A 57,671-nucleotide genomic window follows, 5' to 3' on the forward strand; every position below is an offset into this window, starting at 1 on the left:
TAGTAAGCGCCTTTTTACTGCATGTTAAGAAGTTACATTAAATAGCTTCTTCATCTTCTTCAGCAGTACGAATACGTATTACACGCTCAACATCAGTGACAAATATTTTACCGTCACCGATTTTTCCTGTTTGCGCCGTTTTTACAATAACTTCAATTGCACGGTCTACATCTTCATCAGTCAATACAATATCAAGTTTTACTTTAGGTAAAAAATCAACCATATACTCTGCGCCACGATATAGCTCTGTATGACCTTTTTGACGTCCAAAGCCTTTAACTTCGCTTACCGTCATTCCCGTAATACCCACATCCGACAACGCTTCTCGCACATCGTCTAACTTAAAAGGTTTGATAATTGCTTCTATTTTTTTCATATCGATTACTTTTGAAAACTCCAGTTGCCTCGATTTTAGACAATCATAGTGTTCATAGCAAACAAAGCGATTGAATTACGGTGATAAAACAATCAACCGTGATATAATTTTTTATTTAAGCGCTATAATTAAACGACTAGCAGTAAATGAGACTTATATGAAAAACAAACAAAACGGATTTACTCTTTTAGAACTCATGGTAACCGTGGCTATTGTTGGCATTATTGCCTCAATCGCACTTTGGAATAGCAGCGATATGCTAGAGGAAAATAGAGCTGAGAACTTTTTGTTGGAATTAAAAAGAAACATTGCATATGCCCGCTCTCAAGCCGCAAGCACTGATGAAATAGTTGTTGTATGTCCTACAGGACAAGGAAAAGTTAAAAACAAACAAGATACGTTCAACTGCAACGCCAAGTGGGATGTGAATAAGGTTATTGTTGTATTTATCGATGTTGATAATGATGGAAACTATAATAACGCTTCTGATACATTACTAAGAGCAATGGAAGAAATATCAGACAACGATAAGCTGTCGTTTGATGGTAGCGATCGCCGCTTACGCTTTAATACCAGTGGTAGAATTACAACAAACCCTGGAGACTTCATTTTTTGTCCAAATAGTACGAATAAAAATAATAAAGCGTTAACCGTATCACAGTCAGGTACAGCCTTTTACGTTGGCGATACAGACAAAAAATGTGATTAAAAAAGATACAATTAATATTGTCATATTTTTATCATTTACTATACTCAGCTAATACATTTTATAACTCAGGACTTCAAGGATGAGGGTAACAATATTAAAATCTAAGGGGGTAACACTTCTCGAATTAATGGTATCGATGGCCGTTATCAGTATTATCAGTCAACTTTCAGTGTGGTTTTATCCAGATTTTTTAGCGAATAATCGCTTAGATAACCACGTAAACCTTCTGCATAGAAACATTAATTACGGGCGACTTTACGCTATTGAAAATGGAACCTATGTCACTCTTTGTGCACTAAAAAACAGTCAATGTACAAAGGATGAGTGGGATGGCCAAATGTCGCTATTTATCGACAAAGATAAATCAACGACTCTAGATGATGACGAGTTACTCTTAAGTACTTTCGAGGATGTTCATGAAGCTGATACTTTAGAATACCCTCGTAGCGCCATTACTTTTCGCCCGGATGGGTCTTTAAATGGCTTTCAAAATGGGACTTTTCTATATTGCCCCAATAGTGATAAAGCCAATCTCGAAGGATTGGCTTTATCTGTAAGTCAAACTGGACGTATCCGTATTAAATCAACTGATAAGTGCCAGAAGAAGTAAATTAACGCCCCCAACAATATTCTACATCTGAATTACCTTTAGTACCTGTAGCGCCTTTGTAACCGGTGTCAGTAATTGTAATTTGCTTACAATCACCATCACCTTTGACCGGTCCAGCCACAGGTTTTGCGGTAATGGTAAATGTATTGTCGTCATCATCTACATCAATAGATAATTCAAAATGACCATTTTCGGTTTTGTCTTGCAACCCTAAATCAGTAAATTTCTCTGTATATTCCCTATTATCAACAAAATACTGCTCTTCCTTGTTTGCTGCATCTAATAATGCTGCAGCAGCTTCAGCTCTCGAAGCACGCTTTACATATTCTGTATAATTGGGCAATGCAATTGAAGCAAGTATGCCTACAATTGCAACGGCTATCATTAGCTCAATTAAGGTAAATCCTCGTTTATTTTTCATCTAATCTCCTTAATTATTAACTTCGTCATTTTCTTCACGCTTATAAATATATGTTTGTTGTGTTTTAAAGCCAAACCCTAAAGTATTATCATTAACTAACTTAATCTTGCCATTAACGACTGTTAAGCCTGGGCCCTTTATTTCAGGTGGCTTCATTGGATTTTCCGCATTTTCACCTTTAATACCAGGCCCTATTAAATAAAACTGGCTTTCTTGTGTTACGTCAACTAATGGGTTGTCATCACATTTACCATCACCGTTAGCGTCTACACATGAAGGGCCCTCACCGAAATATAACTGCGGAGTATCTGGTACATCATAACTCGTTGCAAATTTAAGGTCGTCATACACTTTAGTTCCATAATGTAAGTGAAACGCATATAAAGAACCGCCACCACCACTTAACGAGCATTGATTTTCTGTCGATATATCTGATGCAGGTGTAAAGCTTGTAAAGTATGCAACTCCTCCAACGACTGTTGCAGCCGCTAGTGACTTCTCCCCTACTCCCAGCTCATATCTCCAACCATTAAATTTAGCCAAGTCGACTTCTAGGTCTACAAAATCATCAACGTCATCGAGCGCATTACCAAATGGATCTGAATTCATTTTCATTAAATCAGCAGGCACAATAGTATCTGGTGCATTATTATTATACGATTTCGTAACCGTATTCTCATCTCTGATCATAAATAATTGATCTTTTTCATTGGTACCAGTTGGTTTTGAGCGATTACCGCTACCAATAATTATTGCATCATACGGTGTATCTAAGCGTGTCATTACAGTACTGCCATTTACTGTTGTTTCACTTACTTTACTATAAATTGTCCGTGCTACGAGTGGCTTATAAAAAAAGCGTCTGTCTTCGGTCGCTTTATTACTAGCAAGTTCAGCTAATTTAAAGTGACTAAACTCACTAGTATTACTACCTGGCATATCTATACGCCAAATGTCACCGCCGGTATCCGCAGCATAAATCCTGTCTATATATCCATCATAATCTGAGTCGAGCGTCGTTATATTAGCCGCAATACTGTGCTTACCTTTAAAGCTATTTATATCAGGTGTTAGTGCCCATACTCGTTTACCTGTTTCAGCTTCAACAATATAGATACCTCGCCCTACATCATCCGGCTCTTTAATTACCGCGTCTTTGTTAGTGTCATAACCAGCACCAAAAATTAATAAAGGCTTATCTCCAAATGCTTTAATGTAAGCAATTTGTGGTTTAGACCATGTTTGTGCAAGCTCTTTAAAATCGCCTTTACCACCTTCAATTGGATTATCCCATAATTTTTTAGGCTGATCGGGATTTGTTATATCGAGTGCATAGTAATTTTTACCGCCGCGACGCATTCCTGCGAATGCCCATACTTTGTCGTCGCCGCTAACATCAATAATACCGTCATTTAACCCATCACTATTTAAGTTTTTATTATTAAAATAAACACTAATTGGACCATCCATACCATATTTTTTTCCCGTTACTTTATTTCGTAATGGCTGAATAATACTGTACAGATCTGAGGGTATAAATGCCCAACTCTCAGACACTTCATTATTAGTATCATCGTCTTTAAACATATGTAAAAAGCCAGCATTAGTACCTATAAGGATACGAATATCATTATTACCGTAATCAAGTGCTACAGGCTTTGAATGAAGTGGATCCCCAAAAATATCATCTCTTTGATCTGTGGTATCGTTATCTTTATCTTCGTCATCAACATCAATACCCATAGCCCACCTTATATCTGAGCTAGATAAGCTGATCGGGTTATTAGTAACTAAACCAAGAATGTCACTCACTATCGATGTAGTAAATCGAACAATATCGCCTTGCTTATCTGTGTATAGTTTTCTTCTTTGTTCTGCGTTATTACCGCTCAAGGTGCTTAATTGATAATTAACACCACCTTGTGCTACTAAGTTTCCATCTGCTGATTTACCAGCCGGAAGCCAAAATGTTTTTGCATCAGTGCTTATCAAACCATTAGAATCGAGGGCTACGTTACCTATTGAATCAACAATATTATTACCAGATACTTTTAATTTTTTTAAGTTGCCGCCCCAGCGCGTATTTGTTTCTGGATAAAACATTGCAAAATAAATAGCATCTCTGCTACGGGTTTGATCCACGTTGTTACTAGCAACAGAAGGAGATGAAAAGCTATCATTTACTTCACGAATACGAGATATTGCACTGTTTAATGATTCAGAAAGTTCATCAGGCGTACTTGCTGGTAAATTTTCACCGCCGCCTAAAGAAGCAGCTCTACGCAAGAGTTCTTGTCCTTTCGCAGTCATTCCAGAGCCAAAACCGATGGTATAAAGACGTCCTGTTTCGTGGATATCCGGGGTGGATGGGTATAAATCAACAGTAATGTCACTTGTACCATGAATAATTTTAGCCATTTGGTGTAAGTAACTACTATAGTAATTATCTGAACTCCAATTTAATCCTTCACCAAAATATTTTTTATGTTCCGCACTAATTTGACCGTCACTATCATTATCGCCAGATGGATCACCATCCGTCATGTAAATGATATTTATCGAATTATCACAACGTTTAGCTTCTGCTGTACTATCTGCGAAAGGTGATATGTAGGTATAACTCGTTTGAGGTACATAATATGTATTACAAATCTGACGTTGATTCCACCAAGGCCCTGTCCAATAGCAAGACTGCTGCTCAACTTGGACGGTAGAAGTAGTTTCTACACTGGTATCACGCTCTAATATTGAAGCTTCTAGTCCGTATTGAACTCCTTGCCCAGTAATATATAAATAAGCTTCCCACAGAGTCTCTGTAAGCGGGGTCCCACCATCCGCCGGCAAAGATGCAACCGACGAACGTACAACTGATGAATCACTACCAACACCATTAACAATGTAACCACCTGTTGTACTTTTAAAGCGCATTAAACCAAAGTCGATAGTATCTTCGTTATCAGAAATTACTTTATTCATCGCAAACTGTGCAGCAATAAGACGACTATCAACACATAAATTATATAAGTTTAAAAAATTATTAAAACCACAGTCACCACCACTTGAAGATGAAAATGCCATGCTTCCTGATGTATCAAAAATCAATAATACGCGGGGCTTTTCTTCAACATCCACGTCATGATTAACATAAAGCTCTATATCTTCAGCATAAACTGACGTACTTATTGTTAGGCCAAGTAACGCAGCATACGTCTTATTTAATTTAAATTTCATATTAAATCCCCTTATTTATGCTAGCCATTTCTTGCGCTACACCTGTAACAATGGTTAGTTCATGCTTACTTTTAGAGCCATATTCTATAGTTGTAGCGACCTGTAACATATTGCATGATATACCCGCTGTAAAATTAAAACGTCGAGGGCACTCTAAATCAAGCGCGCCTTTATTTAAATTAACCATTTTACTTTGCATACCATCATGTGCTGCGATCACCATGCCTTCTTTATCAGAAGCTGCAATCGAAGTAACTTCATCTGGACTCAAAAAAAACTGATTATTCGCACCTTTATTTGCTTCATCAGAGATCATGCGTTGTACTTCTCCAATGAGTTCATTCTCGGCCACTTCGCGCTCTTGTGCTGCATTGGTAATTTTAATATCAATACTACTACTACTCATAAGAGTCACAGCTATACCGGTCACTGCAATAACCATTATTAAAGCTGTAATTAAAACTACACCTTGCTGTTTTTTTTGTGATTGCTTTAAATACGCCATAAATTAGATCCAATATTATTTAATCGAATAGTCGTGGTAAATACAGTACGCCTGAAATTATCGGTAAATGTTAATACACGCTTATCGTCATCTTCACCTAGTGTGTAAGTTTGATTTTTAATTTTAATCCCAGGGTCTGGTTGCAATGCGCGTATTAATAAAAAAACCTGAACAGTTAAAATACCTTTACGATTTTCCCAATCAGTGTGCTCCATACTTTTGATACTTCGGTATGTATCTACACGATTGTCGCTGTTTGTGTCGAGACCAAAAACAAACCGCATGTTTTCGACACCTTCCATAATAGTTTCTGTGGTGATACTTCCACCAACTAAGCGCTTTCTCATTAATGCAGGTACTGTCAGGTCCTTATTATTTACTTTATATGTTTGCTCTGAAATATAATAAACATGATGGCTATACGGCCAAATAGATGCATTAGCAGAACTGTCTGTAATTTCACCCCGCTTAAATTGAGCTCTCTCTTGCTCTGCTATAAAATAGTTTTCATCCGCTTTAGTTTCACTTTCAGTTAATTGGTCACCTTGTAAAAACTTTAACTGAATAATATCTGTACCTTTAACTGGACTAGTTACGCAGTTTAGTTCTTTTGAAGCATCTGCAACCTTCGCGTAAATAGTTCTAAAGTTACTTGCTGTCGCTAAATCAGGAAAGCTGCCGTTATTTAAACCCTCTGTACAATCAGCACCAGGATTCGATAACGATGTTGTATTGGCTGATGTAAAAGAATCATCATAATAAGTACCCCAAAAGCCAATCTGCTCAATATCACGTTGCATTATATTTATAGCTAATCGACCTGACTCCTGAAGTTCACCTATAGTCATTGTATCTTTAGTGGTTACTTTCATTCCTATATAGGTAAACATAACGCCGCCTAAAATTAATCCACCAATAAATAACGAAATCATCACCTCTACAAGTGTAAAACCTTTTTGCTTCATGTTAGCTCCTAAGGTATATATAACTAGTTAAAACAACTAAACGACGCTTTTTATCAGCCGTTCCACACTTTATAGCGCCAGTTGCATCATTTGCGTTAAACTCTTGTCGGCCTTGCCACGAAACGATTACTTCTAAATTAAATGCCTTACCACCTGAACCAGCAACTGCTGTAGGTGCAATACATACGGTAGCATCATCTAAAGATCCCGTATTTTCTCGAGCTCTTATAGCTCTTTTCCACTGTTCAAGATCTAGAGCTGCAACTTGAGCTGCAGTACAGGTATTAGTAAAACATGCTTGTGAGGTAGTCATTGCAGTTTCACTATCAAATGTTTGCGTGTATAGCACCGCTATTTGCGGAGTATCGTTAGCACGAATGCGCTGCATAATATCGTTACCAAGTGCAACGGCTGCTGCACGCTGCATAGAGTCAAAGCTCGCCTGCTTTGCTTTTGCTTGCAAGGCAACTGCACCTAACAAACCAAAACTAAGAATAATAAATGCAATTAACACTTCAATCAGAGTGAAGCCTCTTTGCATTTTTGTTTGAGATGATTGCATAGTAAAACCAAATAAAAATTATCTGATTTTAAGTTTATGCTATTTATTTGAGGAATCAATGAAGACTAAGACAAGCGGTTATATTTGTTGATAAACGGTTAATTAAATTTGTTCATTAAAGAAAGCTGTTGATAATTAAGCGTCAAATGTACTTAAATCAGAGGCAACTTAATCACAGAGTAAGCGCCTAAAGCTCATTTTTAACTAATTTTAGCTCGCGGCGACTCACAGGCAATAACTCGCTACATCCTTGCAGCTCAATAATATGATGCCCATTCCCTTTTGAATGCAAGGCTATTACTTTTTGTTTATTCACTAACGTATTGCGGTGAATTCGTAAAACATATGCGGGATATTGCAGCTCTAATTGCTTTAAGCTTTGCTCAAGTAAAGCCTCTCCACCTAAGAATATCATTTTGGTATATTTTTCTTCTGCACTAAAGTACAAAACATCATTTATATCAACACTACGTAGAGTACCCGCTAACTGATAAGATACTTTTATATTTTGCTGTTTTTGAATATGTACTTTATTTAAACGGCCTACTTGCTTAAGTACCTTTTGTAATGATTGCTCTGTAATAGGTTTAACTAAATAACCTGCAGCACTTAACTGTAAAGCATCGAAGGCATGCTCAGGGTGCGCTGTTATAAAAACAATAGCAGGCGGTAGGGTTAAACTATTGAGCTCATTAGCAACTTGTAAACCATTCATACCGGGCATATCAACATCTAAAAAAATTAAATCGGGCGTTTGCTTTTTAGCAAGTGCTAAGGCTTCATTACCATTACTTGCCTCACCTTGCACAACTATACTTTTATCATGTGCTAACAAACGGATTAAGCGAGATCTAGCCAGAGGTTCATCATCTACAATAAGTACATTCATACAAGGCTCCCAATTAGTTTAGGAATAACGACCTTAACTCTAAACACATCATTCTTAGTAGTAATTGTTAGTTGCGCTTTATTTTTATAGTAAATATTTAATCGCTGGCGAATATTTTCAAGCGCCATTCCGTTATTAGGCCTAGTTTGAGTATTAGTAATTGTTATAGGGTTAGAAACAATCATAGTTATATAGCCGGTAGTGATATGTAGCTCTACTTTTATCTTGGCACCATACTCACTTGTTTCAACGCCATGGCATACCGCATTTTCAATTAATGGCTGCAGGGTTAAGCAAGGAATACTTAGTGCTGGCAGCTCATTGGAGATTTGCCAATCAACCCTTAAACGGTTACCAAAACGCCACGTTTCAAGTGCGATATATTGCTTACTCAGCGTTATTTCATCCGCGAGTAATACGTTTTTTCCTGAGTGCATTGCAGCCTGCGATAAGGCGGCTAATGCTAGAATAGCTTGCTCTGCCGCATTGGCATCATGATGAGTTAATTCTGCAGCAGTGTTTAAACTATTATATAAAAAATGAGGACGTATTCTGGCTTGTAAGGCATCAAGCTCAGCACGAGATAGCGCCTTAGTTTGTTGCTCTTTTTCAAAATGAATTAATAAAAATTGGACAAATAAAGCTGCCAGTAAAGCCACTATAATACAATTACGGAGTGTAAAATAAATTAGATTATTTGTATCATCTATATCAAAGGCAAAATGAGAAAATAGAATACTAAAAATGCATGTAGATAATAGAAAAGAGGCAAAAAATAGACTTAACTGAAAAGCTTGAGTGCGGTTTTGTAAAAAAAAACGACAAAAATATAAAGAAGAAGTGCCGACTAAAACAATTAAATGTAAAAATATACTAATGATCCCAAGTCGAAGCCAAATATCTCCTTCTACATTAGGTGCAAAAGCTAAAACAATAGCAACTACTTGAGAAACGATAAGCGTGGCTAATACGCCTCGTTCATTAAAAAGAGCCGAAAAAAGCAAACCATCATTTTGAAGTGACTTGCTCATAACGACTCTCCTTTAATCTAAATGTTTAAATATTTAAATTAACGTAGCTCTACAGGAACAGCAAATACTATATTTTCTGCTTCGCCTGGGTTCTCAACAACCTGTGTACCACCTAGCTCTTTTAATCGGCTTATTACTTGTTGTACAAGTACTTCTGGCGCAGATGCTCCCGCAGTTACACCCACTGATTTAGAACCTGAAACCCACTGTTCTTGCACATCAGTTGCATCATCAATTAAATAGGCAACAGTGCCCATTTTATCTGCAAGCTCACGCAAGCGATTAGAGTTAGAGCTGTTTTTAGCTCCTACAACCAATAGCACATCTACTTTATCTGCCAAGTCACGCACAGCATCCTGACGATTTTGTGTTGCATAGCAAATATCATCTTTGCGCGGCCCATCAATTGATGGAAACTTGTTGCGTAGTGCATCAATAACATCAGCGGTGTCATCAACAGAGAGTGTTGTTTGGCTACAATAAAAAAGGTTTTCAGCATTTTTTACATCAAGTGCAATTACATCATCAACAGTTTCAACAAGGTAAATGCCACCGGCTGAGTTATCATATTGTCCCATTGTTCCCTCTACTTCAGGGTGACCATGATGACCAATTAAAATACACTCAATACCTTTACGACTCGCACGTGTGACTTCCATATGTACTTTAGTTACAAGCGGACACGTTGCATCAAATACTTTTAAATCACGACGTTTTGCTTCACTGCGAACCGCTTGCGAAACACCATGTGCACTAAAAATAACAATGCTGTCGTCAGGTACTTGATCAAGCTCTTCTACAAAAACCGCACCACGACTTTTAAGTCCATCAACTACATAGCGGTTATGTACTACTTCGTGGCGAACATAAATTGGCTTTTCAAAAATATCTAAAGCGCGCTCAACAATACTAATAGCACGGTCAACACCAGCGCAAAAGCCTCGTGGGTTAGCTAGTAATATTTCCATTAACCTTCCACCTCAATAATATCCACTTCAAACGTTAAGCGCTGACCAGATAAAGGATGGTTAAAATCAATCGTTACCGACTCACCTTGCACTTCGCGAACTAAACCAGGAAGCTCAGTGCCATCAGGTTGAGTAAACGCAATTATTGCACCTACTTTAGCTGGTGTTTCTGGGCCGAATTTACTGCGGTCAACGTAGTAAATATTATCTGGATTTGGCTGACCAAACGCATCTTCAGGCTCAAGTTCAAATGTTTTACTTTCGCCTGCAGTTAGCCCTAATAAACATTTTTCGAAGTTTGCCGTTAAGCTACCATCGCCCATTGTTAATTTAGCAGGCTTATTATGCACCTTGGTAGAATCAGCGGCAGAGCCATCTTCTAATTTAATAGAAAAATGGAAGATAACTTGCGAGTTTTCACCAATTACAGCTTGGCTCATGCTTTATGCTCCTTCGGACTCTCGCCGGTAAAGGCGTCAAATAACAATAATGCTGCGCCAATACAAATAGCGCAATCGGCAATATTGAACACAGGAAAATGTGAGTCTTTATAAAATACGTGAATAAAGTCGATTACATAACCATACGCAATACGATCGTATAAATTACCAATAGCGCCTGCAAGAACCAGTGCATAAGCACCGCACAGTACTTTGTTTGTTGCAGGTAAGCGTTTTAGCCACCACACAAGTAAAGCACTAATAGCAATGGCAATCGCACTTAAAAACCAACGCTGCCAACCGCCCGCTTCACTTAAAAAGCTATAAGCGGCGCCATAGTTATGTACATAAGTAATACTAAAAACAGGGAGTAAATTTATCGACTCTTGATAAGCCATAGTCCCTACAACAAGTGTTTTACTGGCAAAGTCTATTACTAAAAGTAATAGACTCAACCAAAGCCACACTAAACCACTTTTTTGGGCTAGTTTGCTCACTAAGAATAACTCCTAAGCGAATTGACGCTTTTCGCCTTCGCCGTCAACATTACTCACACAACGACCACAAATTTCAGGATGAGCAGGATTAATACCTACATCTTCACTGTAATGCCAACAACGCTCACATTTAGCAGCATCTGTTGCAGCAACACTAATGAATAAACCTTCAATTTCGGTAGCTTGTGTATCAGCAGGCTGACTATCAACTTCAGAAACATTTACAGCTGATGTTAATAGTACAAAACGTAGCTCATCACCAAGCGCATTTAATTTAGCGGCAAGCTCTTTGCCCGTGAATAAATTAACCGTAGCTTGAAGCGTTGCACCAATCACTTCTTCTTTACGTGCTGCTTCTAATAAACGGTTTACTTCGTCGCGCACTGTTAGAATTTCTAACCAGTCATCGTTGCTAAATTGGCTATTAGTTGGCGCTTGTAAGCCATCGTACCAAACAGACGTAAATACGTAGTCACTACGCTCGCCCGGTAACGCTTCCCAAATTTCTTGTGCGGTAAAGCTCATAATAGGCGCCATCCAGCGCGTCATTGCTTCAGCAATATGATAAAGCGCTGTTTGACAAGAGCGACGTGCATGGCTGTCACTTTTAGCTGTGTACTGACGATCTTTAATTACATCTAAGTAGAATGAACCAAGCTCACCCGTACAGAAATTCATTAGCTTTTGCGTTACTAATAGCATTTGGTAGCTATCGTAAGCGGCTAAAATTTCGTCTTGTAACTGTGCAGCACGACCAACAATCCACTTATCAAGTTCAACCATGTCATTAATAGCTACTTGATCTGTTTTCGGATCAAAACCATTTAGGTTAGCTAGTAAGTAACGGCTAGTGTTACGAATTCGGCGGTAACGATCAGCAGAGCGTTTAAATATTTCATCCGATACAGTCATTTCTGCTGTGTAATCGGTAGAAGCAACCCATAAACGAAGAATGTCGGCGCCTAGTTTATTCATCACATTTTGTGGAGAAATAACATTGCCTAACGACTTAGACATTTTGCGGCCGTTTTCATCAACAGTAAAACCATGCGTCAATACTTGGCGGTATGGTGCATGACCATTAATTGCCACTGATGTCATCATTGATGACATAAACCAACCACGATGTTGATCAGAACCTTCAAGGTATAAATCAGCTGGACCAACTAAGTCTTCACGTGCGTCTACAACACACGCGTGCGAAACACCTGAGTCAAACCATACATCAAGTGTATCTTGCACTTTCATGTATTGCTTAGCATCTTCTTCACCAAGTAATGTAGCTGGCTCCAAATCGTACCACGCTTGAATACCTGATTTTTCAACAAGCGCTGCCGCTTGGGCGATTAACTCTTGAGTATTTGGGTGAAGTGCACCTGTGTCTTTATCAACAAACAATGCAATTGGAACACCCCAAGTACGCTGGCGAGAAATACACCAATCTGGGCGGCTTTCAACCATGTTAGAAATACGGCTTTCGCCCCACTCTGGTAACCACTGCGTATTTTTAATCTCTTTTAAAGAGTCTTGACGCAAGTTAGCCTGATCCATACTTACAAACCATTGTGGTGTAGCACGGAAAATAATTGGTGTTTTATGGCGCCAACAATGTGGGTAACTGTGCGTAAGTGCATGATGATGCATAAGTGCACCGCGCTCTTTTAATACTTCAATTACGCTCGCATTCGCCTTAAATACATGCTGACCTGCAAAAAGTTCGGTATCTGGTAAATAAACACCATTTGCGCCAACAGGGTTAGCTACTTCAAGGTTGTAATTTAAACCAGCCACGAAATCTTCTTGACCATGCCCTGGTGCTGTATGTACAACACCGGTACCTGAGTCAGTCGTTACATGCTCTGCAACAATGACAGGTACGCTAAAATCATAAAAAGGATGGGCTACTTGTAAGTTTTCAAGTGCAGCACCTTTTACATAACCTAATACGTGAAAGTGATTAAAACCAAAGCGGTCCATTGCATCTTTAACAAGCTCAGAGCCTAAAATTAAACGTTGTTGTACGCCTTCATCTTCAACCTGCACCAATGCATATTCTAAATCGGCATGCACAGCTACTGCGCGGTTTGCTGGAAGCGTCCACGGTGTTGTTGTCCAAATAACAGTACCAACACTGCCTTCACCCTTGTGACCATCAGCCAAATCAAATGCACTAACAACAGCATCTTGATCATCAAAAATAAAACGTACGTCAATGGCTGGAGATTGCTTATCTTGGTATTCAACTTCAGCTTCAGCTAGTGCAGAGCCACAATCTGTACACCAATGCACAGGCTTAGCGCCTTTATGCAAGTGACCTTTTTCAATAATACGACCAAGTACACGAATTGCATTCGCTTCAAAGTCAAAGTTCATTGTTAAGTAAGGCTTATCCCAATCTGCAAATACGCCTAAACGTTTAAAGTCGACTTTTTGACCTTCAACTTGTTTTTTAGCGTATGCACGGCATTTTTCACGAAATTCGCTCGCAGTTACTTTTACGCCCGGCTTACCTACTTTCTTTTCAACCATTAACTCAATTGGTAAACCATGACAATCCCAACCAGGCACTAATGGTGAATCAAAGTCAGATAATGTTTTAGACTTAACAATAATGTCTTTTAATATTTTATTAACTGAGTGGCCTAAATGGATATCGCCATTTGCATACGGAGGGCCGTCATGCAAAATAAAGGTTTTTTTACCTTTCTTAGCGCTGCGAATTTGACCGTACAGGTCGTCTTCATACCATGCTTTAAGCATTTTTGGTTCACGTTGTGCCAAATTGCCACGCATTGGAAACGGTGTTTCCGGTAAGTTCAAAGTATGTTTATAGTCGCTCATTTATCCTACATTCCGTCTCTATCGGCTACCTGATTTAAACCAAAACACTGCTTAGCGGCAGCAACATCGGTTGCTATTTGCGCCGTTAATTGTGTTAATGTCTCGAATTTTTTCTCATTGCGAAGTTTTTTTATTAACTCCACATGCATAAATTGTCCGTAAATATCCTGTGCAAAATCAAAAAGATGAACTTCTAACAATGCACGAGTTCCATTAAATGTCGGCTTATTACCTACATTTGCAACTCCAAAAATCTGTTTTCCTGCAATCGTTGCTTGCACTGCAAACACTCCGTTAACAGGACACACTTGGCGTTTTAGGGCAATATTTGCCGTTCTAAAACCGAGTTCACGTCCTCTTTTCCAGCCGTGTATAACACGCCCAGAAATAGCATAATCGTGACCAAGCATTATTTTAGCACTTGCTAAGTCACCAGATGCCAAAGCATCTCGTATTAAAGTGCTGCTTACTCTAGCATTTAATTGACGAAAACTCGCGGTGCTTTTTACGTCCATGCCCGCTTGCTTGCCCATGCTGGCAAGTAAGTCAAAGTTACCTTGGCGCTGCTTTCCAAACTTAAAATCATCGCCAACAGTGAGTGCTTTAACACCTAATTTTTTAATCAGAATCTCATTAACGAATTGCTCAGCATGCATGTTTGCAAATTGCTGATTAAAGCTAATGCAAATAACTCGCTCAATACCTACATCACTTAATAAACGTAACTTATCTCGTAAGCGCGTTAATCGTGCCGGGGCATTATCCTTAGCAAAAAACTCTTGTGGCTGGGGTTCAAACAGCATTACAGTGCTAGGCAAACTATGTGCTTTAGCATCAATAAGTAAACCTTTTAATACTTCTGCGTGGCCTAAATGAACACCGTCAAAATTACCAATAGTTAACACACAACCAAAATGGTGTGGGCGAATATTGTGTATACCTCTAATTAACTCCATGCCACCTAATGCCTTGTTTAGCGAGCTATTAATTACGACTAAAATTTTATTAAAGCCGCAGAGTTGCCGATTATAATCTTTTTTTTAGTTTGATTCAGTAATTGCTACACTTTTTATCGTATTTAGTCTAACGCCCATCAAAAATAGCATTGCAAAGTAACTAATACCTGCCAAAGCCACTAGTGCTATTAATAAGATTACCTGCTGTGTAAAAGCCCATGCAGCCCAGTAATAGTAACTGCTCACAAACCATGTAACAGCTCCCATAACGATACTTGCAACAACACATTTAAGTGTAAAGCGCATGCTCATTGATGAAAACTGATACACATTTTCTTTTTTAAGCTGTCTGTATAGTAAAAACGCATTACAACTAGCCGATAGCGAAGTAGCAAGTGCTAATCCTAAATAACCAATGAAAGGAGCCAGCATAATATTAAATACCATATTCAACACTAAGGTAATAATACCAATACGCACCGGCGTTTTTGTATCTTGGCGAGCATAAAAGCCAGGAGCGAGTACTTTAATGAGCATGAAGCTCACAAGGCCTACCGAATATGCAACTACACCTAAACTAACTGCTTTAACATGATCAACACTGTCTTCTTTAAACGCACCGTGGTCAAACAACACGGTAATAATAAGCGGGCTGATGATCATTAAACCAATCATCGCCGGCAGACCTAAAAATATTACAAAACGCACCCCCCAATCGAGAGTATGCTGAAAGTCGCTACTTTTTTTACTGCTATGTAACTTAGAGAGCGCCGGTAAAATAACTGTCGCAATACCAATACCAAATAAACCCAGCGGAAATTCTATTAAACGGTCTGAATAATAAAGCCATGCGATTGAGCCCGTCATCAATAATGATGCAATCATGGTATCAAGCAATAAGTTAATTTGGCTGATAGATACGCCAAATAAAGCTGGTAGCATAAGTTTGCGTACTTTTTTTACGTTTTCGTCTTGCCATGCCCAACGCGGACGTGCCAACATTTTTGCACGGTATAAAAATGGAAGTTGAAACAATAACTGCACAACACCACCAATAAACACCCCAATTGCGAGAGAATAAGCACCCACACTAAATTTATCATGTAAAAAAATTGCACATGTAATAATAGAAATATTGAGTAGAACAGGTGTAAATGCAGCAACAGCAAAACGGTTATACACGTTCATCACCGCACCACTAAGTGCCACAAGGCTTACAAAAAACAAATAAGGGAATGTAAATTTAAGCAGTGAGCTTGCAAGTTCAAATTTTTCGGCATTAGGCCCGCCCTGCCACCAATCAATAAACCAGCCTGTGCCAAATAGTGCAGCAATAACAGGAGACGCAACAACACCTATAATAGTGACAATCAGTAAAATGGTTCCTAATGTGCCTGCTGCTTGTGCAACAAAAAGTCTGACCTTGTCGTCGCCTTGCTGTTCTTTAATTTCACTCAACACGGGGACAAATGCTTGTGCGAATGCACCTTCTGCAAATAAACGACGTAAAAAATTAGGAATACGGTTAGCAAATAAAAAAACATCAGCCGCAGCACTTGCACCCAATAAATTAGCAACAACAGCATCTCGAACGAGCCCTAAAATGCGCGATATCATAGTCATACAACTAACAATCATACCGGAGCGAAATAAACCTTTTGACACCTTAAACCTACTCAAAAATCCTCAAGATAGGCAATTATGCCACAGTCTTTTTTATAAATCGCTTTAAAGCACTAGGCTGAGGGTCTGTGCTTTGTTACAATGTCGGTATTAACTGCTAAAGCGGCAAATTGATGCTCGTTATATGGTGCAGTTTTTCTTGGATTGTTAAATTTAAATTGACATCCATGATAGAAACAGGCATATTCCACGGCCTTTAATTTAAGCTTTATTTTAAGATTGTTAGGAGCAAACCTTGGCTAACATCAAGTCTGCAAAAAAACGCGCTATCACAAGCGAAAAAAACCGTCAGCACAACGCAAGCCGTCGTTCAATGATGCGCACTTACTTCAAAAAAGTAATTGTTGCTATTGAAGCGGGCGATAAAGAAGCTGCACAGCAAGCTTTTTCTGTTGCTACACCTATCCTAGACCGTTACGCAACTAAGGGTCTAATTCACAAAAACAAAGCAGCTCGTCATAAGAGCCGTATAGCAGCTAAGATTAAAGCTCTATAATTTGTTTTTGATAGAATATAAAAAACCGGCTTTTGCCGGTTTTTTTTTATTTAAATTTTAAATATACTTTTCGTTATTAAACATTTTCTAAATCTGGATAAAATTTCTTAAGCATTGCCGCTATTTTTTTAGGTGTAAATGGCTTTACTACAAACCCCTTAGCGCCTTTATCAATTGCATCCTTAACATTTTCAATACCTGAGTGTGCAGATACCATCACCACATTTGTCTCTGGACTTAATTCATTAATTTGTGCAATCAAATCTTTACCATCGCCGTCCGGCAATTCAATGTCTAAAAAAATAATATTATAATTTGCAGCTTGGCACTCACTAATACATTGCGAGGCAGTAGATGCTTCCTTTACGCTCTCTATCCCTAAGTGCATGAGCGTTTGACTCAAAAAGCTACGCACTGTGCTAACGTCATCTACAATTAAAATTGATAGCTGCGTATTCATCTTTATTCCTCGTAGGCTGTAAGCTAACTTTAAGTTATCATATTAATTAGCTTAGTTTATAAATTTACTCATTTAATTATAGAGACCTTCAGAAAAAAGGCCAGATTTGCTTTATGTCTAAAACACCAAATAAACAGTCGTTGCTAGGTAAAACACCCACAAAAAAGAAAATCACAGCGCCCTAGTCAGCGCCCTAGTCAGCGTCCTCTAGCTACAGAGCTAAATACTAAAACAAAGAATGATACAAACCAAAAAACAAAGTCAAAAAAGGGATTATCTATATCACTCGCTGTCGTTGCTGTAATAATTTTAGCCTTTCCAAGACCAACCTTGCTCACCTATAAAAAATTAGGGATGGTAAGTGAAAATGTTTACTGACGTGGACTCTTTGCCAAAGGGGCTACTTTAATTGTTTCAAACTTAATCCCACCTATGACTCTAGCCATAACTCCTTTTATTTATGCAGTGATTTACAAAAACCAGAGAGCTGCTAAAAGTATCAAGTAATTGCTGATAATGGTTTGTTTACAGTAATAGGTAGTCACTTTTATCATTAAAAAAACTAATCTGAAAATTTAAAATTACTTGGTTGAAAGGTGTGCAAAAGATCAACATAATGGCGCTCCTTTTTTCAACAACTGAACTATTGAAACGACCATGCTAAACGAGCTAGATTGGCTTTTAAACACGATACTACTTGCACTAGGTTTAGGTGCATTCTTTATTAACCAGATAACACTGCTGCGCGTTGCCGCTATTAGTGCATGTGGTTTACTATTCCTATCATTTAGCTTAGATCTTATGTCGTCGAGTGTTATTTCAAATATGAGTTTAGTATTGATCAATACTTTTTACTTGTTTAAAGTTTATACATTTGGGCAATTTAACGTAACCCAAAGTTAACAACTTTTCCCTAGAATTTTTAATAGCCCAGCAATGCTGGGCTTTTTTGTTAAAAGCTTAAAGATATTAGAAGGTACTTTGAACTAAAATAAAATTTAACTCATACATTTTTTATAGAAATTATTACTTCTTTATCTGGATGTTACTTATTTTTATCTTCCGCAGAAAATATTGTAACTGTTATATCAATTAGCTTAATTAAGTGGCCTATTTTTGAGGCTGTAAAATCGTGTCGATAGTAAGGCGAAAAAGTCGTTATTTAGTTGTTCTAAATGAGAAATTTTAATACGGCTATCGTTTGGTTTGCTCCTAAAATGATTCAGTTCTAGGCGTAAATTGATGTAAATGGTTGTTCCCTTTGCGCAATTTACAACAAAGAAATAGGTTGTTTTAGCAAGTAAAATAGATCAGCTATTTATTGGAATAGGTATTATCGTCACAAATAAAAAAACACGATAATAAAAATAAAGTATAGGGCACAAACCTTAAATTCTGATGGCCAATCTCTTTGGTATACACGAATGACATCATATAATTTACAATCGATTGCCACCAATTAGGCGTATGCTTTGTATTGATACACCATGAGATTGAAAGTAGGAATAAGACTGGAGATCTAGATAATACAATAATAAATGGCTAAAACAGCTACCTGCTTTTTTAACCACTTATACAGTGCAAATCGATACTGCGGAAATGATGATGCTAGGGTCTTATATGCCAACAAAAATAGCGACTAGTAGAGACACTAAAATCGGTAAATATATAATTAGCGAGATTAATCTTCTATTGTTAATTCACTTTGGGTATGTGTTTTAGAGGGAGTATCTTCTGCATTAGCTTGATTAAACCAAGCTGAAACACCGAGTATAATAATTGAAATGACTACTAAGCTTAATTTCACACCATTTTGACTTGACTTCATAAGACCCTCTTTTATTTTTATTAATGAGTACACCTTCAGATTAATAAAAATTACATATGTTAACAAGTTATTTTTTAAACTAATTAGCTATCAGCTAATAACCTTTAGTTCTATTTACTCGATTATTAAGTACTAAGCCCTTATTTAAGCGTTCAATATTATCGGCTATTTGATCTATAACGCTATTTAAATCAGAAAGCGCCGCGCAATGTGGCGTAAGCGTTATTTTTGAGTTCGTCCAGTAAGAGTGGGTCTGTGGCAATGGTTCCTCATCAAACACATCGAGTGTTGCAGCGCGTAAGCTCTCGTTATTTAATGCATTAAGTAGGTCTTGTTCAATAACATGAGCGCCGCGTGCCACATTAATAACAACAGCATGTGAAGGTAACTTTGTGAGCATTACATGATTAATAATACCTATCGTCGCTTTTGTAAGGGGTAATAGGCATACAAGGTAATCAACCTCAGGAAGCATGCAATTAAGTCCTTCATCACCATAGAAAATATCGACATTAGTGCTATTTTTATTACTTTGCGCCCAGGCACTTACCTTAAAGCCATTATTTATAAGCTTTTGTGCACATGCTTTACCTAGTTCACCAAATCCAAGTATTCCAACATGTTTATTACTATATGCTCGTTTTGGCTTCCATGTTTGCTGCGTTTGTTTAATGTAATACTCTTTTAAACGTAACTTTTGCGCTAGTATATGGGTAAGTACATACTCGGCCATATCTTCAGCCAATTGCTTATCAACAATACGTACTACTTCAACACTTTCGTCGAGTAGTGTTAAATCTATACTATCTACACCAGCACCAAATGACGACACAGCCTTTAAGTTAGTTAGCTGCGGCCACATAGACTCTGGCGCTTTCCATGCAAGTACAAAATCCACATTATTTGCGTTTTTACAATCAGGCCACTGCTCTATCAGTGTATTTGGTAATCGCTCTTGTAACTTCGTTATTAGCTTTGTGTTGTCACGCCCCGTTATAGCCACCAATACCGACATAAATTCTCCTAGCAATAAACAGTTTATAAGTTAGCACTTTAAAAAGTCACACTACTGCAAAGTAACTGTCACACCCTTTTTTTAATCTACATGTATGGCGAATAGGCCAAACGGAATATGAGGTTAATATGATAAGTGTTGATAAAGTAATTGCTGCAAACTTACCACAACTAGAGAACTCTCCAAAAGTAAAAGGTTTAGTAAAAAAAGGCTTAGGCTACTTATTGCACGAACGAGAATTTGTTGCCTTTGGTGATGCCTACCCTCATCTACAAGGATTAGAATTTGTTGAGCAAGTACTTGATGAACTCAATTTTGATACACGCTATAAACCTAAACAAATAGAGCATATTCCTAATGAAGGTAAGCTTGTTATCGTTGCTAATCATCCTATTGGATCATTAGATGCTTTAGCACTCATTAAAGTAATTTCAACGCTAAGGCAAGATTTAAAAGTAGTGGCAAACCGCATGTTAATGTCGGTTACCGCAATGCACTCACTTTTACTCCCTGTAGATAACTTATCAGGCATGAGTAAAAAACAAGAACTTAGTAATATACAAAACCATTTAAAAAATGAAGGGGTATTACTTATATTTCCAGCCGGAGAAGTATCGCGATTAGGGCCAATGGGCATTAAAGACTGTAAATGGAATAGTGGCTTTTTACGTATGGCCAAAAAGGCTAATTGCCCTATTTTACCTATTTATATTAAAGCCAAAAACAGTCCACTTTTTTATGGCACATCGATGATTTATAAGCCGCTAGCAAGTTTACTATTAGTGGCTGAAATGTTTAAGCAGCGCCAAAAATCTTTAGAGTTTGAAATTGGTGCTTCTATCCCTCCTGAGTCTTACTTAATAGAAAACCTTAAAGATAAAGAAGTTGTAAACCTTATACGCAAACAGCTTTATAGGCTTACCACTAAAAAAGCCTTGCCGCTTAAAACACAAACCCCTATTGCGGTTCCTGAGTGCAGAAAAGATCTAAAAAAAGCAATTGAGCAATGCAAACTTCTTGGCAAAACACAAGACGGTATGCATATTCATCTATATCAATATACAGGAAGCTCCCCTATTTTTAGAGAGCTTGGGCGCCTTAGAGAAATTGCATTTAGAGCGGTAGGCGAAGGTAGCGGTAAACGCCGTGACATAGATAAGTACGATATGGATTATCAGCACCTTGTATTGTGGGATCCTATGCAACTAGAACTAGTTGGTGCTTACCGATTAGCCTGTGCACAAGACATTATAAAAAAACATGGCCGCGAAGGTTTATATACCGACAGTTTATTTACTTACACTGATGCTATGACACCCTATCTAAAACAAGGAATTGAGCTTGGTAGAAGCTTTGTACAGCCTAAATACTGGGGACGTAAGAGCCTCGACTATTTATGGTATGGCATTGGCGCTTTTATAAAAAACTATCCACAGTACAGATACTTATTTGGCGCGGTAAGTGTATCAAACTCTCTGCCTGAGCAAGCAAAAGCCATGCTCGTTTATTACTATCAGCATTACTATAAAAGTGGTATTGAATTAGCTACGCCTAATAATGAGTTTAAGTTAACTGAGCAACAACTAACCCAGTGCCATACTCTTTTTAACGGAGATGACGTTAAAGAGGATTTTGTAGAGTTAAAACATGTGTTAGCAAATATGAGTGCTCAAGTGCCTACTTTATTTAAGCAATACACTGAACTTTGTAAACCAGGTGGAGTGCAATTTTTAAGTTTTAGTATTGATCCCGATTTTAATAATTGTATTGATGGATTGGTATTAGTCGATCTTGAAAATATAAAAGAAAACAAAGCTAAACGTTATTTAGAATAACTATTAATAAGTAATGGCCAATTCACCGAGTACTTTGATAACTGATAAAGTACTCGGTTTATATTTAGGGTCTGTTGATCTTTGCAGATTAAAATTCGTTCAAATTAGGGGCTATTTAATTCCTAAAATTGATTAGGTATTATTACAGATTGGTATAAACACCTGCTTAATAGCATTTTTAATCTTCTAAAGCTTTTTAAGTACTCATCTCTTTTAGTGCTTTTAAAATTCTGATAAAAAATACTTTGTTGTTTATTCAAGAGCCTTTGTTAAAACGCGAGTTTATGACTAAGCAATGCCTGCCTTAATTTATTCATGTGACTGTTAATCAAATACATATGTCAATCTTTACAAAAGCAGAACGTCACTAAAATTAATCTAAATCAATAAAACACTTCACAAGGTTCAAACATTTTTGAAACTTTGATCTAGAACAGGTTTTCATATTTATTCCTCGGTAATAATAGCGCCAATCAAACAGTAGTTCTTGGAGAACAACATGAAAACTCAAATTAGCATCGCATTATTAACCTCTTTATTAGCACTCTCTCCAGCTGCACACGCTAACTTTAGCGTAAATGTTGGCGCCATTAACGTAAACCCTGATAACAGTAGCTCAGCTATTAATGAAGCACCTACGTTGGGCCTTAAAGGTGATTCTGATACTCAAATGGGTATCACCGTAGATTATGCGTTTAACGATCAATGGGTGCTAGAGTTAATAGCAGCAACACCGTTTTCACACGATGTGAATGGCACTGGCGGTTTAGCCGGCAACAAAATTGCTGATATAAAACAACTTCCTCCTTCATTAGTTGCGCAATACCACTTTTTAGATACAAGTTATGCGCTAAGACCCTTTATAGGCGTAGGCATAAACTACACCGCATTTTTTGATGAGCAACCTTCTCAAGCACTTAAAACGACGCTAGGTACAGACGATGTAGAAGTAAAATTAGATGATTCGTTTGGCTTTATGGCTCAGGTAGGTGCTAACTATAAGATTGATAAAAATTGGGGTCTACACGCCATGGTATCAATTATGGATATTGACACCGACGCCACTGTTTACGCTAACGGTGAAAAAGCACTTACATCAACGGTTGAACTTGACCCAGTTGTTGCTATGTTCGGTGTTAGATACAGCTTTTAAAGCATCTAACAAAGCCATGCGTAGTTAACCAATTTATAATGTGTGTTGAAAGGCCGAAAGGCCTTTTTTTCATTTGTAAAAACTATAAGTTACTTGGGTAAGTTACTTAACTTTTTCTGTTCTAGCATTTCTTTCCAGTGCATAACTTCACTTGGCAATATAGGTGTTTGTCCATCAAAACCAGCAACTTCAAGCATTTCTTCAATACTTATAATACCTTTTTTACTTTTAAATACACCGCGTACATAAGCTATAGCATGTAGGCCACGTTCTGAATGAAACTTTTGCTCAATATAAAAGTATTTATGATCCCAGCCAACTAACTTAGTACTTATTGTATATCGCTGCATAGGTTTAATATCGCGGATATAAGTAATGGCAGTCGCATTAACAATCGGAAACCAACGCCGCTTCATTATTTGCTTTAGTAAGCCAACTCGTTCAGTCATCCACGTGCGAGATAAATCCATCATCGCGAGATAACGTGAATTAGTTAAATGTAGATTAATGTCGCAATCAGTAGGTAAAGCTTTGTAATCAATGTCTACCGTATCAAGTAAATTTTGATATTGCGTGTTTCGTTTGATTTTAAAAAACAGTAATAAAAGTCGAATATATAAGTTCACAAAAAAGGTCTTACCAGTTAAATTTATTCGAGTGTAGCATAGCCCCCTGCGAAGACGAATATTCTACTTTAACCTTAAATCGTTATTATAATAAAAAGATAACTCATGAAATCAAAACTAAAAATTATCACTGCGCTAGTTTTATTAATACCTAGTTACAGTGCATTTGCCGACTTTTCACTACCAGGTAAAGGCTCTGTTACCTACCCTACAGGTGTGGTAAAAGAGTTTAAATTTGGTTTTGAATGGCAACAAAAAGCTGAAAAACTCACTATTGGAGCTAAGAGTTACAACATGGAGCAATTCCTAGCTCTTATTCAGTCGCTATCACCCTTTCAAATGATGACAACCAAGTATGGGTGCAATAATTTAACAATGGATTTATTAAAGAGTTTGAATGGCAAATTGGTGGGCATAAAGTCACTTTAAAAAAACAGCAATTTAGCGACCCCGTAAAAGGCGATTATGTGATTGAGCTTAATGGCCGAAGCTATTTTTTCACTCGTAATAACGCCAGCATTGTAATGAACTTTAACGAAGAAGTTATCGAGACGATTGCAATTGATGGGGTAACAAAAAATATGGGCACTAAAAATTAGCCCCATATTTTAATTGCTTTATGTCAATTACACTTTGACTGTTTTTCGATTAATGCCGTAATCACGTAACTTATTAGCGACAGCCGTATGACTAAGGCCTAATCGTTTAGCTAACTGGCGTGAGCTTGGATACGCTGGATAGAGTTTACGGAGTAGAGTCGCTTCAAAACGTTTAACCGCTTGATCTAGTGAGCCTTCAAAATCAGACTCTAAATACCCTAAATCATGGGTAAAAGTGGGTAACTGTAAATGCTCTACGCGAAGCTCGCTATCATCTAGTAACGACACTGCACGGTAAATTGCATTTTCTAGCTGACGAACATTTCCTGGCCACGGATACGCTTGTAAAAAGCTCAAGCACTCTTGTGATAAAACAGGAATTGCATGACCATTTTGTTGCGCGTACTTTTGAATAAAGTGCTCAGCAAGTGGTCCTACATCTGCCTTTCTATCTCTTAGTGGCGCAATTTCTAAAGTAAGTACATTTATACGGTAATATAGATCTTCTCTAAAAACCCCTTCTTGTACCATTGCAGGCAAGTCTTTTTGAGTAGCTGCAACAATACGTACATTTACTTTAACTTCGTTCTCATCGCCTACTTTTCTAAATGTGCCATCTTGTAAGAAGCGCAGTAACTTCGTTTGTAGTTGAGTCGACATTTCGCCAACTTCATCTAAAAACACAGTTCCACCATCGGCTTGCTCTAATACACCACGCTTTGGCGCTGCATTTTCTTCGTATCCGGCATAACCAAATAATTCAGACTCAGCAACATCATCGGGAAGCGAAGCACACGACAACGCAATAAAAGGTTTAACTGAGCGATTAGATGCGTAATGACACGCACGAGCGAGTAGCTCTTTACCTGTCCCAGTTTCACCGGTAATCAAAATAGGGGCTTCTAGCTGGGCCATTTTGCGTGCTTCGCGAACTACTCGGCGCATTGACGTACTAAAATTATGAATAGTCGCAAAGCTTTCTTGCCCGTAACGCCTAAATGCACTGACTTGTTGTCCTAAACGACTTTGCGATTTAATATTAATAACCGCACCCGCAAGCACATCACCTTCACTACCTTGTGGTACTGCAATTGGCAAAATATCTGCAATAAAATCCTCACCAGCGACTTCAACACGTGTGGTTTGCCCAAGCACTTCTTTACCCTCTAACCAACGTGTAAAGTTAAAGCCTTTAAGTAAGTTATTAATATTTGCACCAATAACCTCTTTTTCAATTAATTGTAAGTCTTTACATGCTGCATCGTTACATAAACGTACCCAGCCTTTAGCATCAATAGAGATGACTCCATCAGGCAATGCACGTAGTAAAGTATTTAATTCGTTATGTTCACGCTCAGAGGGTAAAAATGCAGTAGTACGCACGTCATGTACACCGTCGATTAAACGTATCGATGGCATAATTTTTTGGAATTGTTCAAATTCAATTTCAGGGAAACTCACATACATACGACAATTAACAGAATCGACTTCGATTCCTTTTAAATCAACGCTGTAGTTAACTAGTATATTAAGGATTTCTTGGGCAATACCAATTCGATCAGCACAGTGAATATCTAGACGCATACATCCTCAAAGAAGGAAAAACTATATTAGCCGAATAATACGCTATGTCGCTTTGAGAAGGTAGCTTATTGTAAACATTTTTGGACAAAACAGAGTGTTAAATCCTCTGCTCTGGAATATAATGAAGCAAATAAAAGCAGTACTGATATTTATAATTTAGCTAAATCAGTACTGCTTTCTGAAGGTTTAGTATTTAATTACTTACCTGCGGGTAGGCTGACCAATCACCATCATCTAGGGTCTGTTGACCTTTGCGGATTAAAATTTGTTCAAACTAGGGGCTGTTTAATCGCGGCGCGAGATTTGTAACCTAGTGGGCTAAGTAAAAACCGAGCAAAGCTTCCGCGTCCTGCTCACGCCCCTTACCTGCATCCATGTAGGCAACAAAGAGTAAATAACCCCTAGGACGAACCAGTAGGGCAGCGCATGTTTGCATTTATGCTGCGTTATCGCCTACTTATGACGCGTGTTGGGGCGATGATTTTGTTTATCGATTAAAAGCAGGTGTTTCATACTCGCAAACAAAAACTCAATCTATTGACTTTTCCCCTAACGATGGCGATTTGCAAATAGCTGCATATGATAGAGAGTCAATAACAGGTGTTGACCCTGTTTTTGAAGGTGAAACAAGTTCTGGTATTTCATACAATCTTGAAGGTAGTTTTGAGTACAGAATAACGCCACATTGGTTTTTTGGTGGTTACTTAGCGATTGATCGTTCTGACTTTTACGAACCCAATTTTGGTCAGCTTTATATATGTTATTGCTTTAATCCTGTTTACGTAACACTGAGTTCCCGGGTACTCCTATTGTTCCTTATGCTGAGTTTTAACTTGGTATAAGCTGATACACTGCGAATACTTCCCCTAGCACTAAGGTATATGTATACTTGAGCGCAATTGTAACTAGGATAAGGGTGTGTCTCTTACCTTGTGGTGTTACTGCCATATAGCAAATCATTATCTTAGCTACAAATAATATACTGATGGTCGAGCATTTTAGTATGTCTAAATACTAAGATAGCTAAAGCAAAAAATTATAAGGCCATCATAACAATACTTAAAGTTAGGAAGTAAATATGAGTTCAGCTCCAGATAGTGGCTGGTTTGGCCACCCTAAAGGACTTTCAACATTGTTCTTCACTGAAATGTGGGAACGAATGAGTTATTACGGTATGCGAGCTATGCTCGTATTATTTATGACAGCAAGCTTACAAGAAGAAGGTCTGGCCTTTACTGTTGCATCTGCTGCTGCAATCTATGGCTTATACACAGGCGCAGTATACTTTTTAGGGTTACCAGGTGGTTGGTTAGCTGATAGGTTATTCGGCGGTCAAAAAGCAGTGTGGTATGGCGGCATAATTATTATGATTGGCCACATTATTTTGGCTATCCCACATGATTATTCTTTCTTTATTGGTTTAATATTTGTAGCAACAGGTACTGGTTTGCTAAAACCAAATATCAGTGCAATGGTTGGCCAACTTTACAGTGATGCTGATGAGCGTCGTGATGGTGGTTACGCTATTTATTACATGGGTATTAACTTAGGCTCTTTAATTGGTTACTACGTATGTGGTTACTTTATGGAAAACGTAGGTTGGCACTGGGCGTTTGGTGCAGCAGCTGTTGGTATGGCTATTGGTTTGGTGCAGTATAAACGCTCACTTAATAATTTACCTGAGCATAGTGCTTTACCAGCTAATCCATTAGGCCCAAAAGGCACTTCACGCGCTTGGGCTAGTATTGCTGCATTTATAATTGCTGCAGCTGCAGTTACTACAGCGGCAATGACCGGCGCAATTGTAATCAACCCAACAGTGGTTGCAGGCTATGTTGCTGTTGTATTCACGATTATCTTTTTTGTTTATTTTGGTGTTATTTACTTTACAGGTAAATTAACAGATGCTGAAAAACAAAGAATGTGGGCACTATTTTTAGTCTGTATTGCTTCTGCATGTTTTTGGTCTGGCTTTGAACAAGCGGGTTCATCATTAAACTTATTTGCACGCGATTATACTGACCGTCTTATTGGTACTTTTGAAATCCCAACAACGTGGTTTCAATCATTAAATTCACTATTTATTATTGCCTTATCGCCATTTTTTGCAGCACTTTGGATTAACTTATCTAAAAGCTTAGTATCACCTAGCTACAGCGTTAAGTGTGCAATTGGTTTAATTATCATGGCATCAGGCTTTTTAGTTATGTTTATGGCAGCTCATTACGCAGCTGAAGGCTTAAAAGTAGCGCCTTACTGGCTTGTTACTACGTACTTTTTACATACTGTGGGTGAGCTTTGTTTAAGCCCGGTAGCGTTAAGTGCAGTAAGCAAGTTATCACCTAGACGTTACACAGGTCAAATGATGGGTGTATTTGTATTAACTTACTCAATCGGTAATATTATTGCAGGTTTACTTGCTGGTAATTTCGATCCGAATAATGTTGATGAAATTCCTAACTTATACTTACAAATTGCATTATTTAGCATTGGTGTTGGTGTTGTTTTAGTACTAATAACTTTTAAAGCTAAAGTATGGGAAAAACAAGGGTTAGAAGAGAAAGTCTCTTAATTGTTATTTATTTTTAATATAACAACATAACCTAAACATTCCTCCATAGCGTCTATGGGGGAATTTTTTTTATTCAACTTTCCCCGCACACACTCTCGTTAACCGATATTCTGCCCTAATAAAACTTGCCTATGTTGCAGGCTTACCTGCTCGTTTGGACTACCAAGAGCAATATTCAGCCGCATTAAAGTATTCTATAATCAAACAGCAAACCAAACGCCTCATACATTATTTATGAGTGGTGGTTATGGCCAACTTATTTTTCAGGGGGAGTTATTTTGATACTGCTGATCTGGAGAAATGCCACTTTGTAGTATTTGTGATCTGCACAGCACCAATAATTGGCGTATTTGAAGTTATATTTTAATAACGAAATAACCAAGCGTTAGACGATTAATAAAGCAGTACTTTTACTTACTGATAATAACTACAAAAAAGTACCCTGTTATTTAAATGCTCCACTTTATACTGGGCATGCCATGATCCAAGATGAAATTAAAAATAAGCTCCTTCACAAAAAAGTTAACCTTTAGATAGAGCTGCGAGACAAATTTTTTGGTGGCCTCCTCAAAGCGTAAACAATTAAGTACAAAACAGCTTTTGTTTGTTCATTTCCAAAGGGAGCTTTATTCAAGTGATTTTTTATTTTTATTTTTTAAAAACAATGAGTTAAAAGAGTTATTCGTTATTCAAGTCTATTGCATGTTACTTCATCTCTCTTAACTGTATTACAAACACGTAACTTTGTAATAACCGTCCTATTAAATTTACACACACCGCATTTACTAAATAGTGTTCTCCTCTTCCCCAAATCAAAAATCTGGTTGATTATCTACTGCAATATGACAACAACACATAATCGCAGTGCTTAATTGCGGGAGTAATAATAATGAGTGAAGTAAATAACTATTTAGGTTTAGTCGGTATTGAATTTACCGAGTACGCAACACCTGATGCTGATTATATGGATAAAGTATTTACTGATTTTGGCTTCTCTAAGCTTAAAAAATTCAAAGGTAAAGACATTGTTTATTACAACCAAAACGATATTCATTTTTTACTGAATAACGAGCGTGAAGGTTTTTCTGCCGAATTTGCTAAAAGCCATGGTCCTGCTATTTGTTCAATGGGTTGGCGTGTTGAGAATGCGCAAAAAGCATTTGATACAGCAGTGGAACGTGGTGCGAAACCAGCCACTGATTCAACACATAAAAACATGCCTTACCCTGCAATTTATGGCATTGGCGACAGCCTAATTTACTTTATTGAAAATTTTGGCGACAAAGGCACTATTTACGAAAGTGATTTTGAAGATTTAGAAACGCAAAATGTTGTAGAAGATAAAGGCTTTATCCGAATCGATCATTTAACTAATAACGTTTATAAAGGCACCATGGAAAAATGGGCTAACTTTTATAAAGACGTATTTGGTTTTACAGAAGTACGCTACTTTGACATTAAAGGTCAAAAAACAGCGCTTATTTCGTATGCACTTAAATCCCCTTGTGGCACCTTCTCTATCCCAATTAATGAAGGTAAAGGAAACGATAATAACCAAATTGATGAATACCTTGGCGAATACAACGGCCCAGGCGTTCAGCATTTAGCGTTTTTAACAGATGATTTAGTAAGCTCTCTTGATAAGCTTGATAAATCAACAATCGCTACTTTGGATATTATTCCAGAGTACTACGACACTATCTTTGACCGTGTGCCGTGGGTTGCTGAAGATAAAGAAAAGATTCGTCAACATCAAATACTTGTAGATAGCCAAAGTGAGAATTGTTACTTATTACAAATCTTCTCTAAAAACTTATTTGGTCCAATCTTTATAGAAATGATCCAACGCGTTGATGATGGTGGCTTTGGTGAAGGTAACTTCCAAGCATTATTTGAATCAATCGAACGCGACCAAGAGCGTCGCGGCGTTTTATAAAATATTTGAGTAAATTAAAAGCAGCGAACTTCGCTGCTTTTTGTCGTTTTAATATTTAAAAAGTATTGCGCCAAGTACAAGTATGATTAAATAAACTATACCTTGTCGCCATACAGTAAAATCCAAAGGAAATGTAATGAGCCTAATTAACGAAACCCATGATATTAATTTAACCAGTTGGGTAGAGTCAGCTAATGTTGATAATTGTGACTTCCCTATTCAAAACTTACCGTTTGCAGAGTTTCGTCGTAAAGGCTCTGATGAAGCCTTTCGTGGTGGTGTTGCAATTGGCGAGCAAGTAATTGATTTAGCAAAACTGAGCAAATTAAACGTTTTAACAGGTGATGCTAAAACAGCCGCTGATGCAGCAAGTGAAGCAACCCTAAATACATTTATGGGTTTAGGGGAGCAGTATTGGTCAGCACTTCGTTTAGCGCTTTCAAAAGCACTACGAACAGGCTCTGAGCACCAACAAGCACTTAGCGATACACTTGTTGCACAATCTGATATAGAGTTTTCACTACCTTGTCGCATCGGTGATTACACCGACTTTTACACCTCTATTTACCATGCAACAGCCGTGGGCAGTTTATTTCGCCCTGATAACCCATTACTACCTAACTATAAATGGGTACCTATTGGTTATCATGGTCGTTCTTCTTCAATTGGCGTATCGGGTCAAACATTTCATCGCCCTAAAGGTCAAACTAAAGCGCCAGATGCAGAAGTACCGTCATTTGGCCCGTGTAAGCGCCTTGATTACGAACTAGAAGTAGGTATTTACTTAGGTAAAGGTAATGCACTGGGCGATGCAATTGCGATTGAAAATGCAGAAAACCACGTATTTGGCTTTTGTGTATTTAACGATTGGTCTGCACGTGATTTACAAGCATGGGAATACCAACCGCTTGGTCCATTTTTAGCTAAAAACTTTGCCTCAACTGTATCACCTTGGATTGTTACAACCGAAGCGTTAGCACCTTATAGAACAAGCTGGACACGTGATGAGAGCGATCCACAACCAATGGACTATCTAGAATCAAATGCTAACCGTGAGCAAGGTGCTTTTGATATTCAAATGGATGTGAAAATTCAAACGCAAAAAATGCGCAGCGAAGGTCATAACCCTACACGCGTATCAACATCTAGCTTTAAGCACTCTTACTGGACTGTGGCACAAATGGTTACTCACCACACAGTAAATGGCTGTAACTTTATGCCAGGTGACATGTTAGGCTCGGGCACTCAGTCTGGTCCAACGCACGAAGAAGCGGGCTCTTTACTTGAGCTTTCTCGTGGCGGCAAAGAAAAAATCACGTTAAGCAATGGCGAACAACGTAGCTTTTTAGAAGATGGCGATAACGTTATTATGCGTGGCTGGTGTGAAAAAGAAGGCTATGTACGTATAGGTTTTGGCTCAGTAGAGAGCACGGTACTGCCTACAAAATAATACGTTTTAATAAATTAAATATAAAAGGGCTACACACTAAAAGCAGCCCTTTTTTATTAATTTTCGAATAGTTACAATTTTTCTCTGGCTTTTTAATCTCAAATTGCTATCTTAATTCGGTTAATAGCCAATGTTTATATGCCATGTCATTATTTATAAAGTCTTTTTATCATAAATTTTTCCCAGCTCGTCAGCTACTTATTCGTCAAAATGGCGAAGTTAAGCATGTTGTTTTAGCACCTTGGTTTCAACTTCTTGTAGCATTGCTTATTTTAGTCACTTTCACTTGGCTGAGTATTTCGAGCTATCGTGTTTACACACAAACAAATAAAATTACTGATATAGAACAAAGTCAAATAAATAAACAAACACTTTGGCAACAAAAAGCCTCTGAACAACATGCCCTTCAAGCTACGCAGTTAGAACAACTTGCAGTACTTGAGCAAAAACAAGCGCTGCTACAGAGCATGATAGAATCTCTTCCAAATTCGATTAGTAAAGATGCAATTAAATTTGATGAGGAACTTCAATCACCAATTAATGAAAGTAGCGGTGAGTTTCATGAGCCGTTAATCGATGAAAATAAAAAAGATAAACAAGTACAATCAATAAGCCCAATTACATTTACAGAAAGATCTGTTCGTTTAAATAACTATTACGAACAAAATTTTACTCTTTTAGGTAGTCAGATAAAAGAACGACACGAAGCTATTTTATCTATGGTTAAAGGTGCAGGTCTTGAGTCGGCACTTGAACAGCATTTAATATTAAGTGCACAAGTCACAGCACAAGGTGGTCCGCTTGATGTATTTGACGAAACTAAAATTCCAAGCCACTTTTTAGCCATTGTTGATAAATTGTTAGTATTAAATAATTTAGAGAACTTTTTAACTGAGCTGCCAAATACACTTCCTTTGGTTAATGCTAAATATTATATTTCGAGTAATTTTGGGCTCAGAAAAGATCCAATGAATAGTAATCATGCCTTTCATAAAGGAGTTGATTTAGCCGGTTGGCATAAAACCGAGATATTTGCCCCAGCAGACGCTGTAGTCCTTAGAGCTGGTCGCAACGGCGGTTATGGTAACTTTATTGAGCTTGAACATAAAAATGGCTTAGTAACACGATTTGGTCATTTAAATAAAATCAAAGTTAAAAAAGGGCAGCTGATCACTAAACACGACGTAATTGGTCTAATGGGTAGCACCGGTCGAAGTACAGGTACTCATTTGCACTACGAAGTATTACTTAATGGCAAGCAAGTCAATCCTCTAAAAATAACAAAGGCGTTTTCTAGTGTTCAGTAAAAAAAAGCAAAAAATAGATAATTCATCTTCAAATAACTCACCTTTAAAAAAGACTAATCAAACACCCTCTATCATTTCTGAAGATGTACGTATGACTGGTACTTTAATCAGCCAAGGAGAAGTGCAGCTAGATGGTCGTATAGATGGTGATATTAAAGCTGAACATTTAGTTATAGGTTCTACTGGGGTTGTTGAAGGCATTGTTGAAGCTAAAAGTGTTGTTGTAAAAGGCAAAATTATTGGCACCTTAAATGCCAGTGAAGTAAAAATTCAGCATACGGCACATGTAAATGGCGATGTATTACATGATACGTTGAGTATTGATGCTGGTGCAGTTATTGAAGGCAGCTTAAAGCAGCGCTTTGAAAAAGAAAACGTTGAATTGATTAATGATAAATCTAAGCCTGTAAGTGAGGTTAAAGTATTGCTTAAAGAAGATGATGCTAGTGGTTTATCTTTTACTAATAAGAAAGCTGTAGAGAAAAAGTAAGTTACTTTTTCTCTGTAATATACATTGTAATATCGGCAGTGAAAACAAGTTCATTGCGGGTATTATAAAGTTTAACGGGTACTACTAAGTCCTCTTTATCAACCCATTTATGTGGTAAATCAATTTCAGCGATTGCAGTCACATCAGTATCTACTTTTGCTAAGTAGCGAACAGTCATCCCTTTTGGGATCCAACGATGGGTTTTAACTGGCACTGTTGCATCAACCATTACACCCGCACACAACTCAGCTAAGTTACACTGCGCAATAGCATGAATAGTTCCAATATGGTTATGAACGCTGCGACGATTTTTAACCACTGCGCTACAATGCCCTTCTCGAAGGTCAAGTACGTAAGGTTTCATAGAGCCAAAGTATGGCGCTTTAAAGCAAACAGCTTTAGTGAAAAGCCAATTCCCAAAAGGTAGGCGCTTAAATTTATGCCATGTTTGTACAAGTGCAGATTTATTACTCATTATTATTTTTTCCATCAACAGTTACTTTTTTCAAATTAACACATCAGACCAGTTTTAAAAAGCGCATTTATACTGTCTTTTTAGTTCAATCCAATCAAAAAATAAGAATGACGGTGTATGTTGGGGCCATAAGCCCTTTCTTTTTTACGAGTGCCCACCTAAAATACTCAGCAAAAGGAGACTCAATGCAAACACAGCCCGCTAAACCAAATATGACTTTATTACTTATCTTAGCGTTACTCGTTATATTTTGCCCTATGGCAATCGATATTTACTTACCCGCTTTTCCAACTATTGCAGAACAATTTGCAGTAACAGAACAACAAGTACAGCAAACCGTTGCTATTTTTATGCTAACAGTGGGTTTAGGCCAGTTAATTGCGGGGCCTTTAGCTGATAAATTTGGCCGAAAACCAGTGGCTATAGTGGGTATAAGTTTATATGCAGGCTCAGCATTACTTGCCTATTACTCACCTTCTTTTGAAATATTGATGATTGCACGTGCGCTTCAAGGTTTTGGCGCTTGTGCCACATTTGTTGTTGCATTTGCGATAGTGCGTGACAAATATGGTAGTGAACGAAGCGGACAAATGATCACTTACCTTAACGGAATTGTGTGCTTTATTCCGGCAATAGCGCCTATTTTAGGGGCATGGCTCACCGTACAATTTGGCTGGCGTATGAACTTTTTATTTTTAACCGCGTTTGCCATTTTGGGCCTTATTGTTACCCTATTCTTTTTTAGAGAAACTCGCCCTGCCGATAGCCATTATCAGGGCCATATTTTAGATTTACGTCGTTTTACACCGATTATTAAAACACCAATATTTTTGTTTAATAGTCTAATTTGTATGGTCGCCATGTCGGCTATATTAGTGTACGTAACGCTCGCTCCAGGCTGGCTCATTACACATTTAGGCGGCACAGTAGCCGACTTTACTTTTTGGTTTACGCTAAATGCCGTAATAAGTATTGTCGCAAGTTTTATATTACCAACGTACATTAAACGAAATAGCCAGCGCGCTTTGCGTGTAGGCGTAAGTATACTGGTTTTCTCAGGATTATTAATGCTCGCGCTTAGCGGTATAGAAACTGCATTTGCGCTTATGTTACCTATTTTAATTGCAGCATTAGGCTTTGCTTTAAGTTTAGGGTCGGCTGCAGGTATGGCTCTATCTAGCTTTCCTAAACAAGCAGGCACAGCCTCTGCGCTACTCGGTGCAATGCAAATGAGTGGCGCTAGCATATTGGTAGTATTGACCCAGTATTTAGGGCTAAGCACACCATGGCTAATTGCTTTTCACTTATTATTACTAGCTCCGCTTTGGTTTATTTTAATGAGCAAAAAAGCCCATACTTTGCATCCAACTAGCAGAACACAATGATCAACCCTGACTTTTTAGCTTCTTTTTTATTGGCTAGTTTTTTAATGGCAGTAGCGCCTGGGCCATCTAATGCATTTTTGATGGCACAAACCTTTGCAAATGGTCGACGCGCTGGTATGCAAAGTGCCTTTGGTTTTGCATTAGGTGGCGTTGTTCATACTTTTTTTGCAGTGATTGGTTTAAGCGCCGTATTAAAAGCATCACCCACAGCCTATAGCGCCGTGCAGTATGCGGGTGCAGCTTATTTGTGTTACCTAGGCTTAATGATGATCAAGAGCACATTAAAGCACTCTAAATCTACAGCCGACTCTGCCAGTGAAAGCAAACCGCATATTAGTACCAGTAAAAAAAGTAATGTCATGTTTCAAGCCATGATGACTGAGGTACTAAATCCTAAAGTAGCGTTATTTTTTATTGCATTTATTCCGCAGTTTGTAGATCCCACGCTTTCATCGGCTACTTTCCAGCTCGCCTTTTTTGGTTTGCTTTACCCTATTTTTGCTTTTCCGATTGACTGCACGTATATTTATTTTGGCGACAAAATTGCGCAGTTTTTTAGACGTAACCCAAATAGCCAACTTTGGATTGATAGGATCACCGGTATTGTTTTTATTGCCCTTGCTATCAATCTATTATTTTAACTAACCAAAACAGTGGTTAACTAATAAAAAGAATCAGCATGGAACAAAAAACACAATCTCTTCCCGCGCAAAAGAATATTGCATTAGTTGCACACGACGGTAAAAAAGCAGCATTAAAAATATGGTGTGAAAAGCATAAAGACATATTAAGCAAACACACTTTATATGGCACCGGTACTACGGGGCATTTAATCCAAAAAACCACAGGGCTTGATATAGTCCAACTTTTAAGTGGCCCAATGGGCGGCGATCAGCAACTTGGCGCTAAAATAGCGGAGCATGAAATACATGTTTTGATATTTTTTTGGGACCCATTAGCTTCGCAGCCTCATGATCCTGATGTTAAAGCACTGCTACGTTTAGCAGCGGTTTGGAATATTCCGGTGGCGTGTAATGAAGTAAGCGCCGATATGTTATTGAGCTCACCGCTTATGGACGTAGAGCTTGAGCGGACATTGCCAGATTACGAAAAATACCTCGCAACCCGACAAATAGATCTTTAAATTTTTAAGCTACTTATAAAGCATGCTGGCCCATTTAGTCAGGCCAGCAGTTACACTACCAAAGTGATCCCCGTTAACCATTTTAATATCACCTAAATGTTCACTTAAAGCTGCTTTAATCAATGGTGATTGTGCACTACCACCTGTTAAGTAAATAACGTCTGGCGTAGTTGCAGCATCGCTAATAGCTTGTTTTGCTAAGGTCACTATTTGGCTAATACTGCTCTCTACGGCAACACTTAAGTCGCTCACCGATACATTTTTATTCAGCCCATTATCTAAAAAGCTTAAATCACAATCAAATGTACTTGTAGATGAAAGTGCTATTTTAGCCGCTTCACCTTGTTGAACTAACTGATGGCCTTGCTTGTTTTGTTGTAAATGTATTAAACGCTTATAAAGTTCAGGTGCACTTACATCACGTAATTGTGCATTTAGCTCACGAGTATGACTTTCGCTATAAAATTGGCTTTGTAAGTTTACATCGTTAATTTTACACGCTTGCCAAAATGCTTGATTTGGTAATGGTAAGCCCGACTTAAACGTACTGCCTAAACCCAGTAATGGCATTAAACCATGATAGCTCAATGCAATATCTAAATCGTTTCCGCCAACACGTTTACCACTGTGTGATAAAAAATCGCTATCGCGTTGACTACTTCCTCTAAAGCTTGGGCCCATTTGTACAAACGAGCAGTCACTTGTACCACCACCAATATCAATAACGAGTACTTTTTGATCGTGTGTTAAATCACTCTCGTAGTCGATACCAGCAGCTAACGGCTCGTATAAAAACTCTACGTCTTTAAAGCCTGCGCGTTTAGCTGCGCGTTCTAAAATACCTACCGCTTGTTGGTTTGATTGCTCGCCACCCACAGCCTGAAAGTTTACTGGGCGGCCAATCACTGTTTGTGTGAGGGTTTTACCTAGAGAGAGCTCAGCACGTTGCTTTATTTTTAGAATCATCGCTGTTGCGATATCTTCAAAAAAGTTGATTTGACCTTGTTTAAGGCCCGTTGCGCCAAAAAATGATTTAGGAGACTTAACAAAGTACCCTTCTTCAGGAAACTGTACATACTCGCTAATTGCTTCACGGCCAATAAATAGGGTTTCATCTGAAGGTTGTAAATCAAGATCTGATTTAATTCGAGGCAAGGTATTTAATAATGCTTGGCGCTGCGTTAAAAAATCACGCTCATAAGCTGTGCCATGTAAATGTTTAGCAACAAAGTCAACAACCAAGGCGCTGTGATGAGTGTAAAGTGTAGATGGTAAGTAATGTTTTCCTTGCTCTAGCGGTACTAATTGAACATTACCCTCGCTCATCACACCCATAGCACAATTAGAACTACCGTAATCAAAACCTACAAACATACTTCACCACACATTACCAAAAAGGCCGCGCAATTTAGCACACTTTGTAAAAATTATAAATGCTATAAACTCTCTCTTACTCGTAAAACACTAGCAAAACGCGGTAAACCATTTTTTGTTAAACCATGAAATCGGTACGTGACAATACTTCCTATGGCTGGTGGGTTTTTACGTTCTTCATCACTAAACCCTGTACCAATAGAAAACACCTGCTCTTGTGCTGTTTTTACCCTTAATGCGCCTAACATACCTTGGTATTTACCCTTGCCTGGTAAGTGCGCAATCACAACTGCTTCCGCATCTAAATAAGGCTTTAATTTTAGTAAGGCATTGCTTCGCCCATCACTGTGTTTAGCGCTTGCTAAATGAAGCATTACGCCCTCGCCTCCCTGCTTAGTTATTTTTTTAAAGTAAGCAGTGAGCTGTTCGTTATTAGTAAAACTGTATTGCGCCACAGCGCTAATATTCGGCGAGTTTAGGCTAGTAATAAGTTCATTATAGTTTTTATAACGAGAGTTAAAAGGTAGGTTTTCATCAGGCATATCGAATACTTTATAAGTGATAGTTTGCCAATCATGATTGTTAGGGATTTTAGTTCTGACTATGCCACTAAGCTCAGAAAAGTGCTGACGTTTGGTCCACAACTCACCATCAAGCCATATATTTGGCAATGGCGCTGTAAACCAAGTTGGTGCATTAATAATATTTCCTTTGCGAGTAACAAACTGCGTGCCGGTCCATATGGCTCTTACACCATCATATTTCTCGCTGACTAAATACTTACTTACATCGTAATGTTTAGTTTCATCATATACTTTCGCTAATAAAACAGACGGCTGTGCTGCACTTATGCATTGCGTAAAAAGTATTACAGTAATAAAAAGTAGATGTTTGATAGTAAACATTAGCGCATCCAAGCAAGTCAAAGTTGGCTTAAACTATAGTTGAGATTACACCCATTGCCAAAACTCATCTAAGTTGCTCATTTGATACGTCGCTTTGCTAAAGTCATGCCCTTGAGTATGGCTATTGGCAATGGCTACAACACGCAATAAGGCGTTATTGGCAGCCGTAACGCCGGTAAATGTATCCTCAACAGCAATTGCATTGCCTGCCTGTATATTTATCTGCTCAAGCGCCAATAAATATGGGTCTCCTGCTGGTTTAGGATTAGTTACATCGTCTTTTGTTACTACCGTGTCAAACAGCTCATAAAAGCCTAAACCTTTAAGTATTGGCATGGCTTCACTTTTAGCACTGCCTGTTACTAGCGCCATTTTTAAGCCACTCGCCTTTACAGCTTTCAACGTTTGCTCAGTAAACGGCATCAGTGGTGGTAAATGTGTTATTACATATTCGCCAAACAAGCGGTATTTTTCATCCGCTAAAAACTGTGCGCTTACTGATAAGTTATGCTCTTGCTTAATTTCTATTGCAGCTTCTAAAGTAGGCCGTCCTGAAAAGCGCTGACAAAAATCACTTTCTAAATAACTAACACCATAAGGCTTAAGTAGTTGACTCCAACATACAAAATGCATGCTTTCTGAATCAACTAATGTGCCATCCATATCAAATAATACTGCTTGTAATGTCATCCTCACTCCTTATACCAACCTGCATAAATCTTTGATCAATTTAACGAATTAAATTGCACTATAACGTCGTTAAAAATTTTTTATTTAGAACAACTAGATACAAAAACTTTTGCCTAGTTCTAGCGTAATTTTCTTAACGTTAAATAGACCCCATATATAAGCAGATTGGTATTATTTAACCTAAGCTAAATTTTGACAATAAAAAAGGCGCCTAAGCGCCTTTATTAATACTATTACTGAGTCAAACCTGCTGGTGGCTCACCCGTTGCTTCTTCACCCGTATCAACATCAACAAGCTCATAGCCACGCGTTTTGCGCATAACTTTAAGTACAGGTTTTTCAAATGCTGTTTTTAAACGATCTGAGTCATCTTTCAACTCATCAAGTGTTGTACCAAAAGGGGCTGCGCCTGTTTCTGACCAGTTAGTTACTTTACCATTTAGGTTATATTCTACTTCGTGTATTTGATATTGCGCTGCTTCGTCTTTCGTTGCTTCACAAAAAATTACACGGTAATTCCAAAATCCAGCCATTTTCTTATCTCTTTAAATTAATTAACGCTACTTTACCAGCTTTATAAAAACATAAAAGCCTGCACAAGGCAGGCTTTTAAAAATTAATACATTTAGGTTAACGTTTAGAAAAAGTTAACTTTAAATTCAGCACCAACATAGCGCTCTTCATTAACAATACCTGTATTGTTATTAAAGTCTACTGCACCAATAACTTGTTGCTCGTCAAATAAGTTACGAACAAAAGCGGCTACTTCGTATTCATAATCACCTTCAGACCATGTGTAACCTGTACGCAAACCTGTTTCAATAAGCTCTTTACCTTCAAACTCTACTGATTCGTAAAGGAACATATTGATTTTACTGCGATAAGAAATATCACCGCTAGCGAAGAAGTTACCATCGGCTAATTCTTTAGTGTAGCGAAGCGTAAAGTTAGAGATCCACTCAGGAGCATGCGGTAAGCTATTACCATCAAGTATTGCAAAGCCTGAATTATTAATTGGATCAGTCACGTTTAATGTGTCACGGTCAGGTACTGGTATTGATATACTGTCATCTTTTATTTCAGTTTTATTGTAGCTTAAGTTAAATGTTGCATTAAACTCATCACTTAGTACCCACTGTGTGTCTAGCTCGAAGCCGTAGCCCGTTGTTTTGTCTGCATTGATTAAGCTACTAGAATTAGTATCACCACCTACAGCAGTCAATTGTTGATCGCTCATTGTGTAGTAGAACACAGTTGCATTAACGCGACCTTGTCCGTCTAACACGTCTGATTTAATACCCGTTTCGTACGATGTTACTGTTTCTGATTCAGCTGTTGTAACTTCTTCACTGAACAAAATACGCCCTTGTAAGCTTGGTGCACGGAATGTGTTTGCTACACGTCCGTACCAGTTAACATCATCGTTTACTTTGTAGTTTGCAGATAAATCCCAACTTACATGGCTATCGCTTACGTTTTCAGGAATAGTTTTTGGACCAGCGCCAATTGGGCTAAGTGTACGATCAGCTACAAAATCTTTTTCATCATCTGAATAACGAAGTCCCGCTGTTACTTTTAAATCATCAGATACGACATAATCTACAGAGCCAAATACTGCCCATGCTGTTGTATCTTGTTGCTGACGAACAAAGCCATTTAAAACACCATCATTTGAAGTGTCATAACTAAAGTTTTCAATTGTTAGCTCTTCATCAAAGTAAAATACACCTACTTGATAATTTAAATCACCATCAAAGTTACTAGATAAGCGTAGCTCTTGCGTTAACTGGTCGTGATCTGGAATGCCATCAGCACTTTCATTAGAAAATGGGATAAAATCAGGTCCCATAGCAACAGGTACATCATCTATTGAAAAGCCGCCGTAGCCACCATCGATATCGGCACGCGAATATATTTCAGCACTTTCCCATGCGGAGATAGACGTGATTGTGTGGTTTTTAAGTTCCCACTCAAGCTTTAAGCTTGCACCTTCCGATTCTACTTGTTGAGTAGAACGAGATGCTGCATCTTGATAAACAACATCACTTTCGTAGTTGTCTACAAGCTCATTAGTACCTGGTTTAATTACGTTTGCACGAAAGGCAATTGGCGAGCCATCTAAATCACGTGTGTGGTAATTTAATAAAGCAGTAAAATCATCGCCTTCATATAAAAACTGAACGCGTGCCGCTTTTTCAGTGTAACCACCTTGCTCGTCTTTAGCTTCAAAGCCTGGAGCTTGGTTATCAATGTAATCGTCTTTATCTTGCCATAATAATGAAACACGAGCAGATAAGCGGTCAGTTAAAGCACCACCTACAGCACCACTTGTGTCTACAGCGCCACGGCTACCATATGAAACAGAGCCATAGCCATCAAATTCTTGGCTTGGTTTAACAGTATCAAACTTAACAAGGCCAGCTGGCGTATTACGCCCAAATAAAGTTCCCTGTGGTCCACGTAATACTTCTACGCGTTCAACATCAAATACTGGGAAGCCTTTTAAAATTGCATTTTCTTGAACGACTTCATCAACAACAAGTGATACTGGTTGTGATGCATTCAAATCGAAATCGGTATTACCTAAACCACGAACGTAAAAGCGTGGGAATGAACGACCAAATGAAGATTCAATAGATAAACTTGGAATTTTCGCATTTAAAAAACGAATGTCCATACCAGCTGAGCTATACGCATCAAGGTTATCACCTTGAAGTGCAGAGACTGCTACAGGTACTTCTTGAGCGTTTTCTACGCGTTTACGAGCTGTTACTTGAATAACTTCTAGTTGATTACTTTTTTTAACTGCTTCTTGTGCAGCTAAAGAAGAAAATGAAGTACCTGCTACTGCAGAGAACAACGTTGCATTGATTAGGGTAGCTAACGTAGATCTTTTCATTGCTTTCATGTTGGGTTTAACCTTTTTTGTGCACTCTTGTTCAACGGTTTTTTGTGTTGCGCAATGTATTCATTGCGGGCTCGTTCAATTTTTCGCGACTTGCGTCATGCGCGCGGACCTTATTACCGAGAGTACAAAAACGATGTTATAAGGCTGAACGAACGATGAAGATTATATCATTATGTGACAACTTTACTGCATAAATATAGACATAAGCAGAAACTTTTTTGCAACATTTAACTACAAAATCGCGTGTTTTTACCACTATTTAGATGAAAAACCCTCTTAATGCGGACATATGTCCTTTATTGGGTTTGATGAAATGAAGTAGGAAGAAGGGATTGTTTTACATGTTAACCTAAAATAGAAACACCTCCTTTTGTATAAAAAGTCGCCCGCGAGCGACTTCCAATAGTGACTGTACTTGGATTATGGGCGCTTAATTGCAATTTGACCATCGATATGAATATCACGCTGGGGGAAAGCAATAACAACATCATGCTCTTCAAATACAGCGTAAATACTAAAGCGAATATCACTGCGCACTTTTCTAAGCATGGTTTCAGACTCGGCACATACCCAAAAAATAGCATTAAAGACGAGCGAGCTATCTGCAAAGTCATCAAACAATACCGACGATTTTGGATTAGTCAAAATAGCCTCATGGTCATCAAGTACTTGCTGAATTAACTTTTTAACCAGCAGCACGTCTGATCCGTATGCAACGCCTACACTTACCGATGATCGTGCATTACCATCAATCAGTGTCCAATTTGTTACTGTATTCTCCAATAACTGACTATTTGGGATAAGCATATGAACGCCATCGTTACGGCGAATACGTGTAGAGCGTGTATTAATCGTCTCTACCACGCCTTTTGCATTGCCCACTTCTAAAAAGTCGCCAATACGTATTGGTCTCTCCCACATTAATATCCATCCACTAATGAAGTTATTAATTATATTTTGCGCACCAAAGCCTACGCCAATAGCTATCGCACCTGACACAAAAGCAAATGCAGTCAGCGGAATGTTTAACACCTCTAATGAGGTAAAAATTAAAACGGCGATACTTAAAATAAAGTAAATTCGGGTAAATAAATGCACGGCATCTTGGCTTAATTTTTTTGCCAATAACGTTTTTGTTATTAGCTTGCCAACGCGCGTAACAATAAACCAAATAGCGAAAAGTATTAAAGGCACTTGAATAATTTTTGCTACGGTAATGTGTACATCGCTGTAACTAAATACAACAAAGGCAAGAATTTGGTTTATGTGTTCTAAGGTCATTTATTTTCCAAAACAAGCAAAGGAGCGCTTTAAATTTAAATCACTGTAAAGTAAAAGCGGTTCAGTGTTGGGTAAGTTTAGCAGTCATAATATAACTAAAACGCCAAGTTAATAAGTTCAATATACTTTTTATGAACAATTTATTAACTCTTTATTGCACCGAGTGCTATATAAATAGTGTACAAGCACTGGAGATCACATATGACACAACTTACCTTAAATCAAAGACTCGCTACTTTGCAGCCGCAGGTAGATTTAAAATTGTTTGAAAGCAGCCTAGATTATCGAAATAAAGTTTTATGCTTGCTAGCCGAACAAGAGCAAACTCTAGCAACTATTAATAAAGAGTTTGGACAGCAATCTAATAGCTTTGGCTCAGAAAGAAAATTTGTTCTTGGTTATAATTAACCGCCTTTAAAACACACAATCGTATAATTAAGTAGCTCTTACGTTTACTTTTAGAGCTACTTTTACCTCCCTTAAAGCTAAATATTAGCTAATTTGCGTTAAAATCCCCCTTAATACCGATAAACTTTATTGTATAAACCCCAAAATTTGATAAGTTAACTAGGTTTTTCGACTCGCAAAGCCTATTCCGGCTAATCTTTCTATGGAGTTATTATGCGTAAAACCCTGATCGCCACTACTATTGCTAGTGCTTTAATATTATCTGCCTGTTCATCTAACGATACACAAAACATGGCAAAAGAAGGCGCAGCACAAGTGCAAGACATGAACGCAAACAATGTTTTATTTAAGCCAAGCCCATTGCAATATATGGCACCAGAATTTGATAAATTTGGTACAAAAGATTACGAGGCAGGCTTTGATGCAGGTATTGCACAGCACACGGCACAAGTACAAGCTATTGCTAACAACCCTGCTCCAGCTACATTTGAAAACACATTAGTTAAAATGGAGTTGTCAGGTGAGCTATTAAATCGCGTATCAACTGCGTTTTTTAATTTATCGGGTTTAATATCAGATGACGAATACCAGCGCATAAGTAAAAAAATGGCGCCTGTATTATCTGCTCACTCAGATGATATTTACCTAAATGGTGCTTTATTTAAGCGCGTACAAACAATTTACGATAACCAAGATAAATTGAACGCTGAAGATCAACGCCTTGTTGATTTTTACTACAAGCAGTTTGTAAAAGCAGGTGCTAAATTAAACGATGCTGAGAAAGCTAAAATGCGTGAAATTAACTCAGAGCTAGCTCAGCTATCTACTGCGTTTTCACAAAACATTTTAAAATCGTTTAAAGAAGACGTTATTGTAGTTACAGATAAAAGTGAATTAGCGGGTCTTTCTGAAGGTGAAATTGCAGGACTTGCAGCCTCGGCTAAAAAAGCGGGCAAAGACGGCTACATGATCACTTTGGTAAATACAACGCAACAACCTATTTTATCAAGCCTTGAAAACCGCGACCTACGTGAGCGTATTTTTAAAGCCTCTGCAAACCGTGCAGCAAAAACTAACGGCCCTATCATTATTAAAGAAACCAACCTACGCGCTCAAAAAGCAGAGCTTTTAGGCTACAAAGATTGGGCTTCTTATGTAATGACTTCGCGCATGGCACAAACAACTGATAACGTCTACGGCATCCTTGATGACCTTGCACCAAAAGCAGTTGAAAAAGCTAAAATTGAAGCTGCAGCAATTCAAAAAGTAATTAACGATTCAGGTGAGAGCTTTGAGCTTAAACCATGGGATTGGACTTTTTATGCTGAAAAAGTACGTGCAGAAAAGTACAACTTAGATCCAGCATTAGTTAAACCATACTTTGAAATGCAATCGGTTATTCACGATGGTTTATTCTTTGCTATGAACAAACTATACGGTATTACGTTTAAAGAACGTAAAGACCTACCTGTTTATCATGAAGATGTAACTGCGTACGAAGTATTTAACACTGACGGCAGCGCTATTGGCTTATTTTACATGGACCCATATGCACGTGAAGGTAAGCGTGGCGGTGCATGGATGAGTGCATACGTAAGCCAAAGTGGCCTAGCTGGTACTAAGCCAGTTATTTACAACGCACAAAACATTCCAAAACCAGCTGCAGGCGAGCCAACGTTAATGACGTTTGACGAAGTGTCTACAATGTTCCATGAGTTTGGTCATGCTGCGCATGGTTTATTCTCAGATGTTAAATACCCAAGTCTAGCGGGTACTGCAACGGCGCGTGACTTTGTTGAATTTCCGTCACAAGCAAACGAAGACTGGATGATTGAACCAACTGTACTTGCTAACTACGCTAAGCACTACAAAACAGGTGAGCCAATTCCAAAAGAGCTACTTAATAAAGTTCTAGAATCGCAAAAATTCAACCAAGGTTATGGCACTACTGAGTATTTAGCCGCTGCACTGCTTGATATGGAATGGCATTCATTTGGTTCTGATAAAAAGATTACTGACGTTCAAAAATTTGAGCAAGACGCGCTAGAAAAACACGGTATTGCTTACTACCCTGTTCCACCGCGTTACAAATCAAACTTCTTTAGTCACACATTTGCAGGTGGTTATTCAGCGGGTTACTACGCATACCTTTGGACTGAAGTGTTTGCAGCAGATGCCTTTGCGCATATGGAAAATAACGGCGGCTTAACACGTAAAAATGGTGATAAGTTCCGTAAAGAAATCCTATCAAAAGGTAACAGCCGCGACTTAATGCAAAGTTACATTGAGTTTAGAGGTCAAAAACCAACAACCGACGCATTACTTAAGCGCCGTGGTTTGGTCGAATAATTAATAACTTAGTTGAGTAATTAGTAACATAGTTTATTAATTTTAGACTTTATAAAAGCCCGCTTGCGGGCTTTTATTGTTTATACATCAATTTATAACAGATAAACTGCTGCCATTAATTATTTAAAGACGACAGCTATGCGGTACTTATTTGCAGTAACTTTACTTTGGGCATTTTCATTTAGTTTAATTGGCGTGTATTTAGCCGGCCAGGTTGATGCATGGTTTAGTGTGTTAATTCGCATAGCACTAGCCACTCTGGTATTTTTACCATTTTTAAAACTTAAAACAACGCCTAAACCTTTAGCCTTAAAGCTTATGCTGATTGGCGCTGTACAGCTTGGTATTATGTACAGTTTTTATTACCACTCATTTTTATTTTTAACCGTACCCGAAGTACTGCTATTTACAGTAATGACCCCTATTTACATCACTTTATTAAACGATGCATTGAATAAACAGTTTAACCCACGCTTTTTTATAGTCGCGCTTATTGCCGTAATCGGTGCAATTACCATTCGTTATGAAAACCTAAATAACAACTTCATAATCGGATTATTGCTCGTTCAAGGCGCTAATATCAGTTTTGCTGTAGGTCAAGTGACCTATAAACGCTTAATGATGAACAACCAGCTTGATGATAAAACCGTATTTGGGTGGTTTTTTATAGGCGCACTTATTATTGCCACAATTTGTTATGCGTTATTTGGTAATTCGAGCAAATTACCAAGCACTTCTACACAGTGGGGCATACTGGTTTATTTAGGAATCGTTGCATCAGGCCTTGGCTACTTTATGTGGAATAAAGGCGCAACGCTTGTCAACGTTGGAGCTTTAGCCGTAATGAATAACTTACTTATTCCGGCTGGTATTATAGTTAATGTCCTTATATGGAATAGAGACGCGGATATAGTTAGGCTAAGTATTGGAGCTGCTATAATGTTAGGTGCATTAATAGTGAATCAAATTATTAATAAAAAGTAAATTAATAAGCTTGTAGCTAAATTGTCATTAATAATCATTAAGGTAGTACAAATTTTACTTTTTAAGGATAAATAATGAAGCGTATTACCTTACTTACAAGCTGTATATTGTTAGCCACACTTGCAGGCTGCGATGACGATGTAAAAATAGTAGAAAAAGAAGTGGTTGTTACCAACACCGAAGTTGAGGTTGTTGAAGTTCCTACGCCTGTTATTGTAGAAGTACCAAATGGTAACGCGCCAGATATTCAACTAGGCACTCGTCCATATTATTTAGTCAATGATATGAGCGACAGCGCTTTAAAAACACAATTAGAGTCGTGCAAAGAAGGCCCCTTTTACCGTACTGACTTTTCAATTGGTCATCGCGGTGCGTCAATGCAATATCCTGAACACACTAAAGAAGCTTACATTGCAGCAGCTAGAATGGGCGCAGGTATTGTTGAATGCGATGTTACTTTTACAAACGACAAAGAGCTTGTATGCCGCCACTCTCAATGCGACTTACACACCACAACCAATATTTTGGCCATTCCAGAACTTGCAGCCAAATGCAGTGTCCCTTTTACACCCGCAGACCCTGCTAATGATATTGCCGCTTCAGCTAAATGCTGTACCAGTGATATAAGCTTAGCGGAGTTTTTAACCCTTGAAGGTAAAATGGATGGTGCAAACACAAATGCAACCACCGTTGCCGATTACATGGATGGTACGCCCAATTGGCGCACTGACTTATATGCGACCCAAGGGACATTAATGACTCATAAGCAAAGTATTGCATTGTTTAATGAGATGGGCGTAAAAATGACCCCAGAACTTAAATCGCCGCAAGTAAGTATGCCATTTAATGGAATGACCCAAGAGCAATACGCGCAAAAAATGCTAGACGAGTACACACAAATGGGCGTGCCAGCCTCAAAAGTTTATCCGCAATCGTTTAATCTTAATGACGTAAAATACTGGATTAATACCAACCCTGATTTTGCAGATAAAAGCGTATACCTAGATGGTCGCGACAGCGAAGCAGGATTTGATCCAAGTAACCCGCAAACATGGCAACCGAGTATGGATGAACTTGTTGCCGATGGCGTTAAAATTTTAGCCCCTCCTATTTGGATGATGCTAACAATAGACAGCGAAAGTAATATTGTGCCATCGCAATACGCAATTGACGCTAAAACGGCAGGATTAGAGCTTATTGCATGGAGCCTTGAACGCTCAGGACCACTTAATGAAGGCGGCGGCTATTATTATCAATCAATCGCTGATGTGATAGATAACGATGGCGATATGATGACGGTAGTTGATGTACTCGCAAAAGACGTAGGGGTAATGGCTATATTTTCAGATTGGCCGGCTACCGTAAGTTATTACGCTAGTTGTAATAAAATGCCTGCAAGTATTTAAAAATGCCCACAAAAGTCGTTTATTTTATCGCGCTCAGTTACCATATCATTATATATAATTTTATTTAACTGAGCGCCTTTATGATAATCCAACAACATAATGCTGACTTGCCAACACCTACAGGCTTAATGCGAACAACCGTATATCGCCCACAAGCGCAAGGGCAATTCCCTACTGTTATTTTTTACTCTGAGATTTTTCAGCAAACCGCCCCTATTGCACGCAGCGCCACTATTTTAGCAAGTCATGGCTTTGTAGTATTAGTGCCTGAAGTGTTTCACGAGCTAAACCCTATAGGTACTGTGCTTGCTTACGATGATGCAGGTAAAGATAAAGGCAATGCCGACAAGTGGGCAAAGCCACTTGAACATCATGATAGCGACACTCAAGCCATGATCGACTTTATAAAACAACAAAGCTATTGCACAGGTACAGTAGGCGCAATGGGCGTATGTATTGGCGGGCATTTAGCTTATAGAGCAGCGCTAAATCCTGACACTAAAGCGGCATTTTGTTTATACGCTACAGACATTCACAGCGATACATTGCCTGCACAAGCTGGCAATAACTCATTTGAGCGCATGGCTGACATACAAGGTGAAATTCACTTTATATGGGGCAAACAAGATCCCCACGTACCGCAAGAAGGTCGTACTAAAATTTATCAACAAGCTGTTGCCTCGGGGATAAATTACCAATGGCAAGAAGTTAATGCGCAGCATGCTTTTATGCGCGATGAAGGCGAGCGATACGATGCAGCCCTTGCCATTAACATGTACCAGCAAGCGGTGGCACTATTTAATCGAACTTTATAAAAGCATTATATTATTAAAAACTTTTAAGCATACCTAAGGCGGTATGCTGTTTTACAAAATAAGCTTTTAAATAATCAATAAACAACCGTAATTTTTTAGAGCCCGCAGCCCCTGGTGGAAATACGCCGTATAGCTCAATGTCTTTACTTTTATAATCATCTAATACTATTTCTAATAACCCAGCTTGCACTTTTGGCCATGCATCATAAAGCGGAATACGGCCAATGCCATGTCCCGCTTCGACAAAAGCGGTACGCGCAGCGGCGTTATTAGTACTTAAACCACCTTGCATTATGATGTCGTGTTTTTTTCCATCTTTTTGAAGTGTTAATGTTTTACTACCCAATTGATAAACCACCCATTGATGCTCTGCTAATTCTAAAGGCGTTTTAGGTTTGCCAAAATGGGTAAAGTAATCCGGCGCACCACAAATACAGGTGCTCATTGTCGTCAGCTTGGTTGCTTGCAAGTTGGAGTCACTCAATGCAACCCCTCTAATTGCAAAATCAAATCCATTTTTAATAATATCAACCACATCGTCAGTAAGCTGTAAGTCTATTTTAATTTTAGGGTATTGGCGCTTAAACGTATTTATTGCGGGCACAATTAGCTGCATTCCCACATTCACAGGGCAGCTAATTTTAAGTAAACCTTGTGGCTCACTCTTTATATTTTCTATTTGCTGATTAGCTGCATTAGCTTGTTCGGTAATTATTCTACAACGCTCATAATAAGCAATACCCGCCTCAGTCAGCGCCATGGTACGAGTTGAGCGATTTAATAAAGTAATTTCAAGCTGCGTTTCTAACTTTTTTAAATGATAACTGGCTACGGCTCGCGTAAGTCCTAGCTGTTTAGCGGCAGCAGTTAAACTGCCCTGCTCTACTATTTGGGCAAATACGACCATACTTTTTAACTGCTCAAACGACACTTTCATAAACGCTCCGTAGCATATTTTAAATTCAACCTTTCTATTGTATCAATTATTAAACCAATAAAGTTGAATTTATCATCGTTGTTTAAACCGCTGTTAGTGCATATAGTAATTGGTAAGCAAGACTTACTAATTTAAATCATCAGAAGGAATATATTCAATGTCTAAAAAAATACTTATGGTTCTTACATCTCACGCAGAACTTGGTAACACTGGCGAAAAAACAGGTTTTTGGGTAGAAGAATTTGCAGCCCCTTATTATGCATTTGTTGATGCAGGTGTTGAGGTAACACTAGCGTCTCCAGCGGGCGGTCAACCACCGATTGATCCAACAAGCACACTTTCTGATTTTCAAACAGATGCAACTAAACGTTACGACGCAGATAGCGCAGCACAAACACTAATGGCAAATACTAAAGTGTTGAGTGAAGTAAAATCTAGCGATTTTGACGCGGTATTTTACCCAGGTGGTCACGGTCCATTATGGGATTTGGTTGATAACACCGATTCAATTTCACTTATCGAAAGCTTTGTAAAAGAGCAAAAACCTGTTGCAGCGGTATGTCATGCAAGTGCAGCGTTTTTGAATGTTAAAGATGCCGATGGCAATGCGCTAGTAGCTGGTAAAAAAGTAACTGGCTTTACTAACTCTGAAGAAGCTGCAGTACAGCTTACCGATATCGTGCCATTTTTAGTGGAAGACGAGTTAATTAAAAAAGGTGGTGACTATCAAAAAACTGACGACTGGGGTGTATTAGCACTAGTAGATGGTTTAGTAATTACCGGCCAAAACCCAGCAAGCTCTGAACTAGCAGCTAAAAAACTATTAACTAAGTTAGGTTAATTGGGATTAATTAGTAAGAAAGCACAGCGTTTTTGCGCTGTGCTTTTTTAATTGCTTTTCATTAGCAAATACAATTCCTATACTGGCAACTCTTAAAGTCAATTAGGGCGATTATATGGCAACCAAGCCAACCACACAGTCATTACTAACCAGTACACGTTTTGCAATTTTTAGTGTTGTTGTTCTTTGCTTCGTACTACAGGTGATCAATAGCCTTCCTGGTATAAACCTAAATGGTTTAGGTATATATCCACGCAGTATCCAAGGCTTAATTGGCATACTATGCGCACCTTTTTTACATGGTAGCTGGTGGCACTTCGCCAGTAATATGATCCCATTTGTGGTGTTAAGTTGGCTAATTTGTCAGTACAGCGTAAAACGTTTCTATAATGTATTTATTTTTACTGCTTTAGTGGGCGGGTTGTTAGTTTGGGCATTTGGCCGAAGTAACATACATGTTGGTTTAAGCGGCGTTATATATGGCCTGTGGGGCTTTATTCTATGCTACGGCTTAGTAAGACGCTCATTAAAATCAATTATAATTGCTGTTGTAGTGGCTGTACTTTATAGCGGTTTCATTTGGGGTGTACTACCACAGCGTTATCATGTTTCGTTCGAAAGCCATTTATTTGGTGCTCTAAGCGGGTTCTTTTTAGGTTATAGATTAGCAAAAGCCGACAAATTAAAAGGTCGGTAAATTAAATACTTAGCATTGCCTTTAATTAATTTTTAATGGCCACATTTATTATATATGTATTTCATCTAAACAGAGGTTATTTATGAGTGTTCAAAACGAATACACGCCAGCAAAAGTATGGACGTGGGAAAGCGAAAGTGGCGGTAAATTTGCCAGTATTAACCGCCCAATTGCAGGCGCGACTCATGACAAAACTCTACCTATTGGTGAGCACGCATTTCAGCTTTATTCTCTTGCGACACCTAATGGCCAAAAAGCTACAATCATGTTTGAAGAGCTTTTACAGCTTGGTTGCACTGATGCAGATTACGACGCATATTTAATAAACATTGGTGATGGCGATCAGTTCGGATCTGACTTTGTTGATATTAATCCAAATTCAAAAATTCCAGCGCTAATGGATCATTCAACCACACCGCCTACTCGCATCTTTGAATCAGGTTCTATTTTGCAGTATTTGGCTGAAAAATTTGATGTACTAATACCTAAAGATTTAAAAGCTAAAACAGAGTGTCGAAACTGGTTATTTTGGCAAATGGGCTCAGCGCCTTACTTAGGTGGTGGATTTGGCCATTTTTATAGCTACGCACCAAGTAAAATGCAATACCCTATTGACCGCTTTACCATGGAAACAAAGCGTCAGCTTGATGTGTTAAATCGCCATTTAAGCGAAAATGAATACATGGCAGGCGATGAATACTCAATTGCCGATATCGCAATTTGGCCGTGGTACGGATCGTTAGTTTTAGGCGACTTATATGATGCTGCAGAGTTTTTAGATGTTGCCTCATACACTCATGTTGTACGTTGGGCTGAGCAAATAGCGCAGCGCCCTGCAGTAAAACGCGGTCGCCGCGTAAATCGCACATGGGGACCCGAGGAAGAGCAAATGGCAGAGCGCCATAACGACAGCGATTTCGAAAGTTAACTTTATAAAACAACAAGTAAATCAGCTAACACTTTAACCTGCTTAATAATTTTAAGGCTCAAAATAAATATTTATTTTGAGCCTTTTTACTTTTTAAACTTTTTTTATTTCACTCATAGACTATATTTATTTAGTTGTGTAAAAGTTCGTTAAGCTCTTTGTATTACCAGTGATGTAATTTTCTAAATGGTTTACTTAATTTCCTAAGTGTTGTTTTTGAAAAAGGTATTAATTAGTGCCATATAATAATTTAAGTACTGATGAGCGAAAAGAAGCGCTCAAAATTTTATACTCGAATGCGGTTGCCGGAATTGCCGTTTCTGTATTAGTCAGCGTTGCTTTAGTATTTGCTTTTGATATAAGTGACGAGAATATCAACCACGATAAAATAGTATGGTTTGGCATAATAATGAGTGTGCTTACTTTGCGCACTATTGATGTAGGGCTTTTTTTGAAAACTAAAAATTCCAATAAACCTTATAATACAAACTCTTACCTAAGCCGTTTTTCTGTTGGTTGCGTACTAACAGCGATGTCTTGGTGTGGTTATGCTCTTTGGTTTCATAGCACATCATCTATTATAGAAATTACCACTACCATAGCTATTTTATCAGCGCTTGCTGGTGGCTCTGCCAACATACTATCTGGTAGCCGTTTTACTGCTGTTTTATATAGCTTTACTTTATTAGCTCCCTACTCTTTTCTGTTAATGCTTTCAAGCGATCATTACCAGCACATATTAGGGCTATTAGGCTTAACTTTTGCATTTATTATGATTGCTTCATCATACAAATCAGCCACATTTACACATAGCGCAATTCAGCTCAAAAACCAAAATAGAGAACTACTTAATGAAATGGAAAACAAGGTTGAGCAACGTACTGAAGAGATCTATCGCTTGTCCAATACCGACCCACTCACTAATTTATTAAACCGGACCGCATTTTTAAAAAATGCAAACAAACAAATCACAGATAATCCTAAAGATCCCTTTGCTTTATTATTTGTAGATTTAGATGGGTTTAAACAAATAAACGATTCGCTAGGCCATAAAGTAGGCGATAAAGTATTAAAAGAAATAGCCCTGAGAATTAGCAATGTATGCAACCAACAGCTTTATAAATGCCGCTGGGGCGGGGATGAGTTTTTAATTTTAGCAACGTATCAAACCCAAGCTGAGCTTTTCGAGTTTGCTAATAAAGTACTTCAGAGTATTGGCGCCGAACGTAAAACATATAAATATCAAAAATGGGTATCTGCCACAATTGGAATTGCTATGTATCCTGAACACGGAGAGGATTTAAATACCTTAATTCGCTCAGCTGATACCGCAATGTATCACCAAAAACGCATGGCTAAAGGTAACATAAATATTTATAGCGATTCGCTCAAGTTAAAACAAGAAAGAGAATATCTTTTAAGCCAACGTTTAGCCAGTGCCGTAGAAGAAAACGGTTTAAGGCTAGTGTTTCAGCCTATTGTTGATAGTAAAACAAACAAGGTTACCTCGTTTGAATCACTTTTACGCTGGCAACTAGACGGTGAAAATATTTTTCCTGATGAGTTTATTACTATTGCTGAGCAATACGGTTTAATTACCGAACTGGGCCTTTGGGTAATCGATCAAGCCTGTATTCAAGCTAAAAAGTTTAGCCATTTACGACCCCAAATTGCTATAAGCGTGAATGTATCGGTTATTCAACTACAAGATCCTGATTTTGTAACTAAGGTATTAAAAATAGTAAACACCCACCAAATAGAGCCTAAAAATCTACATATAGAGATTACTGAATCAGTATTTGCCGAGGATAAACTCACATTTTTAACAGCTGTTAAAGCGCTACAAAAACAAGGTTTTTGTATTTCAATTGATGATTTTGGTACTGGCTACTCATCACTCTCAAGCATGCTTGATATTGGTGTAGATATAGTAAAAATAGATAGAAGCTTTATTCAGAATATGGATAAAAGAGGATTAAGTATTATTCATGCAATTGTACAAATGGCCTCATCTTTAGACTTTATGGTTGTTGCCGAAGGCGTCGAAACCATTGAGCAAGCAAACACACTCACTAATATTGGTGTATCTCATCTTCAGGGTTATTACTTCTCAAGGCCAATGGAAGTAGATTTTGTAGACGCTTATCTGCATGGGCAAAACAAGCTATGTAGTTAACAATCCCCCTAATAAAAGCAGCAGAGTTTCAATTTATAAGCTCGCGTGCTGGCTTTCAAATTAACTAAACATAATCTTACAATTACTTACACCCAGTACATCGTAATTAGCGTAGGCTAAATATAAACCAACTTACATAAGTGTATTACGTTTAAATTTACGCTAATTAGCACAACAGCCAGCACTGAACATAACAAGTTATGCGCTACGTTATTTTAATAAGTGAATAATAAAAACGTGATTAAATAACTAAATATAAAAAAGGAATTTGCATGATAAAACCACTTTGCTATTCACTCATCACTTTACTTACCCCCATGAGCGTTATAGCTCAAACAATGACAATAAAAACAACTGATGAATTAGTATCCACCAATTCAGAAATTTTATTTGCGTATAATAAAGAATCAAAGCAATTAGAAACCATTAATTTACTCACATCACTTAGTAGTGAACTTACTTTACCAAAAAGTGCCATCGGGTTTGATGTTGCTACACTTGCTAATATAGCCGATAAACAAGCGCTCATATTAACGAGTGATGGCGTATACAAAGCGCAAGCAGGTGAACCAACACTACTATTTAATTATGTGTCGGTTCTAAACCAATTAAAAATAGATAAACTTGAAAAAATAGACTTTGTTTTCGATGCAAATAATGATGGCCTAAGCGATATTTTCATCCCTGATTTAGCAAGCAGTACTTTATATATTCAAAGCAAAGATGGCAGCTTTAAAGCTAACAAATTTAAGCAAACCCCTTTGTACGAAGGTAGTTTTTCAAGAAAAGGGCTTTCGCTAGAAGTTAATATTAACAATAAACCGGTCGTTATTGATTTTAACCACGACGGCGTAAACGATTTGATTTTTTCAAATGACTTTGGAGCCGATGTTTTGCTTGGTACTTCAGAAGGCTTTACTCAAAAGCTTACCTCAATTGATTTTAACATCGAATTAGGAGAGTTAAGTAATGGCGAGACTCGCAAAATAAAGCAAATTATTGATATTAATAACGACGGATTTTTAGATTTTACAACAAGACAGTTTAAGCCGACGCAAGGTATGGATTCGTTAGATATAAAAATAGCACATACTTTGTACCTAGGAAGTGCTAAAGGCTTTAGTAATTCGCCCATTCCCTTATTTGAAACACAAGGCCCCAGTGAATTATTGCTCAAAACTGATTTTAATAACGATGGCTTAGTCGATTTACAAAAAATGGATTTAGATATTGGCTTAGGCACGATTGCCTCAATGGCATTGGGCGGCGGCAGTACTGATGTAGATGTAGAGATGAACCTTTATAAGCAGCAGCCTGATGGTTCGTTTGCCAATGAATCGAGTATCGAACTTGATTTAGAAATGGAAGTGGGAATGAACGGCGATGACTCCGACCCAGCGCTCTATTTTGGCGATATTAACGGCGACAGCTATATTGACGCGGTTTACAAATACAGTAAAAAAACACTGTATATTTATTACGGAGAGCAAGATTCACTCCTCAATAAAAAACGTAAAAAATTAAAATTAACACTACCTAAAAATAATAAAGATATTCTATTAGTTGATATAAACCAAGACGGTAAAAAAGATTTTGTATTTAAATTTACCGAAGAAGATGGCACCAGCAAAATAGAAACACGTTTAAATTAAGCCAATAAAAAAAGCCCAACAGAATTAACCGTTGGGCTTTGGACTTAAGACTTATGAGTAACAATCAGCTTACTCTAAGCTATAACACCTAAGCAGTTACATTTAGCAGTGAATCGCCTTCACTTAAACCAAACTTCTCTTGCACTGATGCAAGGATCGATTCTTTATCTTCATCAGACAACTGGCTTGAATACTCAGTTAATAGCTCATCTAAGTAGCTCACTACTTCGTCTGTATCTACTGATTCTACTGATTCTAATGAGTTTTGTGGCGGTGGCGGC

General features: G+C 38.0%; 52 protein-coding genes and 2 pseudogenes (1 of these 54 running past the window's edge). 26 read left to right on the top strand and 28 right to left on the bottom strand.

Annotation, left to right across the window (positions count from 1 at the left end):
- Nucleotides 1-37: 37 nt before the first annotated feature.
- Nucleotides 38-376, bottom strand: a complete 339-nt coding sequence (gene glnB / locus PX700_RS15760) for a nitrogen regulatory protein P-II (protein ID WP_002962211.1) — start codon at nt 374-376, stop codon at nt 38-40.
- 157 nt (nt 377-533) lie between these two features.
- Here glnB and PX700_RS15765 point away from each other — a divergent pair, with 157 nt between their 5' ends.
- Both PX700_RS15765 and PX700_RS15770 read left to right on the top strand, forming a co-directional pair.
- Complete coding sequence (locus tag PX700_RS15765) at nt 534-1,085, top strand: GspH/FimT family pseudopilin (RefSeq protein ID WP_479521221.1); 552 nt, start codon at nt 534-536, stop codon at nt 1,083-1,085.
- 79 nt (nt 1,086-1,164) lie between these two features.
- The gene (locus tag PX700_RS15770) at nt 1,165-1,695 is read left to right on the top strand and encodes a GspH/FimT family pseudopilin (RefSeq protein WP_415638359.1); all 531 of its coding nucleotides are present in this window, start codon (nt 1,165-1,167) and stop codon (nt 1,693-1,695) included.
- A 1-nt stretch (nt 1,696) separates the two neighbouring features.
- Here PX700_RS15770 and PX700_RS15775 read toward each other — a convergent pair whose 3' ends face one another.
- The 13 genes from PX700_RS15775 to murJ form a co-directional block, all read right to left on the bottom strand.
- The gene (locus PX700_RS15775) at nt 1,697-2,116 is read right to left on the bottom strand and encodes a type IV pilin protein (protein ID WP_415638358.1); all 420 of its coding nucleotides are present in this window, start codon (nt 2,114-2,116) and stop codon (nt 1,697-1,699) included.
- 9 nt (nt 2,117-2,125) lie between these two features.
- Nucleotides 2,126-5,347, bottom strand: coding sequence for a pilus assembly protein (locus tag PX700_RS15780; protein ID WP_479521222.1), 3,222 nt, complete (start codon nt 5,345-5,347; stop codon nt 2,126-2,128).
- A gap of 1 nt (nt 5,348) precedes the next feature.
- Nucleotides 5,349-5,852, bottom strand: coding sequence for a pilus assembly PilX family protein (locus tag PX700_RS15785; protein WP_479521223.1), 504 nt, complete (start codon nt 5,850-5,852; stop codon nt 5,349-5,351).
- On the bottom strand, nt 5,840-6,817 hold the full coding sequence (locus PX700_RS15790) for a PilW family protein (RefSeq protein ID WP_479521224.1): 978 nt from the start codon (nt 6,815-6,817) through the stop codon (nt 5,840-5,842). The genes PX700_RS15785 and PX700_RS15790 overlap by 13 nt, the downstream gene beginning before the upstream one ends.
- Nucleotide 6,818: 1 nt before the next feature.
- Nucleotides 6,819-7,379, bottom strand: coding sequence for a type IV pilus modification protein PilV (gene pilV, locus PX700_RS15795; protein ID WP_415638354.1), 561 nt, complete (start codon nt 7,377-7,379; stop codon nt 6,819-6,821).
- Between the two features lie 187 nt (nt 7,380-7,566).
- Nucleotides 7,567-8,268, bottom strand: coding sequence for a LytR/AlgR family response regulator transcription factor (locus tag PX700_RS15800; RefSeq protein WP_415638353.1), 702 nt, complete (start codon nt 8,266-8,268; stop codon nt 7,567-7,569).
- Nucleotides 8,265-9,299: a sensor histidine kinase gene (locus PX700_RS15805; RefSeq protein WP_479521225.1), complete on the bottom strand. Its 1,035-nt coding sequence runs from the start codon at nt 9,297-9,299 to the stop codon at nt 8,265-8,267. The genes PX700_RS15800 and PX700_RS15805 overlap by 4 nt, the downstream gene beginning before the upstream one ends.
- Before the next feature lie 38 nt (nt 9,300-9,337).
- Nucleotides 9,338-10,267, bottom strand: a complete 930-nt coding sequence (gene ispH, locus PX700_RS15810) for a 4-hydroxy-3-methylbut-2-enyl diphosphate reductase (RefSeq protein WP_415638351.1) — start codon at nt 10,265-10,267, stop codon at nt 9,338-9,340.
- Nucleotides 10,267-10,707, bottom strand: coding sequence for an FKBP-type peptidyl-prolyl cis-trans isomerase (gene fkpB, locus PX700_RS15815; RefSeq protein ID WP_002958231.1), 441 nt, complete (start codon nt 10,705-10,707; stop codon nt 10,267-10,269). The genes ispH and fkpB overlap by 1 nt, the downstream gene beginning before the upstream one ends.
- The gene (gene lspA, locus PX700_RS15820) at nt 10,704-11,204 is read right to left on the bottom strand and encodes a signal peptidase II (RefSeq protein WP_007376920.1); all 501 of its coding nucleotides are present in this window, start codon (nt 11,202-11,204) and stop codon (nt 10,704-10,706) included. Before lspA ends, fkpB begins: the two co-directional genes overlap by 4 nt.
- Before the next feature lie 12 nt (nt 11,205-11,216).
- The gene (gene ileS / locus PX700_RS15825; protein ID WP_479521226.1) at nt 11,217-14,045 is read right to left on the bottom strand and encodes an isoleucine--tRNA ligase; all 2,829 of its coding nucleotides are present in this window, start codon (nt 14,043-14,045) and stop codon (nt 11,217-11,219) included.
- A 5-nt stretch (nt 14,046-14,050) separates the two neighbouring features.
- A complete protein-coding gene (gene ribF, locus PX700_RS15830; protein ID WP_166419996.1) occupies nt 14,051-15,001 on the bottom strand; it encodes a bifunctional riboflavin kinase/FAD synthetase in 951 nt (316 codons plus the stop codon).
- A gap of 84 nt (nt 15,002-15,085) precedes the next feature.
- Nucleotides 15,086-16,624, bottom strand: a complete 1,539-nt coding sequence (gene murJ / locus PX700_RS15835; protein ID WP_479521227.1) for a murein biosynthesis integral membrane protein MurJ — start codon at nt 16,622-16,624, stop codon at nt 15,086-15,088.
- Between the two features lie 295 nt (nt 16,625-16,919).
- Between murJ and rpsT the strand changes: the two genes are divergently transcribed.
- Entirely contained in the window at nt 16,920-17,180 is a 261-nt protein-coding gene (gene rpsT / locus PX700_RS15840; protein WP_002958225.1) for a 30S ribosomal protein S20, read from the top strand.
- 76 nt (nt 17,181-17,256) lie between these two features.
- On the opposite strand, the gene PX700_RS15845 is transcribed toward rpsT, so the two are convergent.
- Nucleotides 17,257-17,640, bottom strand: coding sequence for a response regulator (locus PX700_RS15845; protein WP_415638348.1), 384 nt, complete (start codon nt 17,638-17,640; stop codon nt 17,257-17,259).
- Nucleotides 17,641-18,297: 657 nt separating this feature from the next.
- On the opposite strand from PX700_RS15845, the gene PX700_RS15850 reads away from it, so the two are divergent.
- A complete protein-coding gene (locus PX700_RS15850) occupies nt 18,298-18,543 on the top strand; it encodes a hypothetical protein (RefSeq protein WP_007376914.1) in 246 nt (81 codons plus the stop codon).
- 778 nt (nt 18,544-19,321) lie between these two features.
- On the opposite strand, the gene PX700_RS15855 is transcribed toward PX700_RS15850, so the two are convergent.
- Together PX700_RS15855 and PX700_RS15860 are read right to left on the bottom strand one after the other, a co-directional pair.
- Nucleotides 19,322-19,468: a hypothetical protein gene (locus tag PX700_RS15855; RefSeq protein WP_415638347.1), complete on the bottom strand. Its 147-nt coding sequence runs from the start codon at nt 19,466-19,468 to the stop codon at nt 19,322-19,324.
- Between the two features lie 94 nt (nt 19,469-19,562).
- Nucleotides 19,563-20,483, bottom strand: coding sequence for a 2-hydroxyacid dehydrogenase (locus tag PX700_RS15860; protein WP_479521228.1), 921 nt, complete (start codon nt 20,481-20,483; stop codon nt 19,563-19,565).
- Between the two features lie 128 nt (nt 20,484-20,611).
- Here PX700_RS15860 and olsF point away from each other — a divergent pair, with 128 nt between their 5' ends.
- Both olsF and PX700_RS15870 read left to right on the top strand, forming a co-directional pair.
- Nucleotides 20,612-22,318 carry a bifunctional ornithine lipid synthase OlsF gene (gene olsF, locus PX700_RS15865; protein ID WP_415638345.1) on the top strand — a complete coding sequence of 569 codons (1,707 nt, stop codon included), beginning with the start codon at nt 20,612-20,614 and terminating at the stop codon, nt 22,316-22,318.
- 499 nt (nt 22,319-22,817) lie between these two features.
- A complete protein-coding gene (locus PX700_RS15870; protein ID WP_479521229.1) occupies nt 22,818-23,471 on the top strand; it encodes an OmpW/AlkL family protein in 654 nt (217 codons plus the stop codon).
- Nucleotides 23,472-23,560: 89 nt separating this feature from the next.
- On the opposite strand, the gene PX700_RS15875 is transcribed toward PX700_RS15870, so the two are convergent.
- On the bottom strand, nt 23,561-24,097 hold the full coding sequence (locus PX700_RS15875) for a thioesterase family protein (RefSeq protein WP_166419989.1): 537 nt from the start codon (nt 24,095-24,097) through the stop codon (nt 23,561-23,563).
- A 105-nt stretch (nt 24,098-24,202) separates the two neighbouring features.
- Between PX700_RS15875 and PX700_RS15880 the strand changes: the two are divergent.
- Nucleotides 24,203-24,696: pseudogene (locus tag PX700_RS15880) on the top strand (hypothetical protein).
- Nucleotides 24,697-24,723: 27 nt separating this feature from the next.
- On the opposite strand, the gene tyrR reads toward PX700_RS15880, so the two are convergent.
- Nucleotides 24,724-26,280 carry a transcriptional regulator TyrR gene (gene tyrR, locus PX700_RS15885; RefSeq protein WP_479521230.1) on the bottom strand — a complete coding sequence of 519 codons (1,557 nt, stop codon included), beginning with the start codon at nt 26,278-26,280 and terminating at the stop codon, nt 24,724-24,726.
- Between the two features lie 455 nt (nt 26,281-26,735).
- On the opposite strand from tyrR, the pseudogene PX700_RS15890 reads away from it, so the two are divergent.
- From PX700_RS15890 to PX700_RS15915, 6 genes and pseudogenes are all read left to right on the top strand, one after another.
- Nucleotides 26,736-27,112, top strand: a pseudogene (locus PX700_RS15890) (cellulose synthase subunit BcsC-related outer membrane protein); the annotation flags it as partial.
- Nucleotides 27,113-27,358: 246 nt separating this feature from the next.
- A complete protein-coding gene (locus PX700_RS15895) occupies nt 27,359-28,852 on the top strand; it encodes a peptide MFS transporter (RefSeq protein ID WP_479521231.1) in 1,494 nt (497 codons plus the stop codon).
- 889 nt (nt 28,853-29,741) lie between these two features.
- On the top strand, nt 29,742-30,788 hold the full coding sequence (hppD, locus tag PX700_RS15900; RefSeq protein WP_479521232.1) for a 4-hydroxyphenylpyruvate dioxygenase: 1,047 nt from the start codon (nt 29,742-29,744) through the stop codon (nt 30,786-30,788).
- 136 nt (nt 30,789-30,924) lie between these two features.
- Nucleotides 30,925-32,238 (top strand): fumarylacetoacetase, encoded by a 1,314-nt coding sequence (gene fahA / locus PX700_RS15905; RefSeq protein ID WP_479521233.1) that lies wholly within the window; start codon nt 30,925-30,927, stop codon nt 32,236-32,238.
- 143 nt (nt 32,239-32,381) lie between these two features.
- Nucleotides 32,382-33,545, top strand: a complete 1,164-nt coding sequence (locus PX700_RS15910; RefSeq protein ID WP_479521234.1) for a M23 family metallopeptidase — start codon at nt 32,382-32,384, stop codon at nt 33,543-33,545.
- Nucleotides 33,535-34,035, top strand: a complete 501-nt coding sequence (locus PX700_RS15915) for a bactofilin family protein (RefSeq protein WP_479521235.1) — start codon at nt 33,535-33,537, stop codon at nt 34,033-34,035. The genes PX700_RS15910 and PX700_RS15915 overlap by 11 nt, the downstream gene beginning before the upstream one ends.
- A gap of 1 nt (nt 34,036) precedes the next feature.
- On the opposite strand, the gene PX700_RS15920 is transcribed toward PX700_RS15915, so the two are convergent.
- On the bottom strand, nt 34,037-34,510 hold the full coding sequence (locus PX700_RS15920) for a hotdog fold domain-containing protein (protein ID WP_479521236.1): 474 nt from the start codon (nt 34,508-34,510) through the stop codon (nt 34,037-34,039).
- A 185-nt stretch (nt 34,511-34,695) separates the two neighbouring features.
- On the opposite strand from PX700_RS15920, the gene PX700_RS15925 reads away from it, so the two are divergent.
- The 3 genes from PX700_RS15925 to PX700_RS15935 are packed head-to-tail and all read left to right on the top strand — an operon-like array spanning nt 34,696 to nt 37,039.
- A complete protein-coding gene (locus PX700_RS15925) occupies nt 34,696-35,895 on the top strand; it encodes a multidrug effflux MFS transporter (RefSeq protein WP_479521237.1) in 1,200 nt (399 codons plus the stop codon).
- Entirely contained in the window at nt 35,892-36,536 is a 645-nt protein-coding gene (locus PX700_RS15930; RefSeq protein WP_415638335.1) for a LysE family translocator, read from the top strand. Before PX700_RS15925 ends, PX700_RS15930 begins: the two co-directional genes overlap by 4 nt.
- Nucleotides 36,537-36,574: 38 nt before the next feature.
- Entirely contained in the window at nt 36,575-37,039 is a 465-nt protein-coding gene (locus PX700_RS15935) for a methylglyoxal synthase (RefSeq protein WP_479521238.1), read from the top strand.
- A 9-nt stretch (nt 37,040-37,048) separates the two neighbouring features.
- On the opposite strand, the gene yegD is transcribed toward PX700_RS15935, so the two are convergent.
- The 6 genes from yegD to PX700_RS15965 form a co-directional block, all read right to left on the bottom strand.
- Nucleotides 37,049-38,413, bottom strand: coding sequence for a molecular chaperone (yegD, locus tag PX700_RS15940; RefSeq protein ID WP_479521239.1), 1,365 nt, complete (start codon nt 38,411-38,413; stop codon nt 37,049-37,051).
- A 62-nt stretch (nt 38,414-38,475) separates the two neighbouring features.
- Nucleotides 38,476-39,318 carry a DNA ligase gene (locus PX700_RS15945; protein WP_479521240.1) on the bottom strand — a complete coding sequence of 281 codons (843 nt, stop codon included), beginning with the start codon at nt 39,316-39,318 and terminating at the stop codon, nt 38,476-38,478.
- Nucleotides 39,319-39,363: 45 nt separating this feature from the next.
- Nucleotides 39,364-40,008, bottom strand: coding sequence for an HAD family hydrolase (locus PX700_RS15950; RefSeq protein WP_479521241.1), 645 nt, complete (start codon nt 40,006-40,008; stop codon nt 39,364-39,366).
- Nucleotides 40,009-40,241: 233 nt separating this feature from the next.
- On the bottom strand, nt 40,242-40,541 hold the full coding sequence (locus tag PX700_RS15955; RefSeq protein ID WP_007581307.1) for a hypothetical protein: 300 nt from the start codon (nt 40,539-40,541) through the stop codon (nt 40,242-40,244).
- Between the two features lie 104 nt (nt 40,542-40,645).
- Nucleotides 40,646-42,916: a TonB-dependent receptor gene (locus PX700_RS15960; RefSeq protein WP_479521242.1), complete on the bottom strand. Its 2,271-nt coding sequence runs from the start codon at nt 42,914-42,916 to the stop codon at nt 40,646-40,648.
- 420 nt (nt 42,917-43,336) lie between these two features.
- Complete coding sequence (locus tag PX700_RS15965) at nt 43,337-44,197, bottom strand: mechanosensitive ion channel family protein (RefSeq protein ID WP_415638330.1); 861 nt, start codon at nt 44,195-44,197, stop codon at nt 43,337-43,339.
- Nucleotides 44,198-44,398: 201 nt separating this feature from the next.
- On the opposite strand from PX700_RS15965, the gene PX700_RS15970 reads away from it, so the two are divergent.
- The 5 genes from PX700_RS15970 to PX700_RS15990 all read left to right on the top strand — a co-directional run bounded on the left by PX700_RS15970 (nt 44,399) and on the right by PX700_RS15990 (nt 50,159).
- Complete coding sequence (locus tag PX700_RS15970) at nt 44,399-44,605, top strand: hypothetical protein (RefSeq protein WP_058547334.1); 207 nt, start codon at nt 44,399-44,401, stop codon at nt 44,603-44,605.
- 213 nt (nt 44,606-44,818) lie between these two features.
- Complete coding sequence (locus PX700_RS15975) at nt 44,819-46,954, top strand: M3 family metallopeptidase (RefSeq protein ID WP_479521243.1); 2,136 nt, start codon at nt 44,819-44,821, stop codon at nt 46,952-46,954.
- Nucleotides 46,955-47,092: 138 nt separating this feature from the next.
- Nucleotides 47,093-47,938, top strand: coding sequence for a carboxylate/amino acid/amine transporter (locus PX700_RS15980; RefSeq protein WP_415638328.1), 846 nt, complete (start codon nt 47,093-47,095; stop codon nt 47,936-47,938).
- Between the two features lie 74 nt (nt 47,939-48,012).
- Nucleotides 48,013-49,344, top strand: coding sequence for a glycerophosphodiester phosphodiesterase family protein (locus tag PX700_RS15985; RefSeq protein WP_479521244.1), 1,332 nt, complete (start codon nt 48,013-48,015; stop codon nt 49,342-49,344).
- 80 nt (nt 49,345-49,424) lie between these two features.
- Complete coding sequence (locus PX700_RS15990) at nt 49,425-50,159, top strand: dienelactone hydrolase family protein (RefSeq protein ID WP_479521245.1); 735 nt, start codon at nt 49,425-49,427, stop codon at nt 50,157-50,159.
- Between the two features lie 13 nt (nt 50,160-50,172).
- On the opposite strand, the gene PX700_RS15995 is transcribed toward PX700_RS15990, so the two are convergent.
- Nucleotides 50,173-51,096, bottom strand: a complete 924-nt coding sequence (locus PX700_RS15995) for a LysR family transcriptional regulator (protein ID WP_479521246.1) — start codon at nt 51,094-51,096, stop codon at nt 50,173-50,175.
- 157 nt (nt 51,097-51,253) lie between these two features.
- On the opposite strand from PX700_RS15995, the gene PX700_RS16000 reads away from it, so the two are divergent.
- The 5 genes from PX700_RS16000 to PX700_RS16020 all read left to right on the top strand — a co-directional run bounded on the left by PX700_RS16000 (nt 51,254) and on the right by PX700_RS16020 (nt 57,390).
- The gene (locus PX700_RS16000; protein WP_165721308.1) at nt 51,254-51,937 is read left to right on the top strand and encodes a type 1 glutamine amidotransferase domain-containing protein; all 684 of its coding nucleotides are present in this window, start codon (nt 51,254-51,256) and stop codon (nt 51,935-51,937) included.
- A 115-nt stretch (nt 51,938-52,052) separates the two neighbouring features.
- Nucleotides 52,053-52,634 carry a rhomboid family intramembrane serine protease gene (locus tag PX700_RS16005; RefSeq protein WP_479521247.1) on the top strand — a complete coding sequence of 194 codons (582 nt, stop codon included), beginning with the start codon at nt 52,053-52,055 and terminating at the stop codon, nt 52,632-52,634.
- 82 nt (nt 52,635-52,716) lie between these two features.
- Nucleotides 52,717-53,562 (top strand): glutathione-dependent disulfide-bond oxidoreductase, encoded by an 846-nt coding sequence (yghU, locus tag PX700_RS16010; protein ID WP_479521248.1) that lies wholly within the window; start codon nt 52,717-52,719, stop codon nt 53,560-53,562.
- A gap of 235 nt (nt 53,563-53,797) precedes the next feature.
- Entirely contained in the window at nt 53,798-55,738 is a 1,941-nt protein-coding gene (locus tag PX700_RS16015; protein WP_479521249.1) for a putative bifunctional diguanylate cyclase/phosphodiesterase, read from the top strand.
- Nucleotides 55,739-56,010: 272 nt separating this feature from the next.
- Nucleotides 56,011-57,390 carry an FG-GAP repeat domain-containing protein gene (locus tag PX700_RS16020; protein ID WP_479521250.1) on the top strand — a complete coding sequence of 460 codons (1,380 nt, stop codon included), beginning with the start codon at nt 56,011-56,013 and terminating at the stop codon, nt 57,388-57,390.
- Nucleotides 57,391-57,478: 88 nt separating this feature from the next.
- On the opposite strand, the gene PX700_RS16025 is transcribed toward PX700_RS16020, so the two are convergent.
- Nucleotides 57,479-57,671, bottom strand: partial view of a hypothetical protein gene (locus PX700_RS16025; RefSeq protein WP_479521251.1) — the end only. 269 nt of this gene lie beyond the right edge of the window; the window shows 193 of its 462 coding nt (coding positions 270-462); its start codon lies off the right edge, out of view; it ends in the stop codon at nt 57,479-57,481.

This window comes from Pseudoalteromonas sp. TP27, assembly GCF_056470645.1.

Excerpts from the sequence above, each read along its gene's own strand:
- glnB (WP_002962211.1), bottom strand. The coding sequence starts at position 376 with ATGAAAAAAATAGAAGCAATTATCAAACCTTTTAAGTTAGACGATGTG.
- PX700_RS15765 (WP_479521221.1), top strand. The coding sequence starts at position 534 with ATGAAAAACAAACAAAACGGATTTACTCTTTTAGAACTCATGGTAACC.
- PX700_RS15770 (WP_415638359.1), top strand. The coding sequence starts at position 1,165 with ATGAGGGTAACAATATTAAAATCTAAGGGGGTAACACTTCTCGAATTA.
- PX700_RS15775 (WP_415638358.1), bottom strand. The coding sequence starts at position 2,116 with ATGAAAAATAAACGAGGATTTACCTTAATTGAGCTAATGATAGCCGTT.
- PX700_RS15780 (WP_479521222.1), bottom strand. The coding sequence starts at position 5,347 with ATGAAATTTAAATTAAATAAGACGTATGCTGCGTTACTTGGCCTAACA.
- PX700_RS15785 (WP_479521223.1), bottom strand. The coding sequence starts at position 5,852 with ATGGCGTATTTAAAGCAATCACAAAAAAAACAGCAAGGTGTAGTTTTA.
- PX700_RS15790 (WP_479521224.1), bottom strand. The coding sequence starts at position 6,817 with ATGAAGCAAAAAGGTTTTACACTTGTAGAGGTGATGATTTCGTTATTT.
- pilV (WP_415638354.1), bottom strand. The coding sequence starts at position 7,379 with ATGCAATCATCTCAAACAAAAATGCAAAGAGGCTTCACTCTGATTGAA.
- PX700_RS15800 (WP_415638353.1), bottom strand. The coding sequence starts at position 8,268 with ATGAATGTACTTATTGTAGATGATGAACCTCTGGCTAGATCTCGCTTA.
- PX700_RS15805 (WP_479521225.1), bottom strand. The coding sequence starts at position 9,299 with ATGAGCAAGTCACTTCAAAATGATGGTTTGCTTTTTTCGGCTCTTTTT.
- ispH (WP_415638351.1), bottom strand. The coding sequence starts at position 10,267 with ATGGAAATATTACTAGCTAACCCACGAGGCTTTTGCGCTGGTGTTGAC.
- fkpB (WP_002958231.1), bottom strand. The coding sequence starts at position 10,707 with ATGAGCCAAGCTGTAATTGGTGAAAACTCGCAAGTTATCTTCCATTTT.
- ileS (WP_479521226.1), bottom strand. The coding sequence starts at position 14,045 with ATGAGCGACTATAAACATACTTTGAACTTACCGGAAACACCGTTTCCA.
- ribF (WP_166419996.1), bottom strand. The coding sequence starts at position 15,001 with ATGGAGTTAATTAGAGGTATACACAATATTCGCCCACACCATTTTGGT.
- murJ (WP_479521227.1), bottom strand. The coding sequence starts at position 16,624 with ATGACTATGATATCGCGCATTTTAGGGCTCGTTCGAGATGCTGTTGTT.
- PX700_RS15845 (WP_415638348.1), bottom strand. The coding sequence starts at position 17,640 with ATGAATACGCAGCTATCAATTTTAATTGTAGATGACGTTAGCACAGTG.
- PX700_RS15850 (WP_007376914.1), top strand. The coding sequence starts at position 18,298 with ATGCTAAACGAGCTAGATTGGCTTTTAAACACGATACTACTTGCACTA.
- PX700_RS15855 (WP_415638347.1), bottom strand. The coding sequence starts at position 19,468 with ATGAAGTCAAGTCAAAATGGTGTGAAATTAAGCTTAGTAGTCATTTCA.
- PX700_RS15860 (WP_479521228.1), bottom strand. The coding sequence starts at position 20,483 with ATGTCGGTATTGGTGGCTATAACGGGGCGTGACAACACAAAGCTAATA.
- olsF (WP_415638345.1), top strand. The coding sequence starts at position 20,612 with ATGATAAGTGTTGATAAAGTAATTGCTGCAAACTTACCACAACTAGAG.
- PX700_RS15870 (WP_479521229.1), top strand. The coding sequence starts at position 22,818 with ATGAAAACTCAAATTAGCATCGCATTATTAACCTCTTTATTAGCACTC.
- tyrR (WP_479521230.1), bottom strand. The coding sequence starts at position 26,280 with ATGCGTCTAGATATTCACTGTGCTGATCGAATTGGTATTGCCCAAGAA.
- PX700_RS15895 (WP_479521231.1), top strand. The coding sequence starts at position 27,359 with ATGAGTTCAGCTCCAGATAGTGGCTGGTTTGGCCACCCTAAAGGACTT.
- hppD (WP_479521232.1), top strand. The coding sequence starts at position 29,742 with ATGAGTGAAGTAAATAACTATTTAGGTTTAGTCGGTATTGAATTTACC.
- fahA (WP_479521233.1), top strand. The coding sequence starts at position 30,925 with ATGAGCCTAATTAACGAAACCCATGATATTAATTTAACCAGTTGGGTA.
- PX700_RS15910 (WP_479521234.1), top strand. The coding sequence starts at position 32,382 with ATGTCATTATTTATAAAGTCTTTTTATCATAAATTTTTCCCAGCTCGT.
- PX700_RS15920 (WP_479521236.1), bottom strand. The coding sequence starts at position 34,510 with ATGAGTAATAAATCTGCACTTGTACAAACATGGCATAAATTTAAGCGC.
- PX700_RS15925 (WP_479521237.1), top strand. The coding sequence starts at position 34,696 with ATGCAAACACAGCCCGCTAAACCAAATATGACTTTATTACTTATCTTA.
- PX700_RS15930 (WP_415638335.1), top strand. The coding sequence starts at position 35,892 with ATGATCAACCCTGACTTTTTAGCTTCTTTTTTATTGGCTAGTTTTTTA.
- PX700_RS15935 (WP_479521238.1), top strand. The coding sequence starts at position 36,575 with ATGGAACAAAAAACACAATCTCTTCCCGCGCAAAAGAATATTGCATTA.
- yegD (WP_479521239.1), bottom strand. The coding sequence starts at position 38,413 with ATGTTTGTAGGTTTTGATTACGGTAGTTCTAATTGTGCTATGGGTGTG.
- PX700_RS15945 (WP_479521240.1), bottom strand. The coding sequence starts at position 39,318 with ATGTTTACTATCAAACATCTACTTTTTATTACTGTAATACTTTTTACG.
- PX700_RS15950 (WP_479521241.1), bottom strand. The coding sequence starts at position 40,008 with ATGACATTACAAGCAGTATTATTTGATATGGATGGCACATTAGTTGAT.
- PX700_RS15955 (WP_007581307.1), bottom strand. The coding sequence starts at position 40,541 with ATGGCTGGATTTTGGAATTACCGTGTAATTTTTTGTGAAGCAACGAAA.
- PX700_RS15960 (WP_479521242.1), bottom strand. The coding sequence starts at position 42,916 with ATGAAAGCAATGAAAAGATCTACGTTAGCTACCCTAATCAATGCAACG.
- PX700_RS15965 (WP_415638330.1), bottom strand. The coding sequence starts at position 44,197 with ATGACCTTAGAACACATAAACCAAATTCTTGCCTTTGTTGTATTTAGT.
- PX700_RS15970 (WP_058547334.1), top strand. The coding sequence starts at position 44,399 with ATGACACAACTTACCTTAAATCAAAGACTCGCTACTTTGCAGCCGCAG.
- PX700_RS15975 (WP_479521243.1), top strand. The coding sequence starts at position 44,819 with ATGCGTAAAACCCTGATCGCCACTACTATTGCTAGTGCTTTAATATTA.
- PX700_RS15980 (WP_415638328.1), top strand. The coding sequence starts at position 47,093 with ATGCGGTACTTATTTGCAGTAACTTTACTTTGGGCATTTTCATTTAGT.
- PX700_RS15985 (WP_479521244.1), top strand. The coding sequence starts at position 48,013 with ATGAAGCGTATTACCTTACTTACAAGCTGTATATTGTTAGCCACACTT.
- PX700_RS15990 (WP_479521245.1), top strand. The coding sequence starts at position 49,425 with ATGATAATCCAACAACATAATGCTGACTTGCCAACACCTACAGGCTTA.
- PX700_RS15995 (WP_479521246.1), bottom strand. The coding sequence starts at position 51,096 with ATGAAAGTGTCGTTTGAGCAGTTAAAAAGTATGGTCGTATTTGCCCAA.
- PX700_RS16000 (WP_165721308.1), top strand. The coding sequence starts at position 51,254 with ATGTCTAAAAAAATACTTATGGTTCTTACATCTCACGCAGAACTTGGT.
- PX700_RS16005 (WP_479521247.1), top strand. The coding sequence starts at position 52,053 with ATGGCAACCAAGCCAACCACACAGTCATTACTAACCAGTACACGTTTT.
- yghU (WP_479521248.1), top strand. The coding sequence starts at position 52,717 with ATGAGTGTTCAAAACGAATACACGCCAGCAAAAGTATGGACGTGGGAA.
- PX700_RS16020 (WP_479521250.1), top strand. The coding sequence starts at position 56,011 with ATGATAAAACCACTTTGCTATTCACTCATCACTTTACTTACCCCCATG.